26 protein-coding genes (1 of these 26 running past the window's edge) are annotated in these 57671 nt (G+C 74.2%); 11 read left to right on the top strand and 15 right to left on the bottom strand.

Going from position 1 to position 57671, the window contains the following annotated elements; all coding sequences use genetic code 11:
• From AB0A69_RS22030 to AB0A69_RS22010, 5 genes are all read left to right on the top strand, one after another.
• Positions 1-53: the 3' portion of a lanthionine synthetase C family protein gene (locus AB0A69_RS22030; protein WP_361424426.1), read on the top strand. It extends 1294 nt beyond the left edge of the window; 53 of the gene's 1347 nt are visible here — the last part of the coding sequence; its start codon lies beyond the left edge, outside the window; it ends in the stop codon at positions 51-53.
• A 26-nt stretch (positions 54-79) separates the two neighbouring features.
• Complete coding sequence (locus AB0A69_RS22025) at positions 80-1000, top strand: ABC transporter ATP-binding protein (RefSeq protein WP_361424423.1); 921 nt, start codon at positions 80-82, stop codon at positions 998-1000.
• Positions 997-1803, top strand: coding sequence for an ABC transporter permease (locus AB0A69_RS22020; RefSeq protein WP_361424420.1), 807 nt, complete (start codon positions 997-999; stop codon positions 1801-1803). The genes AB0A69_RS22025 and AB0A69_RS22020 overlap by 4 nt, the downstream gene beginning before the upstream one ends.
• The gene (locus tag AB0A69_RS22015) at positions 1800-3038 is read left to right on the top strand and encodes a hypothetical protein (RefSeq protein WP_361424417.1); all 1239 of its coding nucleotides are present in this window, start codon (positions 1800-1802) and stop codon (positions 3036-3038) included. The genes AB0A69_RS22020 and AB0A69_RS22015 overlap by 4 nt, the downstream gene beginning before the upstream one ends.
• Positions 3039-3159: 121 nt before the next feature.
• Positions 3160-3531, top strand: a complete 372-nt coding sequence (locus AB0A69_RS22010) for a phosphatase PAP2 family protein (protein ID WP_361424414.1) — start codon at positions 3160-3162, stop codon at positions 3529-3531.
• 28 nt (positions 3532-3559) lie between these two features.
• On the opposite strand, the gene polX is transcribed toward AB0A69_RS22010, so the two are convergent.
• From polX to AB0A69_RS21985, 5 genes are all read right to left on the bottom strand, one after another.
• Complete coding sequence (polX, locus tag AB0A69_RS22005) at positions 3560-5305, bottom strand: DNA polymerase/3'-5' exonuclease PolX (protein ID WP_361424411.1); 1746 nt, start codon at positions 5303-5305, stop codon at positions 3560-3562.
• A 27-nt stretch (positions 5306-5332) separates the two neighbouring features.
• Positions 5333-5854 (bottom strand): phospholipase, encoded by a 522-nt coding sequence (locus AB0A69_RS22000; RefSeq protein WP_361424408.1) that lies wholly within the window; start codon positions 5852-5854, stop codon positions 5333-5335.
• A gap of 180 nt (positions 5855-6034) precedes the next feature.
• Complete coding sequence (gene gdhA / locus AB0A69_RS21995) at positions 6035-7405, bottom strand: NADP-specific glutamate dehydrogenase (protein ID WP_361424405.1); 1371 nt, start codon at positions 7403-7405, stop codon at positions 6035-6037.
• A 91-nt stretch (positions 7406-7496) separates the two neighbouring features.
• On the bottom strand, positions 7497-8309 hold the full coding sequence (locus tag AB0A69_RS21990) for an AfsR/SARP family transcriptional regulator (RefSeq protein WP_361424402.1): 813 nt from the start codon (positions 8307-8309) through the stop codon (positions 7497-7499).
• A gap of 108 nt (positions 8310-8417) precedes the next feature.
• On the bottom strand, positions 8418-9215 hold the full coding sequence (locus AB0A69_RS21985; protein ID WP_361424399.1) for an alpha/beta fold hydrolase: 798 nt from the start codon (positions 9213-9215) through the stop codon (positions 8418-8420).
• Between the two features lie 305 nt (positions 9216-9520).
• Here AB0A69_RS21985 and AB0A69_RS21980 point away from each other — a divergent pair, with 305 nt between their 5' ends.
• Entirely contained in the window at positions 9521-10165 is a 645-nt protein-coding gene (locus tag AB0A69_RS21980; RefSeq protein ID WP_361424396.1) for a ScbR family autoregulator-binding transcription factor, read from the top strand.
• Positions 10166-10270: 105 nt separating this feature from the next.
• Here the strand turns inward: AB0A69_RS21980 and AB0A69_RS21975 are convergent, their stop codons facing one another.
• From AB0A69_RS21975 to AB0A69_RS21965, 3 genes are all read right to left on the bottom strand, one after another.
• The gene (locus AB0A69_RS21975) at positions 10271-10555 is read right to left on the bottom strand and encodes a hypothetical protein (protein WP_361424393.1); all 285 of its coding nucleotides are present in this window, start codon (positions 10553-10555) and stop codon (positions 10271-10273) included.
• Between the two features lie 32 nt (positions 10556-10587).
• A complete protein-coding gene (locus AB0A69_RS21970) occupies positions 10588-12177 on the bottom strand; it encodes an acyl-CoA carboxylase subunit beta (protein WP_361424390.1) in 1590 nt (529 codons plus the stop codon).
• A gap of 239 nt (positions 12178-12416) precedes the next feature.
• Positions 12417-13262, bottom strand: coding sequence for an NAD(P)H-binding protein (locus tag AB0A69_RS21965; protein ID WP_361424387.1), 846 nt, complete (start codon positions 13260-13262; stop codon positions 12417-12419).
• Positions 13263-13405: 143 nt separating this feature from the next.
• Here AB0A69_RS21965 and AB0A69_RS21960 point away from each other — a divergent pair, with 143 nt between their 5' ends.
• Entirely contained in the window at positions 13406-14173 is a 768-nt protein-coding gene (locus AB0A69_RS21960; RefSeq protein ID WP_361424384.1) for an SDR family oxidoreductase, read from the top strand.
• Between the two features lie 214 nt (positions 14174-14387).
• Here the strand turns inward: AB0A69_RS21960 and AB0A69_RS21955 are convergent, their stop codons facing one another.
• The 6 genes from AB0A69_RS21955 to AB0A69_RS21930 form a co-directional block, all read right to left on the bottom strand.
• Positions 14388-16025, bottom strand: a complete 1638-nt coding sequence (locus tag AB0A69_RS21955) for an FAD-binding protein (protein ID WP_361424381.1) — start codon at positions 16023-16025, stop codon at positions 14388-14390.
• Between the two features lie 261 nt (positions 16026-16286).
• Positions 16287-18116 (bottom strand): AfsR/SARP family transcriptional regulator, encoded by a 1830-nt coding sequence (locus AB0A69_RS21950; protein WP_361424378.1) that lies wholly within the window; start codon positions 18114-18116, stop codon positions 16287-16289.
• 340 nt (positions 18117-18456) lie between these two features.
• Entirely contained in the window at positions 18457-20019 is a 1563-nt protein-coding gene (locus tag AB0A69_RS21945) for an aminotransferase class III-fold pyridoxal phosphate-dependent enzyme (RefSeq protein WP_361424375.1), read from the bottom strand.
• Positions 20020-20030: 11 nt separating this feature from the next.
• A complete protein-coding gene (locus AB0A69_RS21940; protein ID WP_361424372.1) occupies positions 20031-21689 on the bottom strand; it encodes an MFS transporter in 1659 nt (552 codons plus the stop codon).
• Positions 21690-21721: 32 nt separating this feature from the next.
• On the bottom strand, positions 21722-22603 hold the full coding sequence (locus tag AB0A69_RS21935) for an alpha/beta hydrolase (protein ID WP_361424369.1): 882 nt from the start codon (positions 22601-22603) through the stop codon (positions 21722-21724).
• A gap of 15 nt (positions 22604-22618) precedes the next feature.
• Positions 22619-23938, bottom strand: a complete 1320-nt coding sequence (locus AB0A69_RS21930) for an FAD-dependent oxidoreductase (RefSeq protein ID WP_361424366.1) — start codon at positions 23936-23938, stop codon at positions 22619-22621.
• 353 nt (positions 23939-24291) lie between these two features.
• Here AB0A69_RS21930 and AB0A69_RS21925 point away from each other — a divergent pair, with 353 nt between their 5' ends.
• The 3 genes from AB0A69_RS21925 to AB0A69_RS21915 all read left to right on the top strand — a co-directional run bounded on the left by AB0A69_RS21925 (position 24292) and on the right by AB0A69_RS21915 (position 55541).
• Positions 24292-38133, top strand: a complete 13842-nt coding sequence (locus tag AB0A69_RS21925; protein WP_361424363.1) for a type I polyketide synthase — start codon at positions 24292-24294, stop codon at positions 38131-38133.
• Between the two features lie 93 nt (positions 38134-38226).
• Positions 38227-48945 (top strand): SDR family NAD(P)-dependent oxidoreductase, encoded by a 10719-nt coding sequence (locus tag AB0A69_RS21920; protein WP_361424360.1) that lies wholly within the window; start codon positions 38227-38229, stop codon positions 48943-48945.
• A 38-nt stretch (positions 48946-48983) separates the two neighbouring features.
• Positions 48984-55541 (top strand): thioester reductase domain-containing protein, encoded by a 6558-nt coding sequence (locus AB0A69_RS21915; protein WP_361424357.1) that lies wholly within the window; start codon positions 48984-48986, stop codon positions 55539-55541.
• Between the two features lie 81 nt (positions 55542-55622).
• Here AB0A69_RS21915 and AB0A69_RS21910 read toward each other — a convergent pair whose 3' ends face one another.
• The gene (locus tag AB0A69_RS21910) at positions 55623-57254 is read right to left on the bottom strand and encodes an FAD-binding oxidoreductase (RefSeq protein WP_361424354.1); all 1632 of its coding nucleotides are present in this window, start codon (positions 57252-57254) and stop codon (positions 55623-55625) included.
• A 295-nt stretch (positions 57255-57549) separates the two neighbouring features.
• Here AB0A69_RS21910 and AB0A69_RS21905 point away from each other — a divergent pair.
• Positions 57550-57671, top strand: a 122-nt coding sequence (locus AB0A69_RS21905) for a biotin carboxylase N-terminal domain-containing protein (protein WP_146166841.1), incomplete at its 3' end; no start/stop codon positions are given.

The raw sequence follows: 57671 nt of genomic DNA, 5'->3' as shown, positions 1-57671 counted from the left end.
CCGTCGAGGACGGTGTACCGCTGCCGTGGGACCGGACGCTGGGGCTCGCGTGAGGGAGGCGGCGGAGGTGGTGAGCGGGATGGCCGACGGAACACCGGCGTTCGAGCTGGCCGACGTGGTCGTGCGCCATGGCCGGGTGACCGCCGTCCACGGTGTGTCGATGGCCTCTCCCCCGGGCCGGATCACGGCGCTGCTCGGGCCCAACGGCGCGGGCAAGTCCAGTCTGCTGGGCGTGTTGTCGACGGCCGCGCGGCCCGCCGCCGGGACGGTACGGATCTTCGGGCACGACGTGCGCGAGGCGCCGATGGCGGCGCGCCGCCGCCTGGGGCTGGTGTTCCAGGAGCGGACGCTGGACAAGGAGCTGTCGGTGGAGCGCAACCTCTGGTTCCACGCACGGCTGTTCGGGATGCGGCGGGCGGACGCGCGGGAGCGGATCGCGCTGCTGCTGAACCTGTTCGAGCTGGCGGACCGGCGCCGCCAGCCGGTGGAGGAGCTGTCGGGCGGGCTGGCCCGGCGGGTGGAGATCGCCCGCGCCCTGCTGCACCGGCCCGGTCTGATCGTCCTGGACGAGCCGACCAACGGCCTGGACCCGGCCGCACGCGCGACCGTCTGGGCGGATCTGCTGCGGCTGCGTGCCGAGCTGGGCGTGACGGTGCTGTTCGCGACGCACTACATGGACGAGGCGGAGTACGCCGACGAGATCGTCATCCTGCGCGGCGGCCGCGTCGTGCGGCGCGGCGGGGTGGCCGAGCTGAAGGGCGCGCTGGAGGCGTCGCGGATCGTGGTGAGCTGCGCGGACGAGGAGGCGGCGGTGCGGCAGTTGCGGGCGGCGGGCTTCGAGGCGCTGGTCGAGCCGGGCGGGGTGGCGGTGCACTGCGCCGATCCGGAGGCGCGGATCGCGGCGGTGGTGCGGGCCCTGGACGTGCCCGGTCTGACCGTGTCCGTACGCCATCCGTCCATGAACGACGTGTACGTGGCGGCGGCGGGGAGCACGTCGTGAGCGCCGTGGGCGCGAGCGCGCCGGCGAAGCCTCCCTCCGTCCGGCCGTCGCTCGCCGCCATCGGGGTCATCGCCCATCGCGATCTGCTGCGGCAGGTGAAGCGGCCGGGGGTGCTGTTCAGCCAGGCCGTGCAGATCCTGTTCTTCGTGCTGGTGTACGCGGTCGGCTTTGACGGCATGATCGGCTCGGTCGACGCGGTGGGCGCCGCGCCCGTGCCGTTCAGCGCGTACGTCTTCCCGGGGATCGTCGCCATCCAGGTCGTCTCCATCGGGGTGGCGTCGGGGCAGTCGTACGCGTGGGACCGGGAGTTCGGGGTGTTGCGCGAGCTGCTGGTGGCGCCGGTGCCCCGCGTGTGCCTGCCGTTGGGGAAGGTGGTGGCGGGGGCCGGGACGGTGACCGCGCAGAGCGTGCTGATGCTGGCGTTCGCGCCGCTGATGGGCGTGGAGCTGACGGCCGGCCGGTTCGTGGCCGCGGTGGGGTGTTACGCGCTGGCGGCGACCGTGTTCAGCGTCATCGGGCTGTGCCTGGCGACCGTGGTCACGCGGATGCAGACGCTCCAGGCGACGGTCCAGCTGGCCATGTTCCCGATGCTGTTCCTGTCGGGCTCGGTCTTCAGCGCCGAGGACGCGCCGCGGTGGCTGGCGTGGCTGATGTACGCCAACCCGATGACGTACGCCGTCGACCTGGCCCGGCAGACGCTGCTGGGCGGGGGCGGGCTGCTGCCGTGGTGGGCGGATCTGGGGGTGCTGGGCGGGATCCTGGTGGCGGTGCTGGCGCTGCTGCGGGTACGGAGCGGGCGGTGAGGCCGGGGGTGGGAGCGGAGGCGGGACCGCAGGTGGGAGCCGGGGCGGGACCGCGGGTGGGAGCGGCGGACCGGCGGGTGCTCGCGGGGGCGCTGCGCTGGGTGGAGGCGAACCTGGAGTGGTTCGCGCCGGGCCGGTGGGAGGAGTTCCTGCCGCGGCGGCCCTTCCGGCCGGGCCCGTTGCTGGAGTTGCTGGGGCTGGTGCGGGTGCTGGACCGGGCGGGGGTGGTGGCGAGGGACGCGCCGCTCGCGCGCCGGGCGCTGGACCTGGCCGAGGAGGCCGTCGCGGACGCGGAGTTCGGGCGGGGGCTGCGCCGCGGTGACGAGCTGTTCCCGTACCACCTCAACCTGGTGGCGCTGCTGGAGCTGCTGGGCCGGCCGCAGCCGGGGCCGCGCGCGGTGTGCGAGGAGCTGCTGGCGGCGGACGCCGGGGGCCACTGCCGCGCGTACAAGCCGGTGCTGGGGCGGCTGGAGCTGCGGTACTTCGCCGACCGCGGCGGCTTCACGGCTCCGGCGCGGCTGCCGGACCTGGGGACGCTGTACCGGGGGAGCGTCGCGGCGCTCGACCCGGACGTGCTCCAGCTGACGGCGAGCGAGACGTACGCCCTGACGCACGCGCTGTTCTACGCCACGGACTTCGGCCACCGCCGGGACCTGCTGGGCGGGGCCCGGGAGGTGGCGCGGCTGCGCGGGACGGTGCGGGTGCTGCTGGGCGCGCAGCTGGTGCGCGGCGGGCTGGACCTGCTGGCGGAGCTGCTGCTGTGCGACACGGCGCTCACCGGGGCGTACGGGTGTGACGCGCTGGTGTACGACGCGTGGGCCGCGCTGGCGGGGGCGGCCCGGCCGGACGGCGCGGTGCCGAGCCCCGTGCACCGCCCGGAGGTGCTCGCCGGTCTGGACGGCGGCAAGGCGGAGGCGTACGTCTTCGGGACCTGCTACCACACGACGCTGGCCGCGGCGCTGGCCGCCGCCGTCCGTGCCGGGCCCGTCGCGGCCGAGCGGCCGCCGGGGTGCCCGCCGCTGCCGGGGGCGGACGCGGCGGGGATCGGCCGTTGGGCTCGCGAGGTGCCGGGGGCCGGCCCCGAGGTGTGGGCGCCACTGCTGGCGGCCGGTGTCCAGGCGCGGGACACGGAGGCCGTGGCCGCCGTGCTGGGCGCGGCCCGGCGCCTGGGACACGGTGATGATCCGCTGGTGGGTGCGGCGGCGGCGCTGCTGTCGGCGTGGGCCGGACCTTGAGGTGGCCGAAATCGGTCATTCCGCAGGCCGGTCGCGTGCGGGTGCGTACCGGGGGTAGCACCTGCGCGACATCGCCTCAGCGCGCCTGGCTCCGCCGAAAGGATCAGCACCGTGACGGCCGGTGTCCGCGATCCGGGACGGGGGCGTCGACCCGGCGTGGAAGCCGCTGTCGGCGAACCGGGCGGGGGTGAACACCACGCCGTGCTTCCCCGCGTGGGCGTCCGGGCACGCGGCGTTCGCGGGCGCGTGGGCGGGGATCATGCAGCGGTTCTTCGACGGTGACGGGGTGAGTTTCAGCCTGACGACGGAGGACCCGCACGCCCCCGTGCGGACGCGGTCGTACACCGGCTTCAGCCAGGCGGCGCGCGAGAACGCCGACAGTCGCGTGTACCTGGGCGTCCACTACCCGTGGGACGCGACGGACGGGCTGAAGCTCGGCGAGGACGTCGCCGCGCACGTCTTCACCACGAAGCTGCGGGCGATCCCGTCCTGACGGCGCGCCGGTGGGGGGTGGTCGCTGATCATCCCTCGCCGGCGGTACGGCCGTGGCCCCGGCCGTGGAGGAAGCGGCGCAGCCTGCCCAGCGGCCAGGTGTTGATGACGTCGTCCTTGGTGAGCCAGCCGCGCTGTGCCGTGCCGATGCCGTAGCGCAGGTAGGGCAGGTGGATGACGGCGTGGGCGTCGGAGTCGACGGCGAACTTCACGCCGTACCGCTTCGCCCGCAGGATGTCCTCGTCGCAGAGGTCGAGGCGGTTGGGGTGGGCGTTGATCTCCAGGGCGGTGCCGGTGCGGGCGCAGGCTGCGAAGACCGCGTCGAAGTCGGCGTCGATGGGCGGGCGTCTGCCGAGCTGCCGGGTGGTGGGGTGGCCGATGACGGCGATGTGGGGGTTCTCGCAGGCGCGGACGAGGCGGCGGGTCTGGGCCTGGCGGCCGAGGGTGAAGTGGGAGTGGACGGAGGCCACGCACAGGTCGAAGCCGGCGAGGAAGTCGTCGGGCCAGTCGACGGTGCCCTCGGGGCCGATGTTCAGCTCGGTGCCGTGCAGGAGGCGCATCCCGTGGTGCGCGCGATCGAGTGCGCGTACGCGCTCGCGCTGGGCGAGGATCTTCTCCTTGGTCATGCGCTGCATGGCGAGGTCGGGGGCGTGGTCGGTGACCGCGTAGTAGGCGTAGCCACGTTCGGCGGCCGCGGCGACCATGTCCTCCAGCGGGGCGAGTCCGTCGGTGAGGTCGGTGTGGGTGTGCAGGTCGCCCATGATGTCGCGTTCCTCGATGAGGTCGGGGAGGTCGCCGCGCAGTCCGGCGGCGATCTCGCCGCGGTCCTCGCGCAGGGTCGGCGGGATCCAGGGCAGGCCGAGGCGGGCGTAAACGTCCTCCTCCGTCTCGGAGGCGATCTTCTCGCCGCTCCCGGCGTCGAAGAGCCCGTACTCGGAGAGCTTGAGCTTGTGGCGCACGGCGATCTCGCGGGTGCGGATGTTGTGGGCCTTGCTCCCGGTGAAGTACTGCAGGCCCGCGCCCCAGGAGTCGGGCGGCAGGACGCGGACGTCGATCTGGAGGCCCTTGGTGGTGCGGAGGGAGGTCTTCTTCGCGCCGTGGGCGAGGATCTCCGCGGTGTACGGGAGGCTCGCGAGGGCCTCCATGAACGGCGCCGACCGCTCGGCCGCCACCAGGACGTCGATGTCGCCGATGGTCTCGCGCATCCGGCGCAGTGACCCGGCGTAGCAGCATCCGGCACAGCCGGTGACGCGGGACAGCTCGGAGACGAGCTGTTCGGCGGTGTCCATGGCGGAGTCGAGGAGGATGCGGTCGCCGGCCTTCTGCATCAGGGCGATGCCGTGGAGGATGTTCTCCTCGGTCTTCTCGCCGAAGCCCTTCAGATCGCGCAGCCGCTCCTGGTGGAGGGCGTCGAGCAGCTGGTCGACGGAGGAGACGCCCAGCTCCTCGTAGAGCACCAGGGCTTTCCTGGGGCCGAGCCCGGGGATGGTGATCAGCTCGCGGACGCCGGCGGGGATGGCCTCGCGGCGCTCCTCGACGGCGGAGACGTGGCCGGAGGCGAGGTATTCGGTGATCTTGTCGGCGATGGACTTGCCGACGTTGGGGATCTCACGGAGCTGCTGGGCGTCGAGCGTGGAGACGTCGCGGTGGTACCCGCCGACGGCGCGGGCGGCCTTCTCGTAGGCGCGTGCCTTGAAGGCGTCGCCTCCGGTGATCGCGATGAGGTCGGCGTACTCCTGGAGCAGCGCCTGGACCTCGTCGTTGGCTCGGACCATGACTCCAGGATGCGACGCCCGGCCCGGTCAGGCGAGGGGGGAACCGGCGGGTGCCGCGGACCTGCCGCCGTAGACGACGGCCTGGTAGTAGATCCAGGCGACGCCCTGGCAACGGGTGCGGAGCGTGCCGGAGTACGTCGTGCAGACGCGGTTCATGTCGGCGTGGAAGGCGTTGTCGAGGCGGGGCTTGTTGGCCGGGAAGGCGCCGGCCGCCTTGTAGTTGCGGTAGCCGAAGTCATGGCGGGCGCAGGCGTCCTTGAACGGGAAGCCGAGCGGGTTCTCGGGCGCGCCGGAGCAGTAGTCGGTCGTCCAGTCGAAGGCGTACGCGCTCCAGGCGGCCTGGTTCCTGCGGGCGGCGTCCCAGGCCTGGTAGCTGCTCAGCGCGGGCTGGGTCCAGGCGGCGAGCACCCGTGGTTTGTCGGCGGGGACCGCCGCGGCGTCAGTGGCGGGCAGGAGGGCGGCGGGGACGGCGACGGCGACCGCGGCGAGCGGACCGGCGAGTGGTCCGGCGAGCGGTCTGGCGGCGGGACCGTTGAGGCGACGGCGCATGGGGGCTCCGAGTGGGGGGAGCGGGCCCGGAGGTATCCGGCTGAGGTGAGCTTCACCGGCGCCGTCCAACGCTGAACCCGAATGGCAGGTTGACGCCACGTCAGGGTCTGCGCGCCGTCGAGGTACGCGCCCGGCCCCCGCCGCCAGAGGGTCTGGGGGCGGGGGCCGGGGGTGGAGGGGTCAGATGACGCCCTGGGCGAGCATGGCGTCGGCGACCTGCTCGAAGGCGGCGATGTTGGCGCCCGCCACGTAGTCGCCGGGGCGGCCGTGGCGCTCCGCCGTCTCGTACGCGGTGTCGTGGATGCGCCGCATCACCTGGGTCAGCTCGTCCTCGACGCGCGCCGCCGGCCACGCTTCGCGGGACGCGTTCTGGCGCATCTCCAGGGCGCTGGTGGCGACGCCGCCCGCGTTGGCCGCCTTGGCGGGGCCGAAGGCGACGCCCGCGTCGCGCAGGACGCGCACGGCCTCGGGCGTGGTGGGCATGTTGGCGCCCTCGGAGACGGCCTTGACGCCGTTGCGGACCAGCGTCAGGGCGTCCCGTTCGGTGAGTTCGTTCTGGGTCGCGGAGGGCAGCGCCACGTCGGCGGGCACGTCCCAGACGCTGCCGCCGGCCACGTACCGGGCCGAGGCGCCGCGGCGGGCCGCGTAGTCGCCGACGCGGCCGCGTTCGACCTCCTTGACCTGCTTGAGCAGGTCGAGGTCGATGCCCTTGTCGTCCACGACGTACCCGCCGGAGTCCGACACGGTGCGCACCACCGCGCCCAGGGCCTGGGCCTTCTCCACCGTGTAGAGGGCCACGTTGCCGGAGCCGGACACGGTGACCTGCTGGCCGGCCAGGTCCTCGCCGCGCTTGCGGAGCATCTCGGCGGTGAACAGCACGTTGCCGTAACCGGTGGCCTCGGTGCGGATCAGCGAGCCGCCCCAGCCGGTGCCCTTGCCGGTGAGCACGCCGCCCTCCCACCGGTTGGTGATGCGCCGGTACTGGCCGAAGAGGTAGCCGATCTCGCGGCCTCCGACGCCGATGTCGCCGGCGGGCACGTCGGTGTGCTCCCCGAGGTGGCGGTGGAGCTCCGTCATGAACGCCTGGCAGAACCGCATGACCTCGGCGTCCGACCGGCCGCGCGGGTCGAAGTCGCTGCCGCCCTTGCCGCCGCCGATGCCCAGGCCGGTGAGGGCGTTCTTGAAGATCTGCTCGAAGCCGAGGAACTTGACGATGCCGAGGTTGACGGAGGGGTGGAAGCGCAGGCCGCCCTTGTAGGGGCCGAGGGCGCTGTTGAACTCCACCCGGAAGCCCCGGTTCACCTGGATGTCGCCCCGATCGTCCTGCCAGGTCACGCGGAAGACGAGCTGCCGCTCCGGCTCCGCCAGCCGCTCGACCAGCCGGGCCTCCCGCAGCTCGGGGCGGGCGGCCACGACGGGCGCGAGCGTCTCCAGCACCTCCCGTACGGCCTGGTGGAACTCCGGCTCGCCGGGGTTGCGGCGGAGGATGTCCGCTTCGACGGACTCGAGCCAGGCGGTCGTGGCCTGGAGGGCGGTTGCGGTCGATGGCATGGGCGGGGCTCCTGTGGTGGGACGGGGACGGAGGGGTACGGCGGGTGCGGCGGGGGCCTCGGCAGGGGTACGGGGCGCCGGACGGAACGGTTCAGACGGCGAAGGACGCCATCCAGAAGGGTGACACGGCCGGGTCGGCGCCCGAAGCGCCGCCGGTGTGGAGCAGTTCGGCGTGCAGGCGCCGGAGTTCGGGGGACGGCTCCAGGCCGAGTTCGGTGTCGAGGATGCGGTAGAGGTCGAGGTACGCCTCCAGGGCCTCGGCGCGGCGGCCGGCCCGGTGCAGCGCGGAGATCAGCCGGCCGTGGAACCACTCGTTGAGGGGGTAGTCGTGGACCAGGGCACGCAGTTCGGGGATGACCTCGCGGAGGCGGCCGAGCCGGTCCTCCGCCTCGATGCGCAGTTCGAGGGCGCGGATGCGCAGCTCGCTCAGATAGACGATGCGCCCTTCGAGGACCTTGCCGGCGGGGACGTTGGACAGGACGGGGCCGCGCCACAGGGTGAGCGCCGCGCACAGGTCGTGGGCGGCCGCCTCGGGCCGGCCGTCCTCCAGGGCCGCGCGGGCACCGGTGACGAGCCGTTCGAAGACGGTGATGTCCACATCGTCCGGGTCCACCTCCAGCGCGTAGCCCGGGGGGCGGGTGACGAGCGGCTGGTCCCCGCGCGAGCCGAGGCGGTGCTCGTTGAGCATGCGCCTGGCCTGGTGGACGTACGTCTGCACGGTGGCGGGCGCGCTGCGGGGCGGGCAGTCGCCCCACAGTTCCCGGATGAGGGAGTCGACGGGGACCAGTTCGCCGGGCCGGGTGAGGAGCAGGGCGAGGGTCTGGCACACCTTGGGGGTGGTGGGGAGGTGGACGCTGCCGTCGTCGGCGACGATCTCGAACGGACCGATGAGGTTGAACCGCACGTCTCATGCTCCTGTCCTGGCGCGCTGCCCCGTGGTGGTGGATCCGGACGCCCGTATGAACCGGGCGTCCGTTTCCGATTGTTCGCCGGGGTGCCCACTGCGGACCCATCAGAGGGGAACAGGGCCTCCCGTCGATGTGGCCTGCCGTACGAGGGCGTCCCGCACGATGCCGGCCACTTCGGCGGTGCGCTGGTCGAGGTAGAAGTGCCCGCCCGTCAGCACCTTCATCTGTGCGGGCGCCGTCGTGTGTGCGCACCAGCCGACGGCGGCGTCGACGGGCACCACCGGGTCGCGGTCGCCGACGAGGACGGTCAGCGGCGTGTCGAGCGGCGGGCCGGGGCGCCAGGTGTAGGTGCCGATGGCCCGGTAGTCGGCGCGGAGCGGGGGCATCACCATCTCCAGCACGTCGGGGTCGTCGAACACGGCGCCGACCGTGCCGCCGAGGCGGCGGATCATCGCGAGGATCTTCTCGTCGGTGTCGAGCCGGTCGGTGTCGTCGCCCTGCGGGGTGGGCGCGAACCGGCCCGACAGGAACAGGTGGCAGGGCCCGGGTACTCCGCGCCCTTCCAGTTCCCTGGCGAGTTCGTAGGCGAGGACGGCGCCCATGCTGTGGCCGAAGAACGCGTACGGGCGGGGCGCGTCCGCCGCGGCCGCGCCGGGGGCGAGTTCGCGCTCCACCTCGCCGGCGAGGGCCTGGACGAGGCGGCCGATGTCGTCGACGGGCGGCTCCGCGCGGCGGTCCTGCCGGCCGGGGTACTGGACGGCCAGGACGTCGAGGTCCGGGGTCAGTTCCCGCTGGAGGCCGAGGTACGCGCTGGCGGCACCACCGGCGTGTGGGAAGCAGACGAGGCGTACCCCGCCACCGGGCGCCTCCGCGCCGAATCGCCGGAACCAGTCGCTGGCCATATCGTGCTCCCCTCACCGCTCTGTCACTCGCCCGGATGAGGGCTCACCCGGGGAGACCTGGGCAAGCCTCCGGCACAGCGCTTGTGCGTCACATGAGATCGGCCGGCGGCAGACCGCGGAGTGACCACATGATGAGCGGGGCATGACCGGTACGACGGTTTCCGCTTAGCTGAGCGGCGATTTGTACGCATCGAACCACGGGGTTCCAGCCAGGTTACCGTCGAACTAACAAACCGCCTGTGCGGTTTCCTACACTGGCTTTTCGCGCCCCTTTCAGCCCGACCACTGTGACCACGGAGCACGACATGACGAAACAGGAGCGGGCGGCCCGTACGCGCCAAGCGCTGATTCGTTCCGCCGCCGAGGTGTTCGACCAGGAGGGATTCGCCCCGTCCTCCCTCACGTCGATCAGCCGCCGCGCAGGTGTGAGCAACGGTGCACTGCACTTCCACTTCGTCAACAAGGGCGCCTTGGCGGAGGAGGTCGAAGTCGAGGCGATGGCGGTCCTGCGCGGCATCGCCGCCCCCTGGAGCGAGCACGGGGACGTGGGCGGCGGCCTGCAGACCCTGGTGGACACCTCGCACGCCCTCGTGGCACGGCTCCGACAGGACGTGATCCTGCGGGCCGGCTTCGGGCTGAGCGCGGACGCCACCTGGAAGAGCCGCTCGGACCTGCGGCAGTACTGGGTGGACTGGGTGGACGAGGGCTTGTCCCTCGCGGCCCGCCGGGGCGCGCTCGCCGACGGCGTGCGGCCCGAGGACGCCACGACGGTCGTCGCCGCGGCCACCGTCGGCCTGGAGGCGCTGGGCCGGACGGACCCGCGCTGGTGGGACCGGCACACGTCCACCGGCCTGTGGCGGCTGCTCCTGCCGCGGCTGGCGTCGGAGCAACTGGCGGACCGGGTACGGGCGGAGGGCGGCGAGGGGCCGCCGGTCCCGGAGCCCGTCTGAGGCCCGCCGGGCACATCACCACAGCAGCGGAGCCGTACCCCCTGTCCGCGGGGTACGGCTCCGCTGCTGTGGTGATGCCGCCCTGTCGGCGGCGGCCCGTGTGCGTCAGGCCGCGTCGCGCCAGGTCGGGGCGGGAGCCGCGGCCCAGGAGGTGGCCGCCCTGCGGCGGGCCGCCGACGGGAGCCAGGGGGCTCCGTTGCGGCGGCGGGCGCCGTCGCGTTCCCGGGCCTCGCGGGCCGCCTCTTCCGCGCGGGCCGCCAGCACCGCCGACAGGACCGCCGCCACCGCGGCCACCTCCTCGGCGGTGGGCGACCCGCCCGTGATGCGCCACACCTGGCTCGTGGCCTCCTCCGGCAGATCACTCACCGCGCTCACCGCTCGTACCGCCATGGTTCCTCCTCGGGCCGGCCGGTCGTCCGGCGTCACTGGGGCTGGTTGCCGTGCTTGCGCGTGGGCAGCGGCGCGTGCTTGTCGCGCAGCATGGCCAGCGCGCCGATGAGCGCGGAACGGGTGTCGGCGGGGTCGATGACGTCGTCGACCAGACCACGCTCCGCGGCGTAGTAGGGGTGCATGAGCTCCCGGCGGTACTCCTCGATACGGGCCGCGCGGGTGGCGTCGGGGTCGTCGGACGCGGCGATCTCGCGGCGGAACACCACGTTCGCCGCGCCCTCGGCGCCCATCACGGCGATCTCGTTGGTGGGCCAGGCCAGCGCGATGTCCGTACCGATGGAGCGGGAGTCCATCACGATGTAGGCGCCGCCGTACGCCTTGCGCAGCACCAGGGAGATGCGCGGCACGGTGGCGTTGCAGTACGCGTACAGCAGCTTGGCGCCGTGCCGGATGACGCCGCCGTGCTCCTGGTCGACGCCGGGCAGGAAGCCGGGCACGTCGACGAGGCTCACCAGCGGGATGTTGAAGGCGTCGCACATCTGGACGAAGCGCGCGGCCTTCTCCGAGGACTCGATGTCGAGGACGCCGGCCAGCGTCTGCGGCTGGTTGGCGACGATGCCGACGACCTGGCCGCCGAGCCGCGCGAGCGCGCAGATGATGTTGGGCGCCCAGCGTCCGTGCACCTCGAAGTAGTCGCCGTGGTCGACGATCTCCTCGATGACGGCGTGCATGTCGTAGGCCCGGTTCGGGTCGGCGGGCACGAGGTCGAGCAGCGACTCGTTGCGCCGGTCCGCGGGGTCGTCGGCCAGCTCCGACGGGGGCAGCTCGCGGTTGTTGGACGGCAGGTACGACAGCAGGTGGCGCACGTCCTCCAGGCAGTGCTCCTCGTCGTCGTACGCGAAGTGGGCCACGCCGGAGGTGCCGGCGTGGACGTCGGCACCGCCCAGGTCGTCCTGGGTGATCTGCTCGCCGGTCACCGCCTGCACCACGTCGGGGCCGGTGATGAACATCTGCGAGGTGCCGCGCACCATGAAGACGAAGTCGGTGAGCGCCGGGGAGTACGCGGCGCCGCCCGCGCAGGGGCCCATGATGACGCTGATCTGCGGGATGACACCGGAGTTGCGGACGTTGCGCTGGAAGATGCCGCCGTAGCCGGCGAGGGCGGTGACGCCCTCCTGGATACGGGCGCCCGCGCCGTCGCAGAGGCCGACGATGGGGGCGCCGGCCTTCTCCGCGAGGTCCATCAGCTTGTGGATCTTCTGGGCGTGCGCCTCGCCGAGCGCGCCGCCGAAGATGCGGAAGTCGTGGGCGTACGCGAAGACGGTGCGGCCGTCGACGAGGCCCCAGCCGGTCACCACGCCGTCGCTGTACGGCTTCCGCGCCTCCAGGCCGAAGCCCGTGGCGCGGTGCCGGCGGAACGGCTCGGTCTCGCTGAACGTGCCCTTGTCGAAGAGCAGTTCCAGCCGCTCGCGGACGGTGAGCTTGCCCTTCTTCTTCTGCGCCTCGGTGGCCTGCGCGCTGGGGCCGGCCAGCACCTGCTCGCGCAGGTCCGCCAGTTCCGCCACCCGCCCGGCCATCGACGCGGGCGAGGGGCTGGGCGGCTGTTCCTCAAGGATGCTCATGCCTGTCCTTTCCAGATGCGGGGGAAGGTGGTTCTCGTCGACGCGCCGGGCGGCGCGGAACACCGTGCACCGGGCGTGCGCCACGGCATACCACTCATAGTGGGAAATTCCGCTACAGGTCTTCTTGAGGTTGCCTTGAACCGCCGTCGGGCCCCACGTGGCGGGGGCGACCGTGCGAGGCGGCCGCGCCCCGCCCGGTGCGCCGGGTGCCGGGCGGGGGCGGCCGCTCCCCCGGCGCGTCAGGCGCGCCAGGCTCCGGCCGCCGCGGCGTCGGCCGCGTAGGCGGCGAAGGCGCGCGGCTCGCGGCCGAGGGCCTCGCGTACGCCGTCCGACACCTTCCGCTCGAAGCCCTGGGCGATCGGGTACATGGCCGCGGCCCACAGCTCCGCGTCCGGCTTGGCGACGCCCTGCCCGACGAGCTCGGCGACGAACTCGTCGGCGGTGAGCGGCGTGTAGCGGACGGTACGGCCGGTGGCCTCCCGGATCAGTTCCAGGACCTCGGCGAGGGTCACGGGCGCGGGCCCGGACAGCTCGTACGTACGGCCGGCGTGGCCCTTCTCGGTGAGGGCGGCGACGGCGACGGCGGCGATGTCCTCGACGTCGATCCAGCTGGCGGCGCCGTCACCGGCGGGGAGGCGCAACTCCCCGGCCAGGATGCCGTCGTTGAAGAAGCCCTCGCTGAAGTTCTGGGCGAACCAGCCGGGTCGCAGCACCGTCCAGTCCAGGCCGCTGTTCCGGACGGCGGCCTCGCCGGCGAGGAAGTCCTCGCTGGTCTCGGCGGCGGAGCCGTAGTAGCCGGGGGTGTCCACGCCGCGCGCGGACAGCAGGACGAGGCGCTCCACCCCGGCGCGGGCCGCCGCCTCGACGAACGCGCCGGTCCTGTTGGCGCCGTCGAGCTGGACGATGTAGACGCCGCGGACGCCGTCGAGGGCGGGGCCCCAGGTGGACTCGTCCAGCCAGTCGAAGCGGTGCTCGGCGTTGCGGGACGCGGAGCGCACCGGCACGCCGCGCTCGGTGAGCTGCCGTACGACGCGGCTCCCGGTCTTTCCGGTGCCGCCGATCACGAGAACGGGTTCGTAGGTCATGGCCGGAGACTAATTCCGCGATCGCGCGCGCAGACCGGGCGATGGGCCGGGAATGGGCGGCGGGTGAGGGCACCGGAGGACGATCGCATTCGCGGCCCTGGCATCAGAGGTCGCCACGGTCGAGAGAATTGGGAGTTCCCTGCATGACTGCCCTCACGAACAAGACGGCTTTGGTCACCGGTGGCAGCCGGGGCATTGGGCGTGCCATCGCCAAGCGGCTGGCGAAGGAGGGCGCGCTGGTCGCGCTGACCTACTCGAGCGACGAGGCCGCCGCCAAGGAGACGGTGACCGCGATCGAGGCCGACGGCGGCCGCGCCTTCGCCTTCCGCTCGGAGCTCGGTGTCCCGGGTGACGCCGCCGCCCTGTGGGCGGAGTTCGACGCCCGCATCGGCCAGTACGCGGACACCCCGGGCCTGGACATCCTGGTGAACAACGCGGGCGTCGCCGGCCCGGGCCTCATCCACGAGGTCTCCGAGGAGGACTACGACCGCGTGTTCGCGGTCAACGCCAAGGCCCCGTTCTTCATCATCCAGAAGGGCCTGGAGCGGCTGCGTGACGGCGGCCGCATCATCAACATCTCCTCCGGTGTCACCAAGGTGGCCTTCCCGGGCATGACCTCCTACGCGGCCACCAAGGGCGCCCTGGAGGTCCTGACGCTGACGCTGGCCCAGACCCTGGGCTCCCGCGGCATCACCGTCAACGCGGTGTCGCCGGGCACCATCGAGACGGACATCCACCCGTGGATGGCCGACCCGGCCGCCAAGGCCCACGCCGCCGGCTTCTCGGTGTTCAACCGGGTCGGCCAGCCCGAGGACGTCGCCGACGTGGTGTCCTTCCTCGCCTCGGACGACGCCCGCTGGGTGACCGGCCAGAACATCGACGCGAGCGGGGGTTCCGGCCTGGGCATCTGACCGGTTCGGCACAGAGGGGCCTTCTTCCGTCCCGCACGCGGAAGCCAGCCGCCCCCTCCCCCTCGCAGAGAGGGGAGGGGGCGGCTCCTTCGTATGCCCCTTCCCGTGTGCGAGGGGCCCGCGGGCGGCCGGTGAACGCCGGAGCGGGCCTCCGGATCGCCGAGGGTTCGCCTCGCCGTCCGAAGGCCCGCTCTGTCAGCCGGAGGCCGTGGGGTCAGGGCTTGATGCTGAGCGCGTGGCGGAAGAGGTTGTGGGGGTCCCAGGTGCGCTTGGCCGTCTGGAGGCGGCTGTAGCCGTCCTTGAAGTAGAGCGTGCCCCAGTGGACGCCGGAGGTGTTGAGCGCCGGGTCGGCCAGGTCGGAGTCGGCGTAGTTGATGAACGCGCCGTCGTTGACGCCGCCGGGCCGCGGGACGCCGCCGGTCGCGGCGTGGACGTCCCGGTAGAACTCCCGCACCCAGGCGATGTTCTGGGCGTCCTCGGCCTCGGTGGCCCACAGGTCGATGAAGAGCATCTTGATGATGGAGTCGCGCTGGGCGGTGGCCGTGGCGCTGGACGCGAGCTGGTTGGCCCTGGCGCCGTAACCGGCGATCTCCACGAGGGCGGCCGGGTTGTTGTAGTCGGTGCGGTTCAGGTGCTTCCAGAACGCCTTGAGCTGGGCCGCGGGGAACGGCTTGCGCAGGTAGGCGGACTTGGCCTTGAAGCGGCCCTTGCCCTCGAAGCCGCTGCCGCCGAGACCCGGCCAGTTGAGCACGTTGTACAGCCAGTCGACGCGCTTGCGGGTGTCGACGCGGTACGTCAGGCCGGTGCCGGCGACGATCGCGGCGAGGTAGTCGTCGAGGAGCTTGTCGGCGTCCGGCACGGCCGAGTCGATCTGGGTGGTCATCAGGAACTCGCCGGCCGAGCGGTGCCGCGGCTTGATGGCGCTGAAGAGCTTGGCGTACGGAGCGGTGGGCGACTGGTTCGCCGCGTGCCACGCCGAGAAGTTGTAGAGCAGCCTGCTGAACGCGGCCTCGGTCATGCCGGTCCAGGAGAAGGCGACCTCGGAGAGGATCAGCTCCCGGGGGGCCTGGGGCAGAAGCGCGGCCGGGTCGGCGCCGGTCGCGCCCGGGGTACGGAACCAGTAGCGGGTGACGATGCCGTAGTTGCCGCCGCCCGCGCCGGTGTGGGCCCACCACAGCTCGCGGTGGGGGTCGTCCTGGGCACAGGTGGCGACGACCTTGCGGGCCTTGCGGTCGGCGCCGACGACGACGATCTCGATGGCGGCCAGGTGGTCGACGGTGACGCCGTGCGAGCGGGCCAGCGGGCCGTAACCGCCGCCGGGGACGTGTCCGCCCACGGCGACGGACGGGCAGGTGCCGCCCGGCAGGGTGACGCCCCAGTTGGTGTAGAGCGTCTCGTAGACGGAGCCGAGCCGGGCGCCGGGCTCGATGGCGAACGCACGGCGCGTGGAGTCGTAGCCGATGGCCGTCATGGCGGAGACGTCGATGAGGACGCGTATCTCCGGGTTGGTGCTGAAGTCCTCGTAGCAGTGGCCGGCGCTGCGCACGGTGAAGCGCAGGCCCTGGTCGAGGGTCTCCTGCACGGCCTGGACGACCTGGTCGGCCGTCTTGGCCACGAGGACGTAGGCCGGCGTGCCGATCCAGCGGCCGTTGGCACCGGTGACGAGCGAGGCGTAGCGCGGGTCGTCGGGCGTGACCTTGACGAGCGCCTCGCCGGCCACGGCCTCGGCCGGGGTGGGCGTGTCGGCGTACGCCTCGCCCGCCCAGCCGCCGATGGCCGGGAGGGCCAGGGCGGCGGCGCCGCCGGCTACCGCGCTGTTTCGCAGGAACACCCGGCGGGAAAGTCCGGTCATTGCGAGGTACCTCCGTGAGGATGTGATTCCGGGAATTGCGGATTTCGCTGTGGGGGTGTGGGTTCGAACCGCATGGGTACGGAACTCGACAACCACAGCCGTTCCTCACGCGGAGGTGGCATGGGTTTCATGACGTTCAGCCCCAATGGCGCCGAACGTTATAGGCCAGTTCCCACCGTCGGGTAACCCCTGGCCAATTCCATTTGTGTGGCCCGTTTGAAATGCCGGAACGCCGGCTCGGCCGGCGCCCCGGCGGGCCGTTCACATCGCGCGGGCGCGGGCCGCGCGGCTGTGGGCGAGGACGTCGACGGCGCGCCAGGTGCGCGGCTGTCCTTCCACGGGGGTGTAGGCGACGGCCGACGCGGTGGCCGCGCGGGTGGTGTCGCAGACCTGGATGGTGCCGGCGGGGGCGGTGCTCAGCAGGCCCTGGCAGAGGTCCAGAAGGGCGCCGTTGACGGAGGGCGGCAGGGCCTCCCCCGGGTGGAAGCGGACGAGCGCCTGACCGGTGGCGACGGAGGCGTGCAGGACGACGCCGCGGCGCGACTGCGGACGGGCCGGGTACGCGCCGGCGCCGCCGGGTGCGGCCAGCGCCTCGCGCAGGGCCGCGGCGGCGCGGACGGCCCGCAGGGCGGCGCCGTCGTCGCTCTCGGTGCGGAAGACACCCAGGGTGACCGGACCTATCGTGGCGACGGGCTCGCCGCCGAACCGTTCGATCTGCCGCTGGGCGGTGGCGCTGGCGCACTCCAGCAGCTCGTCCATGAGCTCTTCGGGGTACGCCGTGAGGCCGCCGCCCGGCAGGGGTCCGGGGACCCGGGTGCGGGCGAGGAGGACGCTCAGGCGCTGACGCTCCGTCACCAGCCCGGTGCCCTGCCCGGGGACCGGGCGGCGTGCCGCGACCGGCCGGGCGGCTGCGGCCGTACGGGCCGCGGCGGAGCCGGGGCGCGGACCGTGCGGCGGGGGCACGGCGCGGGCCGGGGCGGGCCGGCCGGGGGCGGGCCGTTCGGTGAGCTGGGCGGGCGGACCGCCGTTGACACGGCCCTGCCGGGCGGCCGCACCAGCGGCGCCGGAAAGGCCCGGGGCGCCGGTCAGGGGGCGGGGCCTGGCGGTGGCCGTGGCGGCGGCCGCGACCGGGCCGGCCGGGGTGGCGGGCTGCGCGCCGGGCCGGGTGGCGGGCGGCACGGTCCTGCCGTGGTCCCGGGCGGGCGCGGCGGGTGACACCCTGGTGAGCGGACGGTGCCTCTCCGCCCATGGCGCGGCGCCTCCGTCGGCGGCGGCCGGGCCTGCGCCGAGGGCGGTACCGCCGCCGAACACCGGGACGTCCAGGAGGTCGAGGGCGGGATCCTGGGCGAGGATCGCCTGCTGCAGGCGGCGCAGTTCGTGCCCCGGCTCCAGGCCGAGGTCCTCGATGAGGGTGGCCCGGATGCGGTTGTAGACCCCGAGGGCGTCGGCCTGTCTGCCGCACCGGTACAGGGCGAGCATCAGCTGGCCGGAGCTGCGCTCGCGCAGCGGCTCCGCCTCCACGGTGGCCTCGATCTCGCCGATGACGGCGTAGTGCTGGCCGCAGCTCAGCCGGGCCTCGAAGTAGTCCTCCAGGACGTCGAGGCGGGCGTTCTGCACGGCCGTCAGCTCGGGCCACATGATGCCGATCTCGACAAGGTCGGCGAGGACCGGGCCGCGCCACAGCTCCAGCGCGCGGCACAGCAGGGCCAGGGCCTCGTCCGGGGAGCCGGCGGCCAGCTTGGCGCGGCCCTGCGCGACCCACATGCGGAAGAGGTGGAGGTCGACCCGGTCGGGTTCGACGCAGATCATGTAGCCCGGTACGCGGGTGACGAGTTCCGCGGAGGACCCCCCGGCCGGGGCGTGTGTCCCCAGCAGGCCCCGCAGGCTCCAGACCGCGTTCTGCAGGATCTTGCGGGCGGTCGCGGGAGCGTTGTCGGCGCCCCAGAGGGCCGACAGGAGGCGGCTGGTGGGGACGACCTGATTGGCCTGGAGCAGCAGATAGCCCAGGGTCGCGCGCTGCTTCGTCCCCCCGAGGGGGACCGGTACGTCGTCCGATGTGACTTCGAGCGGTCCCAGCATCCGAAAGCGCATGTCTCCCCCACGTCCGAGCCGATGGGCTCTGCCACTTGACCCGGAGATTACAAACCAGCAGTCCGGTTTGTCAAAGAGACATACACCGACCGACTATGCGGACGACACGCCCCGACGCCCTCGCCAGCTCAGCACCGCCGTTGACGTCGCATCAAAACAGCAGGCCAGAGGGCCCGGACTGAGAAAAAGTCCGGGCCCTCCGGGAGTGCCGCCGACCCCCGGGAACCGGGAGCCGAGAGGCGAGGTGATGCGGTGGCGACGTGGCGGCTGGGTGATCTACGCCACTCGAAACCAGACCGGACGGTCTGTTAATGGATCACCGCGCGGCGAGGACGGTGCCTCACTGCGGGGCGAGGGCGGCGCCATCGGTGTCGCGGATGACGGCGCACACGTCCCGCAGCCCCGTCTCCAGCCGGCCGATCTCCTCGTCCGTGAGGTACACGGACGGCTCGAAGCGCAGGGTGTTGACGGCGCTGGACGTCGGGAAGACGCGGACGCGGTGCGCGCGCAGCAGGTGCCCGGCCACGAAGTAGCCGAAGAACCCGCTCAGCGCCACCTGCCGCAGCGGCTCGGCCGCCGCCCCCGACTGGTCGTGGAACTCCAGCCCGAGCATCAGCCCGCGCCCGCGGACGTCCTTGACGACCTCGGGGAAGTCGTCCCGGACGGACCGCAGCATGGCGAGCAGCCGCTCCCCGCGCTCGGCGGCCGTGCGGTAGACGGCCCCGCCGTCCGCCTCCATGAGCTCCAGCACCTTCAGCGCGACGAGGCAGGAGAAGCTGTCCTTGGCGAAGGTCGAGCTGTGGGCCAGCTCGAACTGGCCCCGGTACAGCGGCCTGCGGACCAGCATCACCGCGGCCTTGGCGATACCGCCGCCGAGGCTCTTGGCGAGGGTGTAGTAGTCGCCCTTCAGGCCGAGCCGCGTGGCGGCGAGGAAGGTTCCGGTGCGGCCCATGCCGGTCTGGATCTCGTCGATGACGAGCGGAATGCCGGTCTCGGCGCACACCTGCTGGACCTCCTCCGCGAACGCGGGGGTCAGCTCGTGGATGCCGCCCTCGCCGAGGACCGGCTCCAGCACGAACGCCGTGAACAGCGGGAAGTCCCGCTCGACGAGCTGGACCTCGCCGCCCTCGACCGCCAGGTCGAGGACCGTGGCGCGCTCCTCCTGGACGATCTTGCGCAGCGCCCCCGGCTGGTCACGCGGCACGAACCGCGCCTGCGCGGCCAGCGCCCGGAACGGCAGCCGGTAGACCTCGTTGTGGGTCAGCTGGACGCTGCCCGCGAGCTTGCCGTGGAAGCCGCCCTCGGGCACCAGGAACAGCGGCTGCCGGGTGAACTGCGCCTCGTTGCGGCGGCGTACCTCGGCGGCCAGCTCCTCCGCGGAGTCTGCGAGCCCGGCGGGCAGGACGGCGGTGCCGTCGGCGACCCGCGCGGTCACCTCCGCGAGGTGACCGTCGATCTCCTCGGCCAGCGCCGCCACGCGCAGGCCGCGGTCGAGCTCGGCGTGCTTCATGGCCGCCTCGTTCGCCTCGGCGCCGCTGTTGGCGAAGATGGCGTAGTACGACTCGTCGTCGCCGCGCTCCCGCTGGATGATGCGGTTGAGCGCGGCCGCCACGTCGTTGGCGTACGGGTGGCGGGAGAACTGCGCGTGGACGGGGGTCCCGCCGTCGAGCAGCTCCTTGGCGTACGCGTTGATCTCGGGGTGGTTGTGCCCGAGCATCAGCGAGCCGTAGCCGCCGACGAAGTCGACCACGGGGATCTCGTCCCCGTTCTCGCCGCGCAGGTAGAGGGTGTTGCGCTCGCCGCGTACGTACTCGGCGTCGAGGCCGCCGGAGGCGAGTACCTCGAGCAGGAACGGCTCGGCGTACTCCGATCCCGCGGCGTGCGGGGTGGTGTTCTCGGTCATCTGACGCCCCTTCAGGCCGTGGTGACGGTCTCTTCGCGGGCACCCGCGGGGGCCCCCGCGCCGGCCTGCGCGGCGGCCTCGTCCGGGACCTCGGCGGACTCCGGTGCGGCCTCGGCGGCCTCGGGGGCGGCCTCGGCGCCGATCGCCGGGATCTGCCGGAGCAGGGCGAGGACGATGACGGCCGTCAGCACCGCGAGCCCGGCGCTGACCCAGGCCGTCATGTGGAAGCCGGCGGTGAAGGCGTCCCGCGCGGCGGCGACGAGCTGGCCCGCCTGCTCCGCCGGGAGCGACTCCGCGGCGGCGGTGGCACCGCCCACCGAGTCGCGGGCGGCCTCGGCGGCCGAGGCCGGGATGCCGGCCGGGGCGGACTCGGCGACGTCGCCGCGGTAGACGGCGACGGCGACGCTGCCGGTGACCGCGATGCCCAGGGCGAGGCCCAGGTCGTAGGCGGTCTGCCCGGTCGCGGCGGCGGCACCGGCCTTCTCCGGCGGCGCCGAGCCGACGGCGAGGGCCGTGCCGAGGACGCTGATCGGGGCGACACCGAACATGACGACCGCCAGGCCGATCGAGGCCGGTACGACACCGGCCTTGTCCCCGTCGGCGGCGGCGGTCAGGGCGAAGCCGGCCAGGGTGACGAGCAGGCCGGCGGTGATGACGTACGCCGGGCGCATCCGCTTGGCGAGCACGGGGGTCAGCTGGGAGCCGACGATGAGGCCCACCGCGCCGGGCAGCAGCCACAGACCGGCCGCCAGCGGGCTCAGTCCGCCCGCCACCAGCAGGTACTGGGGCACCAGGTACTCGACGCCGTTGAGCGCCATCATGCCGAACAGCAGGGTCAGCAGCGCGCCGGTGAAGGCGCGGCCGCGGAACAGGCGCATGTCGAGCAGGGGTGTCTCGAGGCCGTTCTGCCGGCGGACGAACACCACCGCGAGGACGACGCCGGCGACGATGGCCACCAGGTTGACGGTGGACCAGCCGTCCTCGGCGAACTTCTTCACGGCGTAGACGATCGGCAGCATCGCGGCGAGGAACAGCACGACGCTGGCGAGGTCCATGCGTCCCGGCTTCGGGTCGCGGTACTCGGGCAGCAGCACGGGCGCCAGGAGCAGCGGCACCAGCATGACCGGCACGCCCATGAGGAACACCGAGCCCCACCACCAGACGTCCAGCAGGACGCCGCCGATGACGGGGCCGATCGCGATGCCGACCGAGAGGGAGGTCACCCACATGGCGATCGCCGTGGCGCGCTGCTTGGCGTCGGCGAACATGTGGCTGATCAGGGAGAGGGTGGACGGCAGGACGGCGGCGCCGGCCACGCCGAGGAGGCCGCGGGCGACGATGAGCACCTCGGGGCTGGTCGCGTAGGCGGCGAGCAGCGAGGAGGCGATCACGCCGAGGGAGCCGAGGATCAGCAGCCGGCGCCGGCCGAGCCGGTCTCCGAGCGTGCCCATGACCACCAGGAAGGCGACGGTCATGAAGCCGTAGATGTCGGTGGTCCACAGCAGCTGGGAGCTGCTGGGCTGGAGGTCGGCCGCGAGGTACGGGGTGGCCAGCCACAGCACGCCCAGGTCGGCTGTCATCAGCGTGACCGGGAGCAGCAGCACCAGCAGTCCGAGCCACTCGCGTGGTCCGGCCCGCAGCTCCGCCGCGGGTGCGGTGTTGGAGGACATGAGTGAGGGGGTCCCTTCTTCTGCCTGATGGTTCAGTACGTCGCGGGGGGCGCCGCGGGCGCGGGTTCGGCCGTGCCGTGGGTGCGCACGCGGGCGGTGATCTCTGCGGCGATGGTGGTGGGGTCCTGCTGCGGCTGCCAGTGCGAGGTCTCGTCCAGGGTCACCAGCCGGTAGGGGCCGGTGACGTGCCGGGCGGTGCGCTCGACGGCCAGTTCGCTGACGGCCGTGTCGGTGCGGCTGTAGACGAACGTGGTGGGCACGGTGACCGGGCCGAAGTCGAGCGGGTCACCGAGCAGGTCGTTGGCGCGGTACCAGTTGAGGGCCGCGTCGAGGGTGCCGGGGCGCGTGTGGGTCGTCACGTACCGCGTGATCTGCGCGTCCGTCAGGACGCCCTCGCCGGCCTGGGTGAACCAGGCGTGGAGCTGCGCGGCACCGTCCGCGAGGAAGTGCCCGGCGGCGCCGTCCGACACGAGGAACCTCACGTACTGGGAGCTGCGCTGCTGCTCCTCGTCGACGCGGTACGCGTACTGGTAGGCGTCCAGGTGGGGGATGGCGAGGGCCGTCAGGGTGCGCACCCGGTCGGGCCGCTTCGCGGCCAGGTACCAGGCGACGGCGGCGCCCCAGTCGTGTCCGACGACGTGGGCGGTCTCGACGCCGAGGCGGTCGAGGATGCCGAGCGCGTCGGCGGCCAGGTGCGGCAGCCGGTACGCGTCGACGTCCGCGGGGCGGGCGCCGGGCGAGTAGCCGCGCTGGTCGGGGGCGATGGTGCGCAGCCCGGCCGCGTGGAGCAGGGGGGCGGTCTCGGTCCAGGACTCCTTGTTGTGCGGGAAGCCGTGGAGCAGCAGGACCGGTTCGCCGTCGAGCGGTCCGTCGACGGCGACGTCGAAGACGAGGTCGTCCAGGGTGATCTGCATGGTGGTCGCCGCCCGTCAGTTCCGCGGTCCGGCGAGGGCGGCCTCGATCTCGGGGTCGTGGAGGACCGACGGCGGGTCGACCAGGCCGATGACGCGCGAGTACGCGCGGGCGACGGCCGCGTCGCGGGCGGCGCCGTCCTGGACCTGGGCGATGAAGGCGTGGGCCGCCTGGACCTCGGGGGTCCGCTCGCCCTCGACCTCGGGGAAGCTCAGGTCGGCGCCGACGGCCATTTCCCAGCAGCCGTCGATCGCGTCCGTCGCCAGGTCGCGGAAGTACGCGAGGGCGTCCGGGCGGCGGTTCTCGGCGACGTGCCTGCGCAGCACGAGGGAGCCCATCGCGGCGACGGTCATGCCCTGCGCGTAGCTGGGGTTGAAGCTGCACACGGCGTCGCCGATGACGAGCAGGCCGGACGGGAAGTCCGTCATGCGCTGGTAGTGGCGGCGCAGGTTGGTGGGGAACTTGTAGGCGACCGGGTCGTCGAGCGGCTCGGAGACCTGCAGCACCTCGTGGATGTCGGGCGCGGCGAGGGACTTGATGAAGCTGATGAAGCCCTCGGGATCGGTGGGCGGGTGGTCGCCGAGGATGCCGTACGCGGTGACGATGGCCCGGTCGCCGTCGATCTTCTGGCAGATGGCGCCGCGCGGGATGCCGGCGGAGGCGACGGTGTTGATGGAGATGTTGCCCTCGAACGCCTCGTCGGGCACGCGGTAGTAGCGGGTGGTGTAGCCGAGGCCGATCTTGTGCTTCTCCTCGGGCACGGCCTCGTAGCCCAGCTCCTCCAGCCAGACGGAGGTGCGCGAGCCGCGGCCGGTGGCGTCGACGACGAGGTCGGCGTCGAGGGTCTCCTCGGCGCCGTTGCGGGTGACGACGACCCCGGTGACCTCGCGGCCGTCCGCCTCGGTGCGCAGGCGCAGGATGGTGGCGTTCTCCAGGACGCCGACGCCGTCGAGGGCCAGCACCCGGTCGCGGACGTGCCGCTCCAGGAAGGGGCGGCTGGAGGTGAGGGCGACGAGGCCGGACTCGACCTGCACCAGGCGCTTGCCGTTGATGATCCAGCGGACGTCGCCGGCGACGTCGCCGGTCTGGGCGCCGTCGGCCCTCATCTCGTCGGTGATCCCCGGGAAGTACTCCTCGGTGATCTGCTGGCCGCGGGCCAGCAGGCCGTGCAGGTGGTGGCCCTGCGGCAGGCCGCGGCGCAGGTCGCCCGGGCCGGTGAGCTCGTCGCGGTCCACGATGACCACTTCGGCAAAGGTCTCGGACAGCGCACGTGCCGCGAACAGTCCCGCCATGCTGCCGCCGAGCACTATCGCGCGGCCTTCCCGATCGTTGATCATGGCGATTCGATCTCCTTGAATTCGCTGGGGATTCCCGGGGCGGGGCCACGACGAACTCGCCGAAGAACTGCCGTGACTTCATATCGCGTGAGCCCGCGTAAGAAGGTATCCAGTCGCGTTCCACCGGCCGCCCACCGTGCGGCAACGCGCGGGTCATCGGCCTTCCCCCACGCGGGAGTTACCGCCGCGTGACTGTTCGAAAACCCTGCGTCATTAGCCTTTTGAGCATCAGCTTTCAAGGTTTCGTACAGAACTCGCGCGAAGAACTCCGGGCGCTTTCCGCAGGAGGCGCGGGCGCCCGCGGAATTCATCCGCCGGGGAGTTCACCGAGTGGTCCATGGAGCGACACAGCCATGAAAGGGCAGCCGAGCGTGGTGACGAGTGAGAACAATCCTGTAGCAGCCGGGGCACCGAAGGGGAAGGCCGCGAACGCGGGCCCCGGGGAGCCGATCGCTGTCGTGGGGCTGTCCTGCCGGTTCCCCGGTGCGGCGGGGCCGGCCGAGTTCTGGAACCTTCTGCGCGAGGGCGCGAGCGCCGTCACGGAGGTGCCGCCGGGCCGCTGGGACGTGCCCGAGGACGCGGCCCCGGGCACGCGTGAGGGTGCCCGGCGCGGCGGATTCCTGCCCGACGTCGACCACTTCGACGCGGGCTTCTTCGGCATCTCACCGCGCGAGGCCGCCGCGATGGACCCGCAGCAGCGGCTGGTGCTGGAGCTGACCTGGGAGGCGCTGGAGGACGCCGGGATCGTGCCGGCGGCGCTGCGCGGCACGTCCACCGCGGTGTTCGTCGGCACCCTGCGCGACGACTACACGAACCTGCTGTACCAGTACGGCGCCGAGGCGGTCACGCAGCACACGATGACGGGCGTGAACCGCGGCGTCATCGCCAACCGGGTCTCGTACCAGCTGGGCCTGCACGGGCCGAGCATGACGGTGGACTCGGCGCAGTCGTCGTCGCTCGTCGCGGTGCACCTGGCGTGCGAGAGCCTGCGCGCCGGGGAGTCGACGACCGCGATCGCGGCCGGGGTGAACCTCAACCTGCTGGCGGAGAACGCCCTCACGGAGGAACGTTTCGGCGCGCTCTCCCCCGACGGCGTGTCGTACACCTTCGACGCCCGCGCGAACGGCTTCGTGCCCGGCGAGGGCGGCGGCGTCGTCGTGCTGAAGCCGCTGTCGGCGGCCCTCGCGGACGGCGACCGGATCCACGGCGTGATCCGCGGCACCGCCGTCAACAACGACGGCGCCACCGAGGGCCTGACGGTGCCGGGCCGCGACGCCCAGGAGCAGGTGCTGCGCCTGGCCCACGAGCGGGCCGCGCTGGGCCCCGACGAGACCGTCCAGTACGTGGAGCTGCACGGTACGGGCACGCCGGTCGGCGACCCGATCGAGGCGGCCGCGCTCGGCGCCGCGCTCGGTGCGGACCGCGCGCCCGGGGACCCGCTGCTGGTGGGCTCCGTCAAGACGAACATCGGCCACCTGGAGGGCGCCGCCGGCATCGCGGGGCTCATCAAGACCCTGCTGAGCATCACGCACCGCGAGCTGCCCGCGAGCCTCAACTTCGAGACGCCCAACCCCGCCATCCCGCTGGACGAGCTGGGTCTGGCCGTGCAGCGCGAGCACACCGCCTGGCCGCGTCCGGAGCGGCCCCTGGTGGCGGGCGTCAGCTCCTTCGGCATGGGCGGCACCAACGCCCACGTCGTGGTGGCGGAGGCGCCTGCCGGGGCGGTGACGGAGCCGCCCGCCGGCCCGGAGGCCGCCCCCGACTCCCTGGCCTGGGTCGTCTCGGCGCGGTCGGAGGCCGCCCTGCGCGCCCAGGCCGGGCGCCTGGCCGCGTTCGCCGCGGCGGAGGACGCGCCGCGGCCGCTGGACGTGGGCCTGTCGCTGGCCACGGACCGTACGGCCTTCGCCGAGCGCGCGGTCGTCGTCGGCGCGGACCGGGACGAGCTGGTGGCCGGACTGCGGGCGCTCGCCGAGCACCGCCCGTCGGGCGCGGTCGTCCGCGCGGACGGTGACGGGACGGCGGGGCCGGCCGGCACCGCGTTCCTGTTCACCGGTCAGGGCGCGCAGCGCACCGGCATGGGCCTGGAGCTGTACGCCGCCCACCCCGCGTACGCGGACGCCTTCGACACGGTGCGCGCGGAGCTGGACCCGCTGCTGGACAAGCCCCTGCGCGACGTCATCGCAGACGGCTCCGAGCTGGACCAGACCGGCTACACCCAGCCCGCCTTGTTCGCCACCGAGGTCGCCCTCTACCGGCTTCTCGAGTCCTGGGGCATCACCCCCGACTACGTCACCGGGCACTCCATCGGTGAACTGGCCGCCGCCCACATCGCCGGCGTCCTGAGCCTGGCCGACGCCGCCCGACTCGTCGCCGCACGCGCCCGGCTGATGCAGGAGCTGCCCACCGGCGGGGCCATGATCGCCCTCCAGGCCACCGAAGACGAAGTCCTGCCGCTCCTCACCGACTTGGCCGACCACCTCTCCATCGCCGCCATCAACGGACCCGAATCCGTAGTCGTCTCGGGCGACGAGGACGCGGCGGAAGCGGTCGCCGCGCACTTCCGTGGCCTGGGCCGCAAGACGAAGCAGCTCACCGTCTCGCACGCCTTCCACTCGCCCCGCATGGACGCCATGCTGAAGGAGTTCCACAAGGTCGCCAAGGAGCTCACCTACCACGAGCCGACGATCCCCGTCGTCTCCACCCTCACCGGCCGCCTCGCCACCGGCGACGACCTGCGCACCCCGTGCTACTGGTCCGAGCAGGTCCGCCAGGCCGTCCGGTTCGCGGACGCCGTCACCACCCTCCGCGACCTCGGCGCCACCACCCTCCTCGAAATAGGCCCCGACGCCGTCCTCAGCCCCCTCGCGGGTGCCACCCCGGCTCTGCGCGCCGGCCGGCCCGAGACGCGTACCGTCCTGACGGCCGTGGCGACGGCCTTCACGCGCGGCGCGGACGTCGACTGGGCCGCGGTGTACGGGCCGTGGGGCGGTCGGCGCGTCACCCTGCCCACGTACGCCTTTCAGCGGAGGCGCCACTGGTTCGACGCGGCCACCCGCAAGGAGGCGGTCCTGCCGGTCTCCGGCGACGGCGGTGTCCGGGCAGAGGCGGCCGCGGCCGCTCCGCGCGGGGCGCTCGGCGAGCGGCTGGCCGGGCTGTCCGGCGAGGAGCGGCGGCGCGCCGTGGCCGAGCTGGTCACCGGGCACGTCACGGCCGTCCTGGAGTACGGCGACGACGAGCGCCTGGAGCTGCGCACGCCGTTCCAGGAGCTCGGGTTCAGCTCGATGATGACGACCGAGCTGCGTGCGGCGCTCGCCCGCGCGACCGGTCTGGATCTGCCGACGAGCCTGCTGTTCGACCACCCGACGCCGCAGGCGCTCATCGAGTTCGTGGAGGCGGAGCTGCTGGGTGCGGCCGGCGACGCCGACACGTTCGTACGACCCGTCGACGCGGACGAGCCGATCGCCATCGTCGGCATGGCCTGCCGCTACCCCGGCGGCGTGGCGTCCCCCGAGGACCTGTGGCGGGTGGTCGCCGAGGGCGTCGACGCGATCTCGGAGTTCCCCACGGACCGCGGCTGGGACGAGGACCTGTACGACCCCGACCCGGACCGGCCCGGTAAGAGCGCGGTGCGCCACGGCGGGTTCCTGCACGACGCGGGCCGCTTCGACGCGGGCTTCTTCGGTATCTCGCCGCGTGAGGCGCTGGCGATGGACCCGCAGCAGCGGCTGCTGCTGGAGACGGCGTGGGAGGCGATCGAGCGGTCCGGGATCGACCCGGAGGCGCTGCGGGGTTCACGCACGGGCGTCTTCGTGGGCGCCACAGCCCTCGAGTACGGGCCGCGCATGTACGAGGCGCCGGAGAACGTCCGGGGCAGCGTCCTCACCGGCAGCACCGCCAGTGTGATGTCGGGCCGCATCGCCTACCAGCTGGGTCTGCTGGGCCCGGCCGTCACCGCCGACACGGCGTGCTCGTCGTCGCTCGTGGCGCTGCACCTGGCGATCCGCTCGCTGCGTTCGGGCGAGACGAACATGGCGCTGGCGGGCGGCGCGACCGTGATGTCCTCGCCGGGCATGTTCGTGGAGTTCTCGCGGCAGCGCGGCCTCGCCCCCGACGGCCGCTGCAAGTCGTTCGCGGCGGCCGCCGACGGTACCGGCTGGTCCGAGGGTGTGGGCCTACTGCTGGTGGAGCGGCTGTCGGACGCGCGCCGCAACGGCCACCGCGTCCTCGCCGTCATCCGGGGCTCGGCGATCAACCAGGACGGCGCGTCCAACGGCCTGACGGCCCCCAACGGCCTGTCGCAGCAGCGGGTCATCCGCCAGGCGCTCGCCGACGCGGGCCTGAGCACGGCCGACGTGGACGCCGTCGAGGCGCACGGCACCGGCACCCGGCTCGGCGACCCGATCGAGGCCGAGGCGCTGATGGCGACGTACGGCAGCGACCGGGAGGACCGCGCGCCGCTGTTCCTGGGCTCCCTGAAGTCCAACATCGGCCACGCCCAGGCGGCGGCCGGTGTCGGCGGCGTCATCAAGATGGTGGAGGCCATGCGCCACGGCGTCCTGCCGAGGACGCTGCACGTCGACGAGGCTTCGCCGCACGTCGACTGGAACCGCGGCGCGGTGGAGCTGCTGACCGAGGCGCGCCCGTGGGAGGCGCCTGGCCGGCCGCGGCGGGCCGCAGTGTCGTCGTTCGGCATCAGCGGCACCAACGCCCACGTCGTCCTGGAAGAGGCCCCGGAGGAGGCGGCCGTCCCGGCCGGGGAGCCGGCGGGCCTCGCCGCGCCGGCGCTGCCCGCGCCGTGGCTGCTGTCCGCGCGGGACTCCGCCGCGCTGCGCGCCCAGGCCGAGCGCCTGCGGGCGTACGCGGCGGGCGACGGCGCACCGGGTGACGCGGCCGTGGGCCGTGCGCTGGCCACCACGCGTACGGCGTTCGAGCAGCGGGCGGCCGTGGTCGCCGCGGACCGTGCCGGGTTCCTGGCCGGTCTGGACGCACTCGCCCGGGGGGAGCAGGCGCCCGGCGTGGTGACGGGCAGCGCGGCGCACGCGGGCCGTACCGCGTTCCTGTTCACCGGTCAGGGCGCCCAGCGGACCGGTATGGGCCGGGAGCTGGCGGCACGTCACCCGGTGTTCGCGGCGGCGCTGGACGAGGTGTTCGCGGCGTTCGCGCCGCACCTGGAGCGGCCGTTGCGCGAGGTCGTGTTCGCGGACCCGGACGGTCCGGACGCAGCGCTCGTCGACGAGACGACGTACACGCAGCCCGCGCTGTTCGCCGTCGAGGTGGCGCTGTTCCGGCTGCTGGAGCACCACGGGGTGACCCCGGACCTGCTGGCCGGGCACTCGATCGGCGAGCTGGCCGCCGCTCACGTGGCGGGCGTGCTGTCGCTGGAGGACGCGGCGAAGCTGGTCGCCGCCCGGGGCCGGCTGATGCAGGCGGCCCGCGCGGGCGGCGCCATGATCGCCGTCCAGGGGCAGGAGGCGGAGGTCGCCGCCTCGCTCGCCGGGCACGAGGACGCGGTGGCGATCGCCGCCGTCAACGGGCCCGACTCGGTGGTGATCTCCGGGGACGCGGAGACCGCCGAGCGGATCGCCGGCGAGTGGCGGGAGCGCGGCCGCAGGACGAAGCGCCTGACGGTGTCGCACGCGTTCCACTCGCCGCACATGGACGGCATCCTCGACGCGTTCCGCGAGGTCGCCTCCCAGGTGGACTTCAAGGCGCCGCGCATCCCGATCGTGTCCATGGTGACCGGGGCGAGGGCCACGGACGCCGAACTGACCTCGCCGGACTACTGGGCCGGGCAGATCCGGGCCACCGTGCGGTTCCTGGACGCGGTGCGTGAACTGGCCGCCCAGGGCGCCACGGTGTTCGTGGAGGCCGGCCCGGATGCGGTGCTGACCGCGCTCACGCGCGGCGCCCTGGACGACGTCACGGCCGTGCCGCTGCTGCGGGCCGGGCAGCCGGAGGGCGACACGCTCGTCGAGGGCCTGGCGCGGGCGTACGCGGCGGGCGCGCCGCTGGACGGGGCGTCGTTCTTCACGGGCGCGGGCACCCCGGCCGCGTCGGCCGACCTGCCGACGTACCCCTTCCAGCGGCAGCACTACTGGCTGGCGCCGTCGGTGCCGGCGGACGCGCGAAGCCTCGGGCTCGACCCTGCCGGGCATCCGCTGCTGTCGACGACGCTGGACCTGGCGGAGCGCGAGGACGCGGTGTTCACCAGCCGGCTGTCGCTGCGCGGCCACCCGTGGCTGGCGGACCACACCGTCGGCGGGACCGTGCTGGTGCCGGCGACCGCGTTCCTGGAGCTGGCCGCGGCGGCCGGCGACCACCTCGGCGCGCCGCGCGTGGAGGAGCTGACGCTGGAGGCGCCCCTGCCGCTGACGGAGCGTGCGGCGGTACGCGTCCAGGTGGCGGTCGGCGCGGCGGACGCCTCGGGTGTCCGGCCGTTCTCGGTGTACGCCCGCCCCGACACGGGTGACGCGGGCGCGGGCGTCGGCGACGACGCGGCCCGCGCCTGGACGCGGCACGCGGCCGGTGCGCTGGCCCCGGCCGCGGAGACGGCGGACGAGCCCGACCGCTGGACGGCGTGGCCGCCCGAGGGGGCGGTCGCGGCGGACCTGACCGGTGTGTACGAGCGCCTCGCCGCGCTGGGGTACGGGTACGGCCCCGCGTTCCAGGGGCTGCGGGCGATGTGGCGGGCCGGTGACGAGCTGTTCGCCGAGATCCGGCTGCCGGAGGAGCACGCCGAGGCCGCCACGCGGTTCGCCGTGCACCCGGCGCTGTTCGACGCGGCGCTGCACCCGCTGGTGCTGGACGCGGCCGTGGAGGGCGAGACGGACCGGATCCGGCTGCCGTTCGCCTGGTCCGGGATCGACGTACGGGCCACGGGTGCGGCCGAGGTGCGGCTGCGGATCTCGCCGCTCGGCGCGGACACCTACCGGCTGAGCCTGGCGGACACGACCGGCGCCCCGGTCGCCGAGGTGGAGTCGCTGGTGCTGCGGCCGATCGCCCGCGCGGACCTGGAGTCCGCGGCGGCCGGCCCGGTCGACGACGCGCTGTTCACGGTGGAGTGGGCTGCGGTGGCGGCGCCCGAGGGCGAGGCCGACCCGTCGTGGGGCCTCGTCGGCGACGACCTGGACGCGGCCGTCGGCGTGGACGTGGCGGTGGTACGGGTGTCCGGCACCACCGGTGCGGACGGCACCGCGGGTACGGACGGCACCACCGGTGCGGACCGCACCCCGGCGGCGGCGCACGAGACGACCGTACGGACCCTGCAGCTGGTGCGACGCTGGCTGGCCGACGACCGGTTCGCCGACGCGCGGCTCGCCGTGGTCACCGGGGGCGCCGTCGCGGCGCTGCCCGGTGAGGACGTCACGGACCTGGGCGCGGCCCCGGTGTGGGGCCTGCTGCGCTCCGTGCAGTCGGAGCACCCGGACCGGGTCTCGCTGATCGACCTGGACGCGCCGGACGCGGCCGTGCCGGTCGCGGCGCTCGCCGCCGGCGCGGCGGGCGAGCCGCAGCTGGCGGTGCGCGGCGACGCCCTGTACGCGCCGCGCCTGGCCCGCGCCGGGCGCGGCTCCGGAGCGGCGGAGCGCCGCGTGCTGAATCCCGAGGGCACCGTGCTCGTCACGGGCGGCACCGGTGGGCTGGGCGCGCTGTTCGCCCGGCACCTGGTCACCGCGTACGGGGTGCGGCACCTGCTGCTGAGCAGCCGGCGCGGCCCCGACACGCCGGGCGCCGCGGAGCTGGTGGCCGAACTGTCCGCGCTGGGCGCGGAGGTGACGGTCGTCGCCGCGGACGCCGCGGACCGTACGGCGGTCGAGCGGCTGCTCGCCGCGGTCGACCCGGCTCACCCCCTGACCGGCGTGGTGCACACGGCGGGGGTGCTGGCGGACGGGACCGTGGAGTCGCTGACGGCGGAGCGCGTGGCGGCCGTGCTGCGGCCGAAGGTGGACGCGGCCTGGCACCTCCACGAGCTGACGCGGGATCAGGACTTGGCGGCGTTCGTGCTGTTCTCGTCCGTGTCCGGGCTGACCGGCACCGCCGGGCAGGGCAACTACGCGGCCGCCAACACCTTCCTGGACGCCCTGGCCGCGCACCGGCGCGCCGCCGGCCTGCCGGCCACCGCGCTGGCCTGGGGCCTGTGGGACGGCAGCCACGGCATGGGCGCGTCCCTCACGGACGCGGACCTGGCCCGCTGGAGCCGGGCCGGGATGAGGCCGCTCACGCCCGAGCAGGGCCTGGCCCTGTTCGACGCGGCGCTGGCGGGCGACGAGCCGCTGCTGGCCCCGGTGGCCCTGAACCCGGGCCGGTTCGCGGGCGGTGCGGAGCCCGTACCGGCCCTGTACCGGGGCCTGGTGCGGACCCGTACGCGGCGCTCGGCGGCACGCGCCGCCGAGACGGCCGCGGGCGGCGGTACGGACTGGGGCCGGCAGATCGCCGCGCTCCCCGAGGAGAAGCGCCGCGAGGCGGTCCTCGACCTGGTGCGCGCCACGGTCGCCGGGGTGCTGGGGCACGCGGGCGCGTCGGCCGTCGAGCCGGACCGGGCGTTCAACGACATCGGCTTCGACTCGATGGCCGGCGTGGACCTGCGCAACCGGCTCGCGACCACCACGGGGCTGCGGCTGCCTGCGACGGCCGTGTTCGACCACCCGACGCCGGCGGCGCTGGCCGCGTACCTGCTGACGAGGGTGTCCGCCGCGAAGGCCCCGGCCGCCGCGGCGAAGGCGCGGTCGCGGGGCGCGACGGACGAGCCGATCGCCATCGTCGGCATGGCGTGCCGCTACCCGGGCGGGGTGTCCTCGCCGGAGGAGCTGTGGCGGCTGGTCGCCGAGGGCACCGACGCGGTCAGCGGGTTCCCGGTGAACCGCGGCTGGGACCTGGACGCCCTGTACGACCCGGACCCGGAGCGCACGGGCACCTCGTACGTCCGCGAGGGCGGGTTCCTGCACGACGCGGACCTGTTCGACCGGGAGTTCTTCGGCATCTCGCCGCGTGAGGCGACCGCGACGGACCCGCAGCAGCGGCTGCTGCTGGAGACCGCGTGGGAGACGTTCGAGAGCGCGGGCATCGACCCGGCCGTGCTGCGCGGCAGCAACACCGGGGTGTTCACGGGCGCCATGTACGACGACTACGCGTCGCGCCTGCCGGCCGCGCCGGAGGAGTTCGAGGGGTTCCTGCTGGCCGGGAACCTGTCCAGCGTGATCTCGGGCCGGCTGTCGTACACGTACGGCCTGGAGGGCCCGGCGGTCACCGTCGACACGGCGTGCTCGTCGTCGCTGGTGGCCCTGCACATGGCGGCGAACGCGCTGCGCTCCGGCGAGTGCGACCTGGCCCTGGCCGGCGGTGTGACCGTGATGAACGGCCCGAACACGTTCGTGGAGTTCTCGCGGCAGCGGGGCCTGTCGCCGGACGGGCGGTGCAAGTCGTTCGCGGCGGCCGCCGACGGCACCGGCTGGTCCGAGGGCGTCGGCCTGCTGCTGGTCGAGCGGCTGTCGGACGCGCGCCGCAACGGCCACCGCGTCCTCGCGGTGGTCCGCGGCACGGCCGTCAACCAGGACGGCGCGTCCAACGGGCTCACCGCGCCCAACGGGCCGTCCCAGGAGCGGGTCATCCAGCAGGCGCTGGCGACCGCCGGGCTCCGGCCGGGCGACGTGGACGCCGTCGAGGCGCACGGCACCGGCACGCGACTCGGCGACCCGATCGAGGCGCAGGCCCTGCTCGCCACGTACGGCCAGGACCGGCCCGACGGGCGGCCCCTGTACCTGGGTTCGCTGAAGTCGAACATCGGGCACAGCCAGGCGGCGGCCGGCGTCGGCGGCGTCATCAAGATGATCGAGGCGATGCGGCACGGCGTCCTGCCGAGGACGCTGCACGTGGACGAGCCGTCCCCGCATGTGGACTGGGACTCCGGCGCGCTGGCCCTGCTGACGGAGGAGACCTCCTGGCCCGAGACGGGACGGCCGCGGCGCGCGGGCGTGTCCTCGTTCGGCATCAGCGGCACCAACGCCCACGTGATCATCGAGCAGGCCCCGCCGGCGCCGTCCACCGCACCGCGCACCGCCCCGCAGGAGGCGGCGCCCGCGGTGATGCCGTGGATCCTGTCCGCCAAGGACGAGGCGGCCCTGCGGGCCCAGGCGGCGAAGCTGCACCGGTACGCCGTGGAGGCACCCGAGGTGTCCGCGGCCGACATCGGCCTGTCCCTCGCCACCGAGCGTGCCGTCCTGGAACAGGGCGCGGCGGTCGTCGGCCGGGACCGGGAGGAGCTGCTGCGCGGCCTGGCCGCCCTCGCCGACGGTGAGGGCACGCCGGCGGGCGTGGTGCGCGGGCACGCGGCGCGCCCCGGCAAGCGGGCCTTCCTGTTCACCGGGCAGGGCAGCCAGCGGCTCGGCATGGGCCGCGAACTGTACGAGGGCGACGCGGTGTTCGCACGGGCCCTGGACGAGGTGTGCGCGCACCTCGACCCGGAGCTGGCCCGCCCGCTGAAGGACGTGCTGTTCGCCCGCCCCGACACGGCGGACGCGGCGCTGATCGACCAGACCGCGTTCACGCAGGCCGCGCTGTTCGCGGTGGAGGTGGCGCTGTTCCGGCTGTTCGAGCACCACGGCATCACCCCCGACTACCTCCTGGGCCACTCCATCGGCGAGGTGACGGCCGCCCACCTGGCGGGCGTCCTGGACCTGCCGGACGCCTGCTGCCTGGTCGCCGAGCGCGGCCGGCTGATGCAGGCGGCCCGCGAGGGCGGCGCCATGGCGGCCGTGCAGGCCACGGAGGAGGAGATGCGCGCGTCGCTCGCGCCGTACGGCGGTGCCGTGGCGATCGCGGGCGTCAACGGGCCCGACTCGATGGTGATATCGGGTGACGCGGACGCGGTCGACGAGCTGACGGCGGCGTGGCGGGCCAAGGGTGCCCGTACGAAGCGGCTGCCGGTGTCGCACGCCTTCCACTCGCCGCACATGGAGGAGGTCCTGGACGAGTTCCGCGAGGTGGCGTCGGGGCTGACGTTCCGTCCGCCGCGCATCCCGGTGGTGTCCAACGTGACCGGCGCGCTCGCCACCGCGGAGCAGCTGACCTCGCCGGACTACTGGGCCACGCACATCCGGGAGGCGGTGCGCTTCCTCGACGGCGTGCGCTGCCTGGAGGCCGAGGGCGTCACGGACTTCGTGGAGCTGGGCCCGGACGGGGTCCTCACCGCGCTGGCCCAGTCCTGCCTGGAGCAGGAGGCCGGGCTGCTGGTGCCGGCGCTGCGCCGGGACCGCTCCGAGCAGGAGAGCGTCATGGGCGCGCTGGCGCGGCTGCGCCTGCGGGGCGCGTCGCCCGACTGGGCGACGGTCTTCCCGGGCGCCCGCACGGTGCCGCTGCCCACGTACGCCTTCCAGCGCGAGCGCTACTGGCTGGAGGGCACCGAGGCCCCGGCCGACGCGGCCGGTCTCGGGCTCGCCGCGACGGAGCACCCGCTGATCGGTGCGGCGGTCGGCGTGGCCCACCGCGACGAGCACCTGTTCACCGGGCGGCTGTCCCGGCGCAGCCACCCCTGGCTGGTCGAGCACGCCGTGCACGGCACGGTGCTGCTGCCCGGCACGGGCCTGGTCGAGCTGGCCGCCCGGGCCGGTGAGCGGCTGGGCGCCGAGCGGGTCGAGGAGCTGATGCTGTCGGCGCCGCTGGTCCTGCCCGAGGACGGGGCCGTACAGGTACAGGTGGTCGTCGGCGAGGCCGACGGGGCGGGCAGGCGCTCCGTGGAGGTGTTCTCCCGGCCCGACGACGGCGACGAGTCCGGGGAGCGCCCCTGGACGGCGCACGCCTCCGGCACGCTCGCCCCGGCAAGAGGGGCCACGGGCACCGCGCTGACGGCGTGGCCGCCGGCGGGCGCGGTCGAGACGGACCTGAGCGGCGTCTACGAGCGCCTGGAGACCCTGGGTTACCAGTACGGGGAGGCGTTCCGCGGGCTGCGCCGGGTGTGGCGCGGCGACGGGGAGGTCTTCGCCGAGGTCGCGCTGCCGGAGCCGGTGCGCGGCGACGCCGGGCGGTTCCTGCTGCACCCGGCGCTGCTCGACGCGGCCCTGCACACCCTGCTGCCGGGCGTCGTCGACGAGAAGGGCCAGGCACGGCTGCCGTTCGCCTGGTCCGGGGTCACGGTCCACGCCGTGGGCGCCTCGGTGCTGCGGGTGCGGCTGGCGGTGTCCGGCCAGGACACCGACACGCTGGAGGCGGCGCTGACGGTGGCGGACGGCACGGGCGCCCCGGTGGCGACCGTGGAGTCGCTGCTGCTGCGGCCGCTGTCGGCGGAAGCCCTGCGCGAGGCGGCCGCGACGACCCGGGACGGGCTGTTCGGCGTCGTCTGGACGCCGCTCGCCCGCCCGGCCGGTACGGCTCCGGTGGACGCCTCCGGCTGGGCCGTCCTCGGTGACGTCACCGTGCCGGGCGCGTCCCGGCACACCGGCCTCGACACCGTCGAGCGGGCCGACACCCTGGTGTACGCGCCGCCTGCCGGTACGAGCACGGGCACGGGCACGGGCAGCGCCGAGGAGGCCCACGCGGCGCTGCGGGACACCCTCGCCACGCTGCGGGCGTGGCTGGCGGACGAGCGCTTCGCGGACGGCAGGCTCGTCGTGACGACGCGCGGCGCGGTCGCGACCGGACCCGGCGAGGACGTCACCGACCTGGTCCGGGCGGGTGTGTGGGGTCTGGTCCGGGTGGCACAGAGCGAGAACCCGGGCCGTATCGTCCTCGTCGACCGCGACACGGACACCCTCGACCCGCGGCACGTCTCCCCCGACGTCCCGCAGGCCGCCGTACGCGGCACCGCGCTCCTGACGCCGCAACTGGCCCGCACGACGGCCGTAAACGCGGAGGCCGCGCCGCGCTGGGACGGCGGCACGGTCCTCGTGACCGGTGCCACCGGCGCCCTCGGCGGCGTCCTGACCCGGCACCTGGTCACCCGGCACGGGGCGCGGCACCTGCTGCTGCTCAGCCGCCGCGGCATCGAAGCCCCCGGCGCCGCCGACCTGCGGGACGAGCTCACCGGGCTCGGCGCCGAGGTCACGGTGGCCGCGTGCGACGCCGCCGACCGCGAGGCGCTGGCCGGAGTGCTGGCCGCCATCCCGGCGGACCGGCCGCTCACCGCGGTCGTCCACACCGCCGGCGTCCTCGACGACACGGTCCTCACGGACCTGACGCCGGAGCGGCTGGCGAAGGTCCTCCAGCCGAAGGTCGACGCGGCGTGGAACCTGCACGAGCTGACGAAGGACCAGGACCTGACGGCCTTCGTCCTGTACTCCTCGATCGCGGGTCTCATCGGCAACGCCGGGCAGGCCAACTACGCCGCGGGCAACACGTTCCTCGACGCGCTCGCCCAGCACCGCCGCGCCCACGGCCTGCCCGCCACCAGCCTCGCCTGGGGCCTGTGGGCCGAGTCCTCCACCATCAGCGGCGGCCTCGACGAGACCGACCTGCGCCGGCTCGCCCGGCTGGGCCTGCTGCCGCTGTCGTCGGACGACGCGATGGAGCTGTTCGACGCCGCCCCCTCCACGGGCGAGGCCGTCCTGGCCGTTACCCGCCTCGACACGGCCGCGCTGCGCAGGCAGCCCGACCGGCTCCCGGCGATCCTGCGGGCCCTGGCGCCGAGCGCCCCGCGCCGTACCGCCGCCGCGGCCGGCACGGCGGCCGGCACGGGCGGCGAGGGCGGCCCGTCCCTGGCGGAGCGCCTCGGCGCACTGCCGGAGGAGCAGCGCATGGAGGTCCTGACGGACCTGGTGCGCGCCCAGGTCGCCGGGGTGCTGGGGCACTCCGACCACGGCGCCGTCGACGCCGGGCGCGCCTTCCAGGAGCTGGGCTTCGACTCGCTCACCGCCGTCGAGCTGCGCAACCAGCTCAACGCGGCGACCGGCCTGCGGCTGCCGTCCACGCTGGTCTTCGACTATCCGAACCCGGCCGCGCTCGCCGCGTACCTGCGGCAGCAGATCACGGTCGAGGAGGTGTCGGCGGCGACCCCGGTCCTGTCGGACCTGGACCGGCTGAAGGACTCCATCCAGTCGGTCGCCGCGGCCGACCGGGAGGCGTTCGAGCAGATCACCGGCCGGCTCAAGGAGCTGCTGGAGCTGGCCGGAGCGGCGGCGGGCGAGGGCGACGGCGACGAGGCCGACGGCCGGGACCTGGACACGGCGACCGACGAGGAGCTGTTCGCGCTCCTCGACGACCTGAACTGAGGCCGCGCGATGGCGGCGGACACCGAGGCGCGACGACGCGCCCACAACGACCTTTCACCACCGAGCCACATCACGTCGGGGAGCTGAGAACACGTGGCGAACGAGCAAGAACTGAGGGAGTACCTCAAGCGGGCCATCGCGGACGCGCGGGACGCGCGCAAGCGCCTGCGCGAGGTCGAGGACAAGGCCCAGGAGCCGATCGCGATCGTCGGCATGGCCTGCCGCTACCCCGGTGGCGTCACCAGCCCCGAGGACCTGTGGCGCCTGGTGTCGGACGGTGTGGACGCGGTCGGCGGCTTCCCGACGAACCGCGGCTGGGACCTGGAGCGGCTGTACGCCCCGGACCCGGACGAGCCCGGTACGTCGTACGCGACCGAGGGCGGCTTCCTGCACGACGCGGACCGCTTCGACCCGGAGTTCTTCGGGATGTCGCCGCGCGAGGCGCTGGCGGTCGACCCGCAGCAGCGGCTGCTGCTGGAGACGACCTGGGAGACCTTCGAGCGGGCCGGCATCGACCCGGCGTCGCTGCGCGGCAGCCGTACCGGCGTGTTCACCGGCCTCATGTACAACGACTACGGCTCCCGCCCCCACCTGCCCGCCGAGGGCAACGAGGGCTACCTGTTCAGCGGCAGCGCCGGCAGCATCGCCTGCGGGCGGCTCGCCTACACGTTCGGCCTGGAGGGCCCCACCGTCACGGTCGACACGGCGTGCTCGTCGTCGCTGGTGGCGATGCACCTCGCGGTGAACGCGCTGCGGGCCGGGGAGTGCGACCTGGCCCTGGCCGGCGGTGCCGCGGTGATGTCGACACCGACCGCGTTCATCGAGTTCTCGCGGCTGCGCGGCCTGGCGCCCGACGGGCGATGCAAGTCCTTCGCGGAGGGCGCGGACGGCACCGGCTGGGCCGAGGGCGTGGGCCTGCTCCTCGTGGAGCGCCTGTCGGACGCGCGCCGCAACGGCCACCAGGTGCTGGCCGTCATCCGCGGCACGGCCGTCAACCAGGACGGCGCCTCCAACGGCCTCACCGCCCCCAACGGCCCCTCGCAGGAACGGGTCATCCGCCAGGCCCTCGCCAACGCCGGCCTCCAGCCGCACGACGTGGACGCCGTGGAGGCCCACGGCACCGGTACGGCCCTGGGCGACCCGATCGAGGCGCAGGCCCTGCTCGCCACCTACGGGCAGGACCGGCCCGAGGGGCGGCCCCTGTGGCTGGGTTCGCTGAAGTCGAACATCGGCCACGCCCAGGCGGCGGCCGGTGTCGGCGGCGTCATCAAGATGATCGAGGCCATGCGGCACGGCGTCCTGCCGAGGACGCTGCACGCCGAGGAGCGCTCGTCCCGCATCGACTGGGACGCGGGCGCGGTCGAGCTGCTGACCGAGGCCCGTCCGTGGCCGAAGTCCGATACGCCGCGCCGCGCGGGCGTGTCGTCGTTCGGCTTCGGCGGCACCAACGCGCACGTCGTGATCGAGGAGCCCGAGGAGGCCGCTCCTGCCGAGGCCGCGTCCGACGAGCCGGTCGCGACCGCCCCGCCGGTGAACGCGTGGGTGCTGTCCGCCCGTACGCCCGATGCCCTGGCGGGCCAGGCGCAGCGGCTGCTCGCGTACGCCGAGGAGCGGGACGGGCTCGACCCGGCCGCCGTGGGGCACTCGCTGCTGACCACGCGTGCCCTGTTCGACCACCGCGCGGTGGTGGCCGGTGCCGACCGCGACGAACTGCTGGCGGGCCTGCGGGCCCTGGCCGCCGGGGAGACCGCCCCGTACGTGGCCCAGGGGACGAAGACCGCCGGAAAGACCGGCTTCCTCTTCACCGGCCAGGGCGCCCAGCGCACCGGCATGGGCCTGGAGCTGTACGACACCTATCCCGCGTACGCCGACGCCTTCGACACGGTGTGCGCGGAACTGGACCCGCTGCTGGACAAGCCCCTGCGCGACGTCATCGCGACCGGCGAGGAGCTGGACCAGACCGGCTACACCCAGCCCGCCCTCTTCGCCACCGAAGTCGCCCTCTACCGGCTCCTGGAATCCTGGGGCATCACGCCCGACTACGTCACCGGGCACTCCATCGGCGAACTGGCCGCCGCCCACATCGCGGGCGTCCTCAGCCTGGCCGACGCCGCCCGACTCGTCGCCGCACGCGCCCGGCTGATGCAGAACCTGCCCACGGGCGGGGCCATGATCGCCCTCCAGGCCACCGAGGAGGAAGTCCTCCCCCTCCTCACCGACCAGCTCTCGATCGCCGCCATCAACGGCGCGGAGTCCGTGGTTATCTCGGGCGACGAGACGGCGGCCTCCGATGTGGCGGCGCACTTCCGCGACCTGGGCCGCAAGACGAAGCAGCTCACCGTCTCGCACGCCTTCCACTCCCCCCGCATGGACGCCATGCTCGACGAGTTCCGCCGCACCGCCGCCGAACTCACCTACAACGAACCCAAGATCCCCGTCGTCTCCACCCTCACCGGCACCCTCGCCACCGGCGACGACCTGCGCACCCCCACCTACTGGGCCGACCAAGTCCGCCAGGCCGTCCGCTTCGCCGACGCCGTCACCACCCTCCGCGACCTCGGCGCCACCACCCTCCTCGAAATCGGCCCCGACGCCGTCCTCAGTCCCCTCACCGACGCCACCCCCACCCTCCGCAAAACCCGCCCCGAAGCACACCAACTCGTAACGGCCGTGGGCGGGTTCTTCGCCCAGGGCGGCCGCGTCGACTGGGAGCGGTTCCTCGGCGGGCGTCCGGGCGAGCCGGTCGACCTGCCGACGTACGCCTTCCAGCGCGACCGGTACTGGCTGGACGCCTCCGACACCCCGGCCGACGCCTCCGGGTTCGGCCTGCTCGCGACGGAACACCCGCTCCTGGGTGCCACCGTGGAGCTGGCGGACGGTGACCACACGCTCTTCACGAGCAGGCTGTCGCTCGCCACGCACCCGTGGCTCGCGGACCACGCCGTGGCCGGGACGGCACTGCTGCCGGGCACCGGTTTCGTGGAGCTGGCGGTCCGCGCGGGCGAGCAGCTGGGCTGCCCGAGCCTGGAGGAGCTGACCCTGTCGGCGCCGCTGGTGCTGCCCGAACAGGGCGGCGTACAGGTGCAGGTCGTCGTGCGCGACGCGGACGGCGCGGCCGACGGGCACCGGGCGATCGAGGTGTACGCGCGGCGCGAGGGTGACGCGGGCGGCGACGCCGGCCCGTGGACGCTGCACGCCAGAGGCACGCTGGCGCCCGCCGCGCCGGCCGAGCAGGGCACCGCCCTGGTGGCGTGGCCGCCTGCAGGTGCCGTCGAGGTCGAGCTGACGGACGTGTACGAGCGCCTGCTGGACGAGGAGTACGCGTACGGCGGCGCGTTCCGCGGCCTGCGTCGCGTGTGGCGCGGCGCGGACGGCGAGCTGTTCGCGGAGGTCGCGCTGGAGGAGGGCGCGCGGGGCGATGCGGGGCGGTTCCTGCTGCACCCGGCGCTGCTCGACGCGGCCCTGCACCCGCTGCTGCCGGGCGTGGCCGACGAGGGCCGCGTGGCGATGCTGCCGTTCTCCTGGTCCGGGGTGCGGGTGTACGCGTCGGGCGCGACGGCGCTACGCGTACGGCTGACCCCGTCGGGCGCCGACACGGTGTCCCTCGCCGTGGCGGACGCGGTGGGCGCCCCGGTGGCGTCCGTCGAGTCGCTGCTGCTGCGGCCGCTGTCGAAGGAGGCGCTGCGGGAGGCCGCGTCGACGGCACGCGACGGGCTGTTCCGGGTCGTGTGGTCGGCGGGCGCGCCGGCGGCGGCGCCGGTGGACGTGTCCGACCGGGCGGTCGTCGGCGGGGTCGCCGTGGACGGCGCGACACGGTACGCGTCGCTGGACGAGGTCCCGGCCGGTACGGGCACGGTCGTGTACGCGCCGGCCCCGACGGTCGGCTCCGACGACGTGGCCGGGGCGGCGCACGCCCTGCTGCGCGACACCCTGGCGGCGCTCCAGGCGTGGCTGGCGGACGAGCGGCGGGCCGACGCGACCCTGGTCGTGGCGACGCGCGGCGCGGTCGCGACGGGCGACGGTGAGGACGTCACGGACCTGGCGCACGCCGGTGTGTGGGGTCTGGTGCGGGTGGCCCAGAGCGAGAACCCGGGCCGTATCGTCCTCGTCGACCGCGACACGGACACCCTCGACCTTCGGAACGTCTCCCCCGACGTTCCCCAGGTCGCGGTCCGGGGCGCGGAGGTCCTGACGCCTCAGCTGGCCCGTACGGCCACCATCGCCGAGGAGGCGCAGGCGCCGCGCTGGGACGGCGGCACGGTCCTCGTGACCGGTGCCACCGGCGCCCTGGGCGGCGTCCTGGCCCGCCACCTGGTCACCCGGCACGGGGCACGGCACCTGCTGCTCCTCAGCCGCCGCGGCATCGACGCCCCCGGCGCCGGTGAGCTCCGGGACGAACTGACCGGGCTGGGCGCGCACGTGTCGTTCGCGGCCTGCGACGCCGCCGACCGCGAGGCGCTGGCCGGAGTGCTGGCCGCCATCCCGGCGGACCGGCCGCTCACCGCGGTCGTCCACACGGCCGGCGTCCTCGACGACGGGCTCCTGTCGTCGCTCACCGCCGAGCGGCTGGCGAAGGTCCTCCAGCCGAAGGTCGACGCCGCCTGGAACCTGCACGAGCTGACGAAGGACCAGGACCTCACGGCGTTCGTCCTGTACTCGTCCATCGCGGGTCTCATCGGCAACGCCGGGCAGGCCAACTACGCGGCGGGCAACACGTTCCTCGACGCGCTCGCCCAGCACCGCCACGCCCACGGCCTGCCCGCCACCAGCCTCGCCTGGGGCCTGTGGGCCGAGTCCTCCACCATCAGCGGTGGCCTCGACGAGACCGACCTCAAGCGCATCGAGCGCACGGGGCTGCTGCCGCTGTCGTCGGACGATGCGATGGAGCTGTTCGACGCCGCCCCCTCCACGGGCGAGGCCGTCCTGGCCGTCACGCGGCTCAACACGGCCGCGCTGCGGCGCCAGGACGATCCGCAGCCGCTGCTGCGCGGGCTCGTACCCGCGGCTCCCCGCCGCGCCACGGCCGCGTCGGCCGCGGCGGGCGGCGGGGACGCCGGGTCGCCGCTGGCGCAGCGCTTCGCGGGCCTGTCGCCGGACGAGCGTCGACAGGCGCTCACGGACCTGGTACGTGCCCAGGTGGCCGGGGTGCTCGGCCACGCCGACCCGTCCGCCATCGGGGCCGAACGGGCCTTCCAGGAGATCGGCTTCGACTCCCTCACCGCCGTCGAGCTGCGCAACCAGCTCAACAAGGTGAGCGGGCTGCGGCTGCCGACCACGCTGGTCTTCGACCACCCCAACCCGGCGGCGCTCGCCGCGCACCTGGACGCGGAGCTGTTCGGCTCGGCGCCCGAGGCGGCCCCGGCCGTGGTGACGGCAGACTCCTCCTCGCTGGAGCCGATCGCGATCGTCGGCATGGCCTGCCGCTACCCCGGCGGTGTCAACGGGCCCGAGGACCTGTGGCGGCTCGTCGCCGGAGGCGTCGACGCCATCACCGCGTTCCCGTCCAACCGCGGCTGGGACCTGGAGAACCTGTACCACCCCGACCCGGAGCACACCGGCACCACGTACGCCAAGGGCGGCGGGTTCCTGCACGACGCCGACCGGTTCGATCCCGAGTTCTTCGGGATGTCGCCGCGCGAGGCGCTCGCCACCGACCCGCAGCAGCGGCTGCTGCTGGAGACCGCGTGGGAGACCCTGGAGAACGCGGGCATCGTCCCCGCGTCGCTGCGCGGCAGCCGCACCGGCGTGTTCACCGGCGTGATGTACCACGACTACGGCTCCCGGCTGGACAGCGTCCCCGAGGACCTGGAGGGCTACCTCGCCAGCGGCAACGCGGGCAGCGTCGCCTCCGGCCGGGTGTCGTACACGCTGGGTCTCGAAGGCCCCGCGGTCACCGTGGACACGGCCTGCTCGTCGTCCCTCGTGGCCCTGCACATGGCGGCCGGCGCCCTGCGCTCGGGCGAGTGCGACCTCGCGCTGGCGGGCGGCGTGACCGTGATGGCGAGCCCGACCTCGTACGTGGAGTTCTCGCGGCAGCGCGGCCTGGCGCCCGACGGGCGGTGCAAGCCGTTCGCCGACGGCGCCGACGGTACCGGCTGGTCCGAGGGCGTGGGCCTGCTCCTCGTGGAGCGCCTGTCGGACGCGCGCCGCAACGGCCACCAGGTGCTGGCCGTCATCCGCGGCACGGCCGTCAACCAGGACGGCGCCTCCAACGGCCTCACCGCCCCCAACGGCCCCTCGCAGGAGCGGGTCATCCGCCAGGCCCTCGCCAACGCCGGCCTCCAGCCCCGCGATGTGGACGTGGTGGAGGCGCACGGCACGGGCACCCGGCTCGGCGACCCGATCGAGGCGCAGGCGTTGCTGGCCACGTACGGGCAGGACCGGCCGGCCGACGGGCGGCCCCTCTACCTGGGCTCGCTCAAGTCGAACATCGGCCACAGCCAGGCGGCGGCGGGTGTCGGCAGCGTCATCAAGATGATCGAGGCCATGCGGCACGGCGTCCTGCCGAAGACCCTGCACGTCGACCGGCCGACCAGCCACGTCGACTGGGAGGCGGGCGCGGTCGAGCTGCTGACCGAGGCCCGTCCGTGGGAGGCGCCCGGACGTCCGCGGCGCGCGGCGGTGTCGTCGTTCGGCATCAGCGGCACCAACGCCCACCTCGTGCTGGAGGAGCCTCCGGGCACCGACGCACCGCAGGACGGCCCGGCCGTCTCCCTGCCGGTCACGCCGTGGCCCCTGTCCGGCCGTACGCCCGAGGCGGTGTCCGACCAGGCCGCCCGGCTGCTGGCGTACGCCGAGCGGCACGCGTCCCTGGACCCGGCCGCCGTCGGCTGGTCGCTCGCCATGAGCCGTACGGCCTTCGACCACCGTGCGGTGGTGGCCGGTGCCGACCGCGACGAACTGCTGGCGGGGCTGCGGGCCCTGGCCGCCGGGGAGACCGCCCCGTACGTGGCCCAGGGGACGAAGACCGCCGGGAAGACCGGCTTCCTCTTCACCGGCCAGGGCGCCCAGCGCACCGGCATGGGCCTGGAGCTCTACGCCACCTACCCCGCGTACGCCGACGCCTTCGACGCCGTGTGCGCGGAGCTGGACCCGCTGCTGGACAAGCCCCTGCGCGACGTCATCGCCACCGGCGAGGAGCTCGACCAGACCGGCTACACCCAGCCCGCCCTCTTCGCCACCGAAGTCGCCCTCTACCGACTTCTCGAGTCCTGGGGCATCACCCCCGACTACGTCACCGGGCACTCCATCGGCGAACTGGCCGCCGCCCACATCGCGGGCGTGCTGAACCTGCCCGACGCGGCCCGACTGGTCGCCGCACGGGCCCGGTTGATGCAGGAGCTGCCCACCGGCGGGGCCATGATCGCCCTCCAGGCCACCGAAGACGAAGTCCTCCCGGTGATCGCCGACAAGGCCGACCGGCTGTCCATCGCCGCCATCAACGGCCCCGAGTCGGTCGTCGTCTCCGGCGACGAGGACGCAGCACAGACGGCCGCGGAACAGTTCCAGAAGCTGGGCCGCAAGACGAAGCAGCTCACCGTCTCGCACGCCTTCCACTCCCCCCGCATGGACGCCATGCTCGACGAGTTCCGCCGCACCGCCGCCGAACTCACCTACAACGAACCCAAGATCCCCATCGTCTCCACCCTCACCGGCACCCTCGCCACCGGCGACGACCTGCGCACCCCCACCTACTGGGCCGACCAAGTCCGCCAAGCCGTCCGCTTCGCCGACGCCCTCACCACCCTCCGCGACCTCGGCGCCACCACCCTCCTCGAAATAGGCCCCGACGCCGTCCTCAGCCCCCTCGCCGACGCCACCCCCACCCTCCGCAAAACCCGCCCCGAAGCACACCAACTCGCAACGACCGTCGGAGTGCTGCACAGCCGGGGCGTGCGCGTCGACTGGCGGGCGCTGTTCGCGGGTTCCGGTGCCGAGGCGGAGCCGCGGCCCGTGACGCTGCCGACGTACGCGTTCCAGCACCGGGCGTTCTGGCTCACCGGTACCGCCGGGGGCGGGGACTCCGGGTACGGCCTGGCGGGCACCGGGCATCCGCTGCTGGGTGCGGCGGTGACCGTGGCGGGGGCCGAGCAGACGCTGTTCAGCAGCCGGTTGTCGGCGCGTACGCACCCGTGGCTGGCGGAGCAGGCGGTGTTCGACGCGCCGGTGGTGCCGGCGTCCGCGCTGGTCGAGATGGCCGTGCGGGCCGGTGACGAGCTGGGCCTGCCGGGCTCGGTGGAGCTGGACCTGATGACGCCCGTGGTGCTGCCGGCGGACGGTGCGGTGCAGCTGCAGCTGGGCGTGGGCCCGGCGGACGCGGCCGGCCGCAGGCCGTTCACCGTGCACAGCCGCGGCGAGGACGCCGGGGCGGACGCGGTGTGGACGGTCCACGCCCGGGGCTTCCTGGTGCCGGCCGGTACGGGTACGCCGGAGGCCCCGTCGGCTCCGGTCCCGTCGGACGGCCCGTCGGTGGAGGTGCGGCTGCCGGAGGACCTGCTGCCGGACGCCGCCCGCTACGAGCTGCACCCGGCGCTGCTGGAGGCCGCGGTGACCGCGTCCGCCGGCGACGGCGAGCCGGGGACGACCCGGGTGCCTGCGCGCTGGGAGCAGGTGCGGCTGCACGCGAGCGGCGCGACCGCCGTCCGCGTACGGGTCACGCCGGCCGAACTGCCGGAGTCCGCGGCCGACGCGGGTGTCGGGGCCGATGGCGGCGGTGCGGTGGACGCGCACGCGGTCGCGGTGGTGCTGGCCGACGCGGAGGACCGGCCCGTCGTGACGATCGGGCGGCTCGTCTTCCGCGACGTGCCGGACGCGGCGTTCAGCGGGGCCGCCGTGGACGCGGCGAGGCCGCTGTTCGAGCTGGACTGGGAGCGCGCCGCGCTGCCGGCTCCGGACGGGTCGCTCCGTTGGGGCGTCCTCGACGGGGACGGCCTGGACGCGGCGGGCGCCGTCGCGGGCGCGGGTGCCGAGGTGCCCGTGTTCGACGAGGTGGCGGCGGTCGGCAAGGCCGTGGAGGCCGGGGCCGGGGTGGACGCCGTGCTGGCCCGGTTCGCGGCCGGTGCCGCGGACGACGTGGTGGGCGCCGCCCACGCGGCGGCGCGGCGGGCGCTCGGTCTGGTGCAGGAGTGGCTGGCCGAGCCTCGGCTCGGCGGTACGCGGCTGGTGGTCCTGACGCGGGGCGCCGTCGACACGGGCGCCGAGGGCGTGCCGGAGCCGGCCGCGGCGACCGTCTGGGGCCTGCTGCGGTCGGCCCAGGCGGAGGCGCCGGACCGGTTGACGCTGATCGACCTGGACGGGGCGCCGGGCGTCACGGCTGAGGCGCCGGACGCCGCCGGTGCGACGGCGGAGGTGCTGTCCGCGGTGGTCGCCTCGGGCGAGCCGCAGGCGGCGGTACGCGGCGGTGCGGTGCTGCTGCCGAGGCTGCGCCGTATGCCGGTGGGCTCCGCGCAGGGTGGTACGGAGGGCCGGGCCGCGGCCTGGGACCCGGACGGCACCGTGCTCATCACGGGCGGTACGGGCGCCCTGGGCAGCCTGTTCGCCCGGCACCTGGTCGCCGAACACGGCGTGCGGCACCTGCTGCTGCTGAGCCGCCGCGGTGCCGGGGCCCCGGGTGCGGCCGAGCTGGAGGCGGAGCTGTCGGCGCTGGGCGCGCGGGTCACGTTCGCGTCCTGCGACGTGGCCGACCGCGAGGCGCTGGCGGCCGTGCTGGCCGCCGTACCGGATACGCATCCGCTGCGGGGTGTCGTGCACACGGCCGGTGTCCTGGACAACGGGCTGGTGCCGGCGCTGACCGAGGGCGGTCTGGACGCGGTGCTCCGCCCGAAGGCGGACGCTGCCTGGTACCTGCACGAGCTGACGGAGCACCTGGATCTGTCCGCGTTCGTCCTGTTCTCGTCCAGCGTGGGCGTGATCGGCGGGCCCGGGCAGTCCAACTACGCGGCGGCCAACGCGTTCCTGGACGGGCTGGCCGGTCACCGGGCGGCCCGGGGGCTCGCGGCGACGTCGATCGCCTGGGGCCTGTGGGGCCTCAGCTACGGCATCAACGGGGCGCTGACGGACAACGACCTGCAGCGGTTCGGCCGCGAGGGCTTCCGGCCCGTGTCGCCGGAGGAGGGCGCGGCGCTGTTCGACTCGGCGCTCACCGACAGCACGGCCGCCGTGGTGGCGCTGCCCGTGGACCTGTCCGCGATGCGGGCGCACGGCCAGGTGCCGCCGGTGTTCCGGTCGCTGGTGCGGGTGCCGGGCCGGCGGGTGGCCCGGTCGGGCGGCGGCGAGGTGGAGTCGCTGGCGCGGCGGCTGGCCGGGCTGTCGGCCGTGGAGCGCCGGCAGACGGTCCTCGACCTGGTGCGTACCGAGGTCGCGGCGGTGCTGGGGCACTCCGGGGTCGACGCGGTCCACGCGGGGCGCGCGTTCCAGGAGATGGGCTTCGACTCCATGACGGCGGTGGAGCTGCGGAACCGGCTGAACGCCAGGACCGGGGTGCGGCTGGCCGCGACCGTGGTGTTCGACCACCCGAACCCGGAGGCGCTGACCGAGCACATCGTGGCCGAGGTGGCCCCGGAGGGCGACGGCCCGGGCGCGTCCCAGCCGCTGCTCGCCGAGCTGGACCGGCTGGACGCGGCCCTGGCGGAACTGGGCGACGACGCCGCTCGGACGGCCGTCTCCGTACGGCTCCAGACCCTGCTGTCCCGGCTCAACGAGACCGCGGCGCAGAGCGGCCGGGACGAGGAGGTGGCCGAGGCCCTGGAGGCCGCCTCCGCGGAGGACCTCTTCGACTTCATCGACAACCAGCTCGGCCGCAGCGCGAACTGATCACCCCCACGACCAGCCCGAGGAGAAGTTGATCCCGCATGTCCCTTGAATCACCTCAGACGTCAGGTCAGGACGCCGGCAAGGACGGGGCGTCCGCACGCGAACAGAAGATGGTGGAGTACCTGAAATGGGTGACCACCGACCTGCAGAAGGCCCGGCAGCGGCTCGCCGAACTGGAGGCCGGCACCGAGGAGCCGGTGGCGATCGTCGGCATGGCGTGCCGCTTCCCCGGCGGGGTGACGTCCCCGGACGAGCTGTGGCAGCTCGTCATGGACGAGGCCGACGGCATCACCGAATGGCCCACCGACCGCGGCTGGGACATCGACTCCCTCTACGACCCGGAGCGCGGCAAGCCGGGCAAGTCGTACACGAAGAAGGGCGGTTTCCTCGACGGGGCGGCCCTCTTCGACCCGGGCTTCTTCGGCATATCGCCGCGTGAGGCGCTGGCGATGGACCCGCAGCAGCGGGTGCTGCTGGAGACCGCCTGGGAGACGTTCGAGCAGGCCGGCATCGACCCGGCGACGCTGCGCGGCACCCCGGTGGGCGTGTTCGCGGGTGTCGTGGAGCAGAGCTACCTGGGGCTGGAGGGCCCCGAGGAGCTCGAGGGCTACCTGATGACCAGCAAGCTCAGCAGTGTCGCCTCGGGCCGCATCGCGTACACCTTCGGTTTCGAGGGGCCCGCGGTGTCGGTGGACACGGCCTGCTCCTCGTCGCTGGTGGCGCTGCACCTGGCGGTGCAGTCGGTCCGCAAGGGCGAGTCGACGCTGGCGCTGGCCGGCGGTGCCACGGTGTCCGGAAACCCGAGCGGGTTCGTGGACTTCTCGCGGCAGAACGGGCTCGCCGAGGACGGCCGCATCAAGTCCTTCGCGGCGGCCGCCGACGGCACCGCCTGGTCCGAGGGCGTGGGCCTGCTGCTGGTGGAGAAGCTGTCGGACGCGCGCCGCAACGGCCACCGCGTGCTGGCCGTGATCCGCGGTACGGCCGTCAACCAGGACGGCGCGTCCAACGGCCTCACCGCGCCCAACGGTCCGTCCCAGGAGCGGGTCATCCAGCAGGCGCTGGCCGGCGCCCGGCTGTCCGCGTCCGACGTGGACGTGGTGGAGGCGCACGGTACGGGCACCCGGCTGGGCGACCCGATCGAGGCGCAGGCGCTGCTGGCCACGTACGGGCGGGGCCGGCCGGAGGGCAAGCCGCTGTACCTGGGCTCGCTGAAGTCGAACATCGGGCACACGGTGGCGGCGGCCGGCGCGGGCGGCGTCATCAAGATGATCCAGGCGATGCGGCACGGCATCCTGCCGCGGACCCTGAACGTCGACACGCCGACCCCGATGGTCGACTGGGAGGCGGGCGCGGTCGAGCTGCTGACCGATGCCCGGCCGTGGCCGGACACGGGCGCGCCGCGCCGGGCGGGCGTCTCGGCGTTCGGTGTGAGCGGCACCAACGCGCATGTGATTCTGGAGGAGCCGGCGGCGGAGGACCTGGCCGGTACGGCGGAGGCGTCCGGTGACGGCGAGGCCGCGTTCACGCACCCGCTGCTGCCGTGGGTGGTGTCGGCGAAGACGGCGCAGGCCCTCGCCGCGCAGGCCGGGCGGATGCTGGCGCACCTGGAGCGGGACGCGGACCTGGTGTGCCCGCTGAACGTGGCGTACTCGCTCGGTACGGGCCGCTCCGCGCTGGAGCAGCGCGCGGTGGTCGTCGGCGCGCACCGGGACGAACTGCTGGCGGGGCTGCGGGCCCTGGCGGCCGGGGAACCGGCGCCGCACGTCGTCCAGGGGACACGGACCACCGGCAAGACGGCGTTCCTGTTCACGGGCCAGGGCGCGCAGCGCACCGGCATGGGCCTGGAGCTGTACGAGGCCTACCCGGCGTACGCGAAGGCGTTCGACGCGGTGTGCGCGGAGCTGGACCCGCTGCTGGACAAGCCGCTGCGCGACGTCATCGCCGCCGGAGGCGAACTGGACCAGACCGGGTACACGCAGCCGGCGCTGTTCGCCACCGAGGTGGCCCTGTACCGCCTGGTGGAGTCCTGGGGTGTCATGCCGGACTACGTCGCCGGGCACTCCATCGGCGAACTGGCCGCCGCCCACATCGCGGGCGTCCTGAGCCTGCCCGACGCGGCCCGGCTGGTGGCCGCCCGCGCCCGGCTGATGCAGAACCTGCCGGCCGGCGGCACGATGATCGCCCTGCAGGCCACCGAGGAGGAGGTCCTCCCCCTCCTGAAGGACGTCGGGGACCGGCTGTCGGTCGCCGCCGTCAACGGGCCCGCGTCCGTGGTCGTCTCGGGCGACGAGGCGGCGGCCTCGGACGTGGCGGCGCACTTCCGGCGGCTGGACCGCAAGACGAAGCGGCTGACCGTCTCGCACGCCTTCCACTCGCCGTGCATGGACGGCATGCTCGACGAGTTCCGCCGTATCGCCGGCGAACTGACGTACAACGAGCCGACGATCCCCGTCGTGTCGACGCTCACCGGCCGGCTCGCCACCGGCGACGACCTGCGCACCCCCGCCTACTGGGCCGACCAGGTCCGCCAGGCCGTCCGTTTCGCCGACGCGGTGACCACCCTGCACGGCCTGGGCGCGACCGCGTTCGCCGAGGTGGGGCCGGACGCGGTGCTGACCACGCTGGTGCGGGACACGGTCGACGTGGGCCCGGAGGCCGCGGTGCCGCTGCTGCGGCGCGGCCGGCCGGAGCCGGAGGGCCTGGTCACCGGGGTGGCCCGGCTGCACACGGCGGGCGTGCCGGTGGACTGGCAGGGCTTCTACGCCGGTACCGGGGCGCGCCACACCGACCTGCCGACGTACGCGTTCCAGCACGAGCGGTTCTGGGTGGAGACGTCGGGCGTGGTCGCCGAGGCCTCGGACCTGGGCCTGGAGTCGGCGGAGCACCCGCTGCTGGGCGCCGCGGTGACCGTGGCGGGCGTCGAACAGACGCTGTTCACCAGCCGGTTGTCGGTGCGGACCCATCCGTGGCTGGCCGACCACGTGGTGCTGGGGCAGACGCTGGTGCCGGCGACGGCGCTGGTGGAGATGGCCGTGCGGGCCGGCGACCAGCTGGGCTGCACCGTGCTGGAGGACCTGTCGATCCTCGGCCCGCTGGCGCTGCCCGCGAAGGGCGGGGTGCACGTGCAGGTCAGCGTGGGCGCCGCGGACGCGGGCGGCCACCGGGAGGTGTCGATCTACTCGCGGCCCGACAGCGCCGACGTGCCGTGGACGCTCAACGCCCGCGGGCACCTCGGCTTCCGCGGCCCGGACGCCCCGTTCACGCTCGCGCAGTGGCCGCCGGCCGGTGCGGAGGAGGTGCCGCTGGACGACGCCTACGAGAAGCTGGCCACGCAGGGCTACGCGTACGGGCCGGTGTACCGGGGCCTGGACGCGGTGTGGCGGGTCGGCGAGAACGAGGTGTACGCCGAGGTGAGCCTGCCCGAGCAGAGCCGCACCGGCGTCGAGGGCTTCGGGCTGCACCCGGCGCTGCTGGAGATCGCGCTGGCCGCCTCCTGCCTGGCCACGTACGGCAGCAGCCCGGCCGGCGCGGTGTGGATCTCGACGGACTGGCACGGCGTACGGCTCCACGCGACCGGGGCGCGGCGACTGCGCGTGCGCCTGGCCGTGGGCGAGGACGGGGCGCTGGAGGTGCGGCTCGCGGACATGGCGGGGCAGCCGGTGGCGACCGCGTCGGCGGTCGCCTGCCGGGCCATCGCCGTCGGCGAGCTGTCCAACGCCCTGGCCAGGAACCGGGACGCGCTGTTCCACGTGGACTGGGCCCACTACCCGCTGGTGCCGGCGGACGAGCCGGAGCACTGGGCGGCGCTGGGCGAGGGTCCGTTCGCCGCGGGCCGCGCCTTCGCCGATGTGGCGGCGGTCTCGGGAGCGGTCGCCGCCGGTGAGCGCGTCGATGTCGTCCTGGCCCCGCTGGGTGCGATGTCCGACGGTGCCGCCGGGACATCCGGTGACGTGGCGACCGAAACCCACACGGTCGCGCGGGACGCGCTGGACCTGGTCCAGCGGTGGCTGGCGGACGAGCGACTGGCCGACACCCGGCTGGTGGTGCTCACCCGCGGCGGCGTCGCCGTCACCGACGCGGAGGACGTCACCGACCTGGGCGCCTCCGCGGTGTGGGGCCTGCTGCGGTCGGCGCAGTCGGAGAACCCGGGCCGGATCGTCCTCGTCGACCTGGACGGCCAGTCCTCGTCGGCGGCGGCGCTGCCCGCGGTGCTGGCCGCCGGGGAGCCGCAGGCGGCGGTACGCGGCGGGCGGGTGCACATCCCGCGGCTCGGCCGGGTCGGCGAGTCGGCGTCCGGCACCACCGGCTCCTGGAACCCCGACGGCACGGTGCTCGTCACCGGCGGTACGGGCAGCCTGGGCGCCCTGTTCGCCCGGCACCTGGTCACCGAGCACGGTGTGCGGAGCCTGCTGCTCACCAGCCGGCGCGGCCCGGCCGCCGAGGGCGCGGCCGCGCTCGAGGAGGAGCTGCGGGCGCTGGGCGCCGAGGTGACGATCGCCGCGTGCGACGTCGCGGACCGGGAGGCGCTGGCCGCGCTGCTGGCGTCCGTACCGGAGGACCGCCCGCTGACCGGTGTGCTGCACACGGCCGGTGTGCTGGACGACGGGCTGGTCGGCTCGCAGACCCCCGAGCGGCTGGCGGCGGTGCTGCGGCCCAAGGTGGACGCGGCGTGGCACCTGCACGAGCTGACGAAGGACCTGGACCTGTCGGCGTTCGTGCTGTTCTCGTCGATCGCCGCGGTCGTCGGCGGCCCCGGCCAGTCGACGTACTCGGCGGCCAACCACTTCCTGGACGGGCTCGCCCAGCACCGCAGGGCGCGCGGTCTGGCGGCGACCTCGCTCGCCTGGGGCCTGTGGTCGCAGACCAGCGGCATGACCGGGCACCTCGACGAGGCCGACCTCAAGCGCATCGCCCGCGGCGGGTTCCGGCCCGTCGAGTCCGAGCAGGGCCCGGCGCTGCTGGACCTGGCGATGACGACGGGTCACGCGACGCTCGCGGCGACGCCCATGGACCTGGCGACGCTGCGGGAGCAGGTGCAGGTGCCGGTCCTCCTGCAGAAGCTGGCCCGCTCGTCGGGGCGGCGGACCGCCCAGAACACCGAGGTCTCCACGGAGTCGCTGGCCGACCGGCTGGCGGGGCTCTCCGACGAGGAGCAGCGGACGGCGGTGCTGGAGCTGGTGCTGGGCCGCGTGTCGGAGGTGCTGGGCCACGCGGACGCGTCCGGGGTGCCGACGGGCCAGCCGTTCTCGGCGCTCGGCTTCGACTCGCTGACCTCCGTCGAGCTGCGCAACCAGCTCGGTACGGCGACGGGCCTGAAGCTGCCGCCGACGCTGGTGTTCGACCACCCGACGCCCGCCGCGCTCGCCGCGTTCCTGCACGGCGAGGTGGTGACGGCGCCGGCCCCGGCGGACGGGTCCGGCGGCGGCCGCGGCGGTGTCGACTTCGCCGCCGAGGTGCGGCTCGCCGACGACGTCCAGCCGGCCGCCGAGGTGGTCGTGGCGGCCGCCGCGCCGCGTGACATCCTCCTCACCGGCGCGACGGGCTTCCTCGGCGCGTTCCTCCTCCGCGACCTGATGCGCACCACCACGGCGCGCGTGCACTGCCTGGTGCGCGGCGAGGACGACGCGGCGGCGCTGGAGCGGCTGCGGGACAACGCCCGCTGGTACCGGGTGTGGGACGACGTCGACCCGGAGCGGATCGTCGTCGTCCGCGGCGACCTGGCCGAACCGCGCCTCGGGCTCACCGAGGAGGCGTTCGACGAGCTGGCCCGTACCGTCGACGTGGTCTACCACAACGGTGCCCGGGTGCACTGGCTGCTGCCGTACGAGACGCTGAAGGCGGCGAACGTCGGCGGCACCGAGGAGGTCCTGCGGCTGGCGGCCCGCCACCGCACGGTGCCGGTGCACTACGTCTCGACGGTCGGCGTCTTCAACGGCGTGCGGGAACCGGGCGTACCGCTGAAGGTGACGGACCCGACCGGCCCCGCCGAGCGGCTGGCGAGCGGCTACCTGCGTTCCAAGTGGGTCGCCGAGCAGGTCATCGAACTGGCCAGGGAGCGTGGCCTGCCGGTGTCGGTGTACCGGGTGGACGTCATCTCCGGCGACCAGGTCAACGGCGCCTGCCAGACCAGGGACTTCGTGTGGCTGACGCTCAAGGGCCTGGTGCAGGCGCGGTCGGTGCCCAAGGGCGTCGAGGGCCGCTTCCACCTGCTGCCCGTCGACTACGTCAGCGCGGCCATCACCGGCATCGCGGCCCGCCCGGAGGCGGCCGGCGGCACGTACCACCTGTTCAACCAGGGCTCCCTGGCGCTCACCCAGTGCGCCCAGTACCTGCGCGCCCTCGGTTACGAGCTGGACGAGGTCGACTGGGAGACCTGGACGTCGACGGTGACCTCGGGCGACAACGCGCTGCTGCCGCTGCTGGACGCCTTCGAGATGATGACGTCCGACACGGACGGCTTCTACCCGCCGATCGACACGACGGAGACGGAACGGGCCCTGGAGGACACGGGGATCGGCATCCCCGCCCTGACCCAGGAGCTCTTCGAGAAGTACGTCCGGTTCTTCGTCGAGGAGAACCACTTCCCGGCCCCGTAACACCCGGGCGCTCACGAAAGGGCCCCGCCGGCTTCGGCCGGCGGGGCCTCTTCGTATGTCGGGAGGGAAAGGGGGCGGCGGCTACGGAAGGCGGATGGAGAGGCGGTGGCTGAAGACGTTCTTCGGGTCCCACTTCGCCTTCACGCGCTGCAGGCGCGGGTAGTTGTCCTTGAAGTACAGCTGGTGCCAGGGCACGCCCGAGGTGTTGAGCGTCGGGTCGGCGAGGTCGGCGTCGGCGTAGTTGATGTAGGCGCCGTCGTTGACGCCGCCGGTGCGGGGGACGCCGCCGGTCGTGGCGTAGACGTCCGCGTACGCCTCGCGCACCCAGCGCGTCTGCACGGCGTCGTCCGCCGGGTCGCTCCACAGGCTGCAGTAGAGGATCTTGGCGAAGGAGTCGCGCTGCGCGGTGGCGGTGTCGGCGCTCGCCACCGCGTTGATCCTGCCGCCGAAGCCGACGACGGCGATCATCCCGTACGGGCCGGGGTAGTCGTCGCGGGTGAGCTGCCGGTAGACCGCCTTCAGCTGCTCGTCGGGCATGGCCTTGCGGACGTACGCCGACTTGGCCTTCCAGCGCGGCACGGCGGCCTCCACGAAGCCGGACCACTCGGAGACCGCGTACAGCCAGGGCGCCCGGTACCGGTCGCCCACGTGGTAGGCGACGCCGGTGCCCTCGGTGACCGCGGCGAGGAACTCGTCGAGCAGCTGCTCGGCGCCCGGCACCGTCGCCTCGACCTGGGTGCTCATCCGGAAGTAGCCGGCCGCCTTGTGCATCATCTTCAGCTGGCTGAACAGGTGGCGGCCGGGCGAGGTGGGCGCCGAGTTGGCCTCGTGCCAGGCGTTGAAGTTGCGCAGCAGCCGGGTGAGGCTCGCCTCGTCGAGGTCGCTCCAGGACCAGCTGACGTCGGACAGCAGCACCTCGGTCGGCGCCTGCGGCAGCAGCTTCGACGGATCGGTGCCGGTGGCGCCGGGCGAGCGGAGCCAGTAGCGGGTGATGACGCCGAAGTTGCCGCCGCCCGCGCCGGTGTGGGCCCACCACAGCTCACGGTTCGGGTCGCCGGGCTCACGGGTGGCGACCACCTTGCGGGCCCGCCCGTCGGCACCGACGTGGACGACCTCCACCGCGTACAGGTGGTCGACGGTCAGGCCGCGGGAGCGGGACAGCGCCCCGTACCCGCCGCCGGTGATGTGCCCGCCGGCACCGACGGTGGGGCAGGTGCCGCCCGGCAGGACGACGCCCCACCGCTTGTACAGCGTGCGGTACACGGAGCCGAGGAGCGCGCCGGGGCCCACGGCGATGGCGTTCATGGCCGGGTCGTAGTCGATGGCGTTCATGCCGGCCATGTCGATGACGACGCGGACGTCCCGGTTGGCGGTGAAGTCCTCGTCGCAGTGCCCGCCGCTGCGTACGGCCACTTTCAGGTTGCGGTCGACGGCCTCCTGGACGGCGGTGACGACCTGGTCGGCGCTGTGGACGACGCGTACGTAGTCGGGCGAGCCGACCCAGCGCTGGTTGGAGCCCGATATGAGGCCCTTGTACCGCGGGTCGGCGGAGGTGACGTGGATGGCCGGGGTCGCGCGCACGGTGTGCTCGGCGCCGTCGATCCCGTCGACGGCGGCGGCCACGGCCGGTGTCGTGGCGAGGGCCGGCAGCGCGAGTGCGCCACCGGTCGCGGCGGCGCCTCTCATCAGCCCACGCCGGGAGAATTCGGTCATGATCGCATGCCTCCATGAGATCTGAGCGTCGGAAATCCGCACGAGTGTCGTGCCGTGCGCGAACGTTTCCAGCCGTTCGTCATGGCCGGGTAACCCGGCGGGAACCCGGGCGCGGACGCCGCGGCGCGGTGCCGGGCCTTCAGCGGAAGGTCATCCGCCGGTCCCGTGGGACACGCCGGTGATTACCGGCGGATGGCCGATGCACGGAACGGACGCCTATACGTTCGAGCGGGCGGTGCTGTTTCGAGCGGTGCTGTTCCGTGCCCGATGTTCGTGACGTATTCGAGGAGCCTTCGTGCGCAAGGTGCTCATCGCCAATCGCGGCGAAATCGCTGTCCGTGTCGCCCGTGCCTGCCGGGATGCCGGGATCGCGAGCGTAGCCGTCTACGCCGATCCGGACCGGGACGCTCTGCACGT

The sequence above is a fragment of the Streptomyces sp. NPDC045431 genome (assembly GCF_040646655.1).
Taxonomy (GTDB): Bacteria; Actinomycetota; Actinomycetes; order Streptomycetales; family Streptomycetaceae; genus Streptomyces.
The sequence above is the reverse complement of the archived record's forward strand: the minus strand, read 5'-3'. Positions and strand labels throughout refer to the sequence as shown.

Coding starts and splice junctions, on each gene's coding strand:
- AB0A69_RS21910 (WP_361424354.1), bottom strand. CDS start 57,254: ATGACCGAATTCTCCCGGCGTGGGCTGATGAGAGGCGCCGCCGCGACC.
- AB0A69_RS21915 (WP_361424357.1), top strand. CDS start 48,984: ATGTCCCTTGAATCACCTCAGACGTCAGGTCAGGACGCCGGCAAGGAC.
- AB0A69_RS21955 (WP_361424381.1), bottom strand. CDS start 16,025: ATGACCGGACTTTCCCGCCGGGTGTTCCTGCGAAACAGCGCGGTAGCC.
- AB0A69_RS21960 (WP_361424384.1), top strand. CDS start 13,406: ATGACTGCCCTCACGAACAAGACGGCTTTGGTCACCGGTGGCAGCCGG.
- AB0A69_RS21965 (WP_361424387.1), bottom strand. CDS start 13,262: ATGACCTACGAACCCGTTCTCGTGATCGGCGGCACCGGAAAGACCGGG.
- AB0A69_RS22000 (WP_361424408.1), bottom strand. CDS start 5,854: ATGCGCCGTCGCCTCAACGGTCCCGCCGCCAGACCGCTCGCCGGACCA.
- AB0A69_RS22025 (WP_361424423.1), top strand. CDS start 80: ATGGCCGACGGAACACCGGCGTTCGAGCTGGCCGACGTGGTCGTGCGC.
- AB0A69_RS21970 (WP_361424390.1), bottom strand. CDS start 12,177: ATGAGCATCCTTGAGGAACAGCCGCCCAGCCCCTCGCCCGCGTCGATG.
- AB0A69_RS21945 (WP_361424375.1), bottom strand. CDS start 20,019: ATGACCGAGAACACCACCCCGCACGCCGCGGGATCGGAGTACGCCGAG.
- AB0A69_RS21935 (WP_361424369.1), bottom strand. CDS start 22,603: ATGCAGATCACCCTGGACGACCTCGTCTTCGACGTCGCCGTCGACGGA.
- AB0A69_RS21975 (WP_361424393.1), bottom strand. CDS start 10,555: ATGGCGGTACGAGCGGTGAGCGCGGTGAGTGATCTGCCGGAGGAGGCC.
- polX (WP_361424411.1), bottom strand. CDS start 5,305: ATGGTCCGAGCCAACGACGAGGTCCAGGCGCTGCTCCAGGAGTACGCC.
- AB0A69_RS21925 (WP_361424363.1), top strand. CDS start 24,292: ATGAAAGGGCAGCCGAGCGTGGTGACGAGTGAGAACAATCCTGTAGCA.
- AB0A69_RS21930 (WP_361424366.1), bottom strand. CDS start 23,938: ATGATCAACGATCGGGAAGGCCGCGCGATAGTGCTCGGCGGCAGCATG.
- gdhA (WP_361424405.1), bottom strand. CDS start 7,405: ATGCCATCGACCGCAACCGCCCTCCAGGCCACGACCGCCTGGCTCGAG.
- AB0A69_RS21980 (WP_361424396.1), top strand. CDS start 9,521: ATGACGAAACAGGAGCGGGCGGCCCGTACGCGCCAAGCGCTGATTCGT.
- AB0A69_RS21985 (WP_361424399.1), bottom strand. CDS start 9,215: ATGGCCAGCGACTGGTTCCGGCGATTCGGCGCGGAGGCGCCCGGTGGC.
- AB0A69_RS21940 (WP_361424372.1), bottom strand. CDS start 21,689: ATGTCCTCCAACACCGCACCCGCGGCGGAGCTGCGGGCCGGACCACGC.
- AB0A69_RS21950 (WP_361424378.1), bottom strand. CDS start 18,116: ATGCGCTTTCGGATGCTGGGACCGCTCGAAGTCACATCGGACGACGTA.